General features: G+C 41.3%; 50 protein-coding genes and 3 pseudogenes. 19 read left to right on the plus strand and 34 right to left on the minus strand.

All coding sequences use genetic code 11. The annotated features are described in order from the left end of the window. Positions 1-418: pseudogene (gene petB, locus ACKTT2_RS17355) on the minus strand (cytochrome b6); the annotation flags it as partial. A 186-nt stretch (positions 419-604) separates the two neighbouring features. Continuing rightward, entirely contained in the window at positions 605-790 is a 186-nt protein-coding gene (locus ACKTT2_RS17360; RefSeq protein ID WP_407889094.1) for a hypothetical protein, read from the minus strand. 54 nt (positions 791-844) lie between these two features. On the opposite strand from ACKTT2_RS17360, the gene ctpA reads away from it, so the two are divergent. Continuing rightward, positions 845-2,086 (plus strand): carboxyl-terminal processing protease CtpA, encoded by a 1,242-nt coding sequence (ctpA, locus tag ACKTT2_RS17365; protein ID WP_407889096.1) that lies wholly within the window; start codon positions 845-847, stop codon positions 2,084-2,086. On the opposite strand, the gene ACKTT2_RS17370 is transcribed toward ctpA, so the two are convergent. Then, positions 2,083-2,805 (minus strand): MBL fold metallo-hydrolase, encoded by a 723-nt coding sequence (locus ACKTT2_RS17370; protein ID WP_407889098.1) that lies wholly within the window; start codon positions 2,803-2,805, stop codon positions 2,083-2,085. The two genes, ctpA and ACKTT2_RS17370, sit on opposite strands and share 4 nt — an antisense overlap. Positions 2,806-2,918: 113 nt before the next feature. On the opposite strand from ACKTT2_RS17370, the gene ACKTT2_RS17375 reads away from it, so the two are divergent. Then, positions 2,919-4,415 (plus strand): site-2 protease family protein, encoded by a 1,497-nt coding sequence (locus ACKTT2_RS17375; RefSeq protein ID WP_407889101.1) that lies wholly within the window; start codon positions 2,919-2,921, stop codon positions 4,413-4,415. Between the two features lie 32 nt (positions 4,416-4,447). Next, positions 4,448-5,230, plus strand: a pseudogene (locus ACKTT2_RS17380) (DUF4058 family protein). Here ACKTT2_RS17380 and ACKTT2_RS17385 read toward each other — a convergent pair. From ACKTT2_RS17385 to ACKTT2_RS17405, 5 genes and pseudogenes are all read right to left on the minus strand, one after another. Further along, a pseudogene (locus ACKTT2_RS17385) lies at positions 5,168-5,647 on the minus strand (Rpn family recombination-promoting nuclease/putative transposase); the annotation flags it as partial. The pseudogenes ACKTT2_RS17380 and ACKTT2_RS17385 sit on opposite strands and share 63 nt — an antisense overlap. A 69-nt stretch (positions 5,648-5,716) precedes the next feature. Then, on the minus strand, positions 5,717-7,171 hold the full coding sequence (locus ACKTT2_RS17390; RefSeq protein ID WP_407889103.1) for a glycosyltransferase family 4 protein: 1,455 nt from the start codon (positions 7,169-7,171) through the stop codon (positions 5,717-5,719). Between the two features lie 65 nt (positions 7,172-7,236). Continuing rightward, positions 7,237-7,779, minus strand: coding sequence for a phycobiliprotein lyase (locus tag ACKTT2_RS17395; protein WP_407889105.1), 543 nt, complete (start codon positions 7,777-7,779; stop codon positions 7,237-7,239). Between the two features lie 349 nt (positions 7,780-8,128). Beyond that, on the minus strand, positions 8,129-8,809 hold the full coding sequence (locus ACKTT2_RS17400) for a HEAT repeat domain-containing protein (protein WP_407889107.1): 681 nt from the start codon (positions 8,807-8,809) through the stop codon (positions 8,129-8,131). Between the two features lie 167 nt (positions 8,810-8,976). Continuing rightward, positions 8,977-10,419, minus strand: a complete 1,443-nt coding sequence (locus ACKTT2_RS17405; protein WP_407889109.1) for an MFS transporter — start codon at positions 10,417-10,419, stop codon at positions 8,977-8,979. A 96-nt stretch (positions 10,420-10,515) separates the two neighbouring features. Between ACKTT2_RS17405 and ACKTT2_RS17410 the strand changes: the two genes are divergently transcribed. Then, positions 10,516-11,025, plus strand: a complete 510-nt coding sequence (locus ACKTT2_RS17410; RefSeq protein ID WP_407889111.1) for a phosphoribosyltransferase — start codon at positions 10,516-10,518, stop codon at positions 11,023-11,025. 149 nt (positions 11,026-11,174) lie between these two features. Here the strand turns inward: ACKTT2_RS17410 and ACKTT2_RS17415 are convergent, their stop codons facing one another. Next, complete coding sequence (locus ACKTT2_RS17415) at positions 11,175-12,095, minus strand: AEC family transporter (protein WP_407889113.1); 921 nt, start codon at positions 12,093-12,095, stop codon at positions 11,175-11,177. Between the two features lie 102 nt (positions 12,096-12,197). Here ACKTT2_RS17415 and ACKTT2_RS17420 point away from each other — a divergent pair, with 102 nt between their 5' ends. Next, entirely contained in the window at positions 12,198-13,010 is an 813-nt protein-coding gene (locus ACKTT2_RS17420; protein ID WP_407889115.1) for a M15 family metallopeptidase, read from the plus strand. A gap of 161 nt (positions 13,011-13,171) precedes the next feature. On the opposite strand, the gene ACKTT2_RS17425 is transcribed toward ACKTT2_RS17420, so the two are convergent. From ACKTT2_RS17425 to mrdA (ACKTT2_RS17445), 5 genes are all read right to left on the minus strand, one after another. Next, the gene (locus tag ACKTT2_RS17425) at positions 13,172-13,372 is read right to left on the minus strand and encodes a hypothetical protein (RefSeq protein WP_407889117.1); all 201 of its coding nucleotides are present in this window, start codon (positions 13,370-13,372) and stop codon (positions 13,172-13,174) included. 132 nt (positions 13,373-13,504) lie between these two features. Beyond that, positions 13,505-13,933, minus strand: coding sequence for a type II toxin-antitoxin system VapC family toxin (locus ACKTT2_RS17430; protein WP_407889184.1), 429 nt, complete (start codon positions 13,931-13,933; stop codon positions 13,505-13,507). A 3-nt stretch (positions 13,934-13,936) separates the two neighbouring features. Next, positions 13,937-14,179, minus strand: coding sequence for a FitA-like ribbon-helix-helix domain-containing protein (locus ACKTT2_RS17435; protein WP_407889119.1), 243 nt, complete (start codon positions 14,177-14,179; stop codon positions 13,937-13,939). Positions 14,180-14,542: 363 nt separating this feature from the next. After that, positions 14,543-16,357 carry a penicillin-binding protein 2 gene (gene mrdA, locus ACKTT2_RS17440; RefSeq protein ID WP_407889121.1) on the minus strand — a complete coding sequence of 605 codons (1,815 nt, stop codon included), beginning with the start codon at positions 16,355-16,357 and terminating at the stop codon, positions 14,543-14,545. 306 nt (positions 16,358-16,663) lie between these two features. Beyond that, a complete protein-coding gene (gene mrdA / locus ACKTT2_RS17445; RefSeq protein ID WP_407889123.1) occupies positions 16,664-18,478 on the minus strand; it encodes a penicillin-binding protein 2 in 1,815 nt (604 codons plus the stop codon). A gap of 218 nt (positions 18,479-18,696) precedes the next feature. On the opposite strand from mrdA (ACKTT2_RS17445), the gene ACKTT2_RS17450 reads away from it, so the two are divergent. Together ACKTT2_RS17450 and ACKTT2_RS17455 are read left to right on the plus strand one after the other, a co-directional pair. Then, positions 18,697-19,830 carry an ABC transporter ATP-binding protein gene (locus ACKTT2_RS17450; protein WP_407889125.1) on the plus strand — a complete coding sequence of 378 codons (1,134 nt, stop codon included), beginning with the start codon at positions 18,697-18,699 and terminating at the stop codon, positions 19,828-19,830. Positions 19,831-19,889: 59 nt separating this feature from the next. Beyond that, positions 19,890-20,975, plus strand: a complete 1,086-nt coding sequence (locus ACKTT2_RS17455) for an ABC transporter substrate-binding protein (protein ID WP_407889128.1) — start codon at positions 19,890-19,892, stop codon at positions 20,973-20,975. A gap of 227 nt (positions 20,976-21,202) precedes the next feature. Here ACKTT2_RS17455 and ACKTT2_RS17460 read toward each other — a convergent pair whose 3' ends face one another. Both ACKTT2_RS17460 and ACKTT2_RS17465 read right to left on the minus strand, forming a co-directional pair. Then, positions 21,203-22,735, minus strand: a complete 1,533-nt coding sequence (locus ACKTT2_RS17460) for an N-6 DNA methylase (protein WP_407889130.1) — start codon at positions 22,733-22,735, stop codon at positions 21,203-21,205. Between the two features lie 6 nt (positions 22,736-22,741). After that, positions 22,742-23,398, minus strand: a complete 657-nt coding sequence (locus ACKTT2_RS17465) for a type II restriction-modification system restriction endonuclease (RefSeq protein ID WP_407889132.1) — start codon at positions 23,396-23,398, stop codon at positions 22,742-22,744. Positions 23,399-23,880: 482 nt separating this feature from the next. Between ACKTT2_RS17465 and ACKTT2_RS17470 the strand changes: the two genes are divergently transcribed. From ACKTT2_RS17470 to ACKTT2_RS17515, 10 genes are all read left to right on the plus strand, one after another. Next, positions 23,881-25,245: an AAA-like domain-containing protein gene (locus ACKTT2_RS17470; protein ID WP_407889134.1), complete on the plus strand. Its 1,365-nt coding sequence runs from the start codon at positions 23,881-23,883 to the stop codon at positions 25,243-25,245. 179 nt (positions 25,246-25,424) lie between these two features. Continuing rightward, positions 25,425-27,713: an AAA-like domain-containing protein gene (locus ACKTT2_RS17475; protein ID WP_407889136.1), complete on the plus strand. Its 2,289-nt coding sequence runs from the start codon at positions 25,425-25,427 to the stop codon at positions 27,711-27,713. A gap of 488 nt (positions 27,714-28,201) precedes the next feature. Next, complete coding sequence (locus ACKTT2_RS17480) at positions 28,202-29,002, plus strand: SAM-dependent methyltransferase (RefSeq protein ID WP_407889138.1); 801 nt, start codon at positions 28,202-28,204, stop codon at positions 29,000-29,002. Beyond that, on the plus strand, positions 29,002-29,652 hold the full coding sequence (locus tag ACKTT2_RS17485; RefSeq protein WP_407889140.1) for a tetratricopeptide repeat protein: 651 nt from the start codon (positions 29,002-29,004) through the stop codon (positions 29,650-29,652). The genes ACKTT2_RS17480 and ACKTT2_RS17485 overlap by 1 nt, the downstream gene beginning before the upstream one ends. A 431-nt stretch (positions 29,653-30,083) precedes the next feature. Continuing rightward, the gene (locus tag ACKTT2_RS17490) at positions 30,084-30,578 is read left to right on the plus strand and encodes a hypothetical protein (RefSeq protein WP_407889142.1); all 495 of its coding nucleotides are present in this window, start codon (positions 30,084-30,086) and stop codon (positions 30,576-30,578) included. 438 nt (positions 30,579-31,016) lie between these two features. Then, entirely contained in the window at positions 31,017-33,302 is a 2,286-nt protein-coding gene (locus ACKTT2_RS17495; protein WP_407889144.1) for a TOMM precursor leader peptide-binding protein, read from the plus strand. A 32-nt stretch (positions 33,303-33,334) separates the two neighbouring features. Next, on the plus strand, positions 33,335-34,417 hold the full coding sequence (locus ACKTT2_RS17500) for an amidohydrolase family protein (protein WP_407889146.1): 1,083 nt from the start codon (positions 33,335-33,337) through the stop codon (positions 34,415-34,417). 32 nt (positions 34,418-34,449) lie between these two features. Continuing rightward, positions 34,450-39,939, plus strand: coding sequence for a trifunctional serine/threonine-protein kinase/ATP-binding protein/sensor histidine kinase (locus tag ACKTT2_RS17505; protein ID WP_407889148.1), 5,490 nt, complete (start codon positions 34,450-34,452; stop codon positions 39,937-39,939). Positions 39,940-40,201: 262 nt separating this feature from the next. After that, positions 40,202-40,570 (plus strand): response regulator, encoded by a 369-nt coding sequence (locus ACKTT2_RS17510; protein WP_407889150.1) that lies wholly within the window; start codon positions 40,202-40,204, stop codon positions 40,568-40,570. Between the two features lie 22 nt (positions 40,571-40,592). Continuing rightward, positions 40,593-42,791 carry an AAA-like domain-containing protein gene (locus tag ACKTT2_RS17515; protein WP_407889152.1) on the plus strand — a complete coding sequence of 733 codons (2,199 nt, stop codon included), beginning with the start codon at positions 40,593-40,595 and terminating at the stop codon, positions 42,789-42,791. On the opposite strand, the gene ACKTT2_RS17520 is transcribed toward ACKTT2_RS17515, so the two are convergent. Continuing rightward, on the minus strand, positions 42,722-43,162 hold the full coding sequence (locus ACKTT2_RS17520) for a hypothetical protein (RefSeq protein WP_407889154.1): 441 nt from the start codon (positions 43,160-43,162) through the stop codon (positions 42,722-42,724). The two genes, ACKTT2_RS17515 and ACKTT2_RS17520, sit on opposite strands and share 70 nt — an antisense overlap. 51 nt (positions 43,163-43,213) lie before the next feature. Here ACKTT2_RS17520 and ACKTT2_RS17525 point away from each other — a divergent pair, with 51 nt between their 5' ends. Continuing rightward, a complete protein-coding gene (locus ACKTT2_RS17525; protein ID WP_407889156.1) occupies positions 43,214-44,110 on the plus strand; it encodes an ABC transporter permease in 897 nt (298 codons plus the stop codon). Positions 44,111-44,177: 67 nt separating this feature from the next. On the opposite strand, the gene ACKTT2_RS17530 is transcribed toward ACKTT2_RS17525, so the two are convergent. Then, positions 44,178-44,699 carry a hypothetical protein gene (locus tag ACKTT2_RS17530; protein WP_407889158.1) on the minus strand — a complete coding sequence of 174 codons (522 nt, stop codon included), beginning with the start codon at positions 44,697-44,699 and terminating at the stop codon, positions 44,178-44,180. A 208-nt stretch (positions 44,700-44,907) separates the two neighbouring features. Then, a complete protein-coding gene (locus tag ACKTT2_RS17535; protein WP_407889160.1) occupies positions 44,908-45,255 on the minus strand; it encodes a helix-turn-helix domain-containing protein in 348 nt (115 codons plus the stop codon). A 195-nt stretch (positions 45,256-45,450) separates the two neighbouring features. On the opposite strand from ACKTT2_RS17535, the gene ACKTT2_RS17540 reads away from it, so the two are divergent. Further along, on the plus strand, positions 45,451-45,891 hold the full coding sequence (locus tag ACKTT2_RS17540; protein ID WP_407889162.1) for a hypothetical protein: 441 nt from the start codon (positions 45,451-45,453) through the stop codon (positions 45,889-45,891). Positions 45,892-46,129: 238 nt separating this feature from the next. Here ACKTT2_RS17540 and prfA read toward each other — a convergent pair whose 3' ends face one another. The 15 genes from prfA to rpsE all read right to left on the minus strand — a co-directional run bounded on the left by prfA (position 46,130) and on the right by rpsE (position 56,251). Beyond that, positions 46,130-47,227: a peptide chain release factor 1 gene (prfA, locus tag ACKTT2_RS17545; RefSeq protein ID WP_407889164.1), complete on the minus strand. Its 1,098-nt coding sequence runs from the start codon at positions 47,225-47,227 to the stop codon at positions 46,130-46,132. A 106-nt stretch (positions 47,228-47,333) separates the two neighbouring features. After that, positions 47,334-47,579, minus strand: coding sequence for a 50S ribosomal protein L31 (rpmE, locus tag ACKTT2_RS17550; protein WP_155751461.1), 246 nt, complete (start codon positions 47,577-47,579; stop codon positions 47,334-47,336). Between the two features lie 182 nt (positions 47,580-47,761). Continuing rightward, a complete protein-coding gene (gene rpsI / locus ACKTT2_RS17555; protein WP_038080715.1) occupies positions 47,762-48,178 on the minus strand; it encodes a 30S ribosomal protein S9 in 417 nt (138 codons plus the stop codon). A gap of 5 nt (positions 48,179-48,183) precedes the next feature. After that, positions 48,184-48,636, minus strand: coding sequence for a 50S ribosomal protein L13 (gene rplM, locus ACKTT2_RS17560; protein WP_407889167.1), 453 nt, complete (start codon positions 48,634-48,636; stop codon positions 48,184-48,186). Between the two features lie 102 nt (positions 48,637-48,738). Continuing rightward, positions 48,739-49,569: a tRNA pseudouridine(38-40) synthase TruA gene (truA, locus tag ACKTT2_RS17565; protein ID WP_407889186.1), complete on the minus strand. Its 831-nt coding sequence runs from the start codon at positions 49,567-49,569 to the stop codon at positions 48,739-48,741. 208 nt (positions 49,570-49,777) lie between these two features. Beyond that, positions 49,778-50,128, minus strand: a complete 351-nt coding sequence (gene rplQ, locus ACKTT2_RS17570) for a 50S ribosomal protein L17 (protein WP_407889169.1) — start codon at positions 50,126-50,128, stop codon at positions 49,778-49,780. Between the two features lie 12 nt (positions 50,129-50,140). Beyond that, positions 50,141-51,088, minus strand: coding sequence for a DNA-directed RNA polymerase subunit alpha (locus ACKTT2_RS17575; protein ID WP_407889171.1), 948 nt, complete (start codon positions 51,086-51,088; stop codon positions 50,141-50,143). Between the two features lie 161 nt (positions 51,089-51,249). Next, positions 51,250-51,648, minus strand: a complete 399-nt coding sequence (rpsK, locus tag ACKTT2_RS17580) for a 30S ribosomal protein S11 (protein ID WP_017748890.1) — start codon at positions 51,646-51,648, stop codon at positions 51,250-51,252. A gap of 48 nt (positions 51,649-51,696) precedes the next feature. Beyond that, on the minus strand, positions 51,697-52,077 hold the full coding sequence (gene rpsM, locus ACKTT2_RS17585) for a 30S ribosomal protein S13 (protein WP_017748889.1): 381 nt from the start codon (positions 52,075-52,077) through the stop codon (positions 51,697-51,699). Positions 52,078-52,294: 217 nt separating this feature from the next. After that, positions 52,295-52,408, minus strand: a complete 114-nt coding sequence (rpmJ, locus tag ACKTT2_RS17590; protein ID WP_407889174.1) for a 50S ribosomal protein L36 — start codon at positions 52,406-52,408, stop codon at positions 52,295-52,297. Between the two features lie 365 nt (positions 52,409-52,773). Next, a complete protein-coding gene (gene infA / locus ACKTT2_RS17595; protein WP_006276978.1) occupies positions 52,774-52,998 on the minus strand; it encodes a translation initiation factor IF-1 in 225 nt (74 codons plus the stop codon). Between the two features lie 210 nt (positions 52,999-53,208). Beyond that, entirely contained in the window at positions 53,209-53,766 is a 558-nt protein-coding gene (locus ACKTT2_RS17600; protein ID WP_407889176.1) for an adenylate kinase, read from the minus strand. Beyond that, the gene (gene secY, locus ACKTT2_RS17605) at positions 53,766-55,079 is read right to left on the minus strand and encodes a preprotein translocase subunit SecY (RefSeq protein WP_407889178.1); all 1,314 of its coding nucleotides are present in this window, start codon (positions 55,077-55,079) and stop codon (positions 53,766-53,768) included. The genes ACKTT2_RS17600 and secY overlap by 1 nt, the downstream gene beginning before the upstream one ends. A 136-nt stretch (positions 55,080-55,215) precedes the next feature. Continuing rightward, entirely contained in the window at positions 55,216-55,659 is a 444-nt protein-coding gene (rplO, locus tag ACKTT2_RS17610; RefSeq protein ID WP_407889180.1) for a 50S ribosomal protein L15, read from the minus strand. 64 nt (positions 55,660-55,723) lie between these two features. Continuing rightward, positions 55,724-56,251 carry a 30S ribosomal protein S5 gene (gene rpsE / locus ACKTT2_RS17615; RefSeq protein WP_407889182.1) on the minus strand — a complete coding sequence of 176 codons (528 nt, stop codon included), beginning with the start codon at positions 56,249-56,251 and terminating at the stop codon, positions 55,724-55,726. Between the last annotated feature and the right edge of the window lie 58 nt (positions 56,252-56,309).

Raw genomic sequence — 56,309 nt, forward strand, 5'->3', positions numbered from 1 at the left:
AAGGTAGAGAGTAACCAGTCACACCGAAGGAAACGGTAATCACGGCGAGGATGACACCAGTTACCCAGGTTAGTTCGCGGGGCTTTTTGAAACCGCCCGTTAGGTAAACCCTGAAGGTGTGCAAAATCATCATCAGCACCATCATGCTGGCAGACCAGCGATGCACGGAGCGAATCAGCCAGCCGAAGTTGACATCAGTCATGATGTTCTGCACCGAAGAATAAGCTTCCGCAACGGTTGGCTTATAGTAGAATGTCATGGCAAATCCAGTAGCAAACTGGATGAGAAAGCACGTCAGTGTGATTCCACCCAGGCAGTAGAAGATGTTGACGTGGGGAGGGACGTACTTGCTGGTTACGTCGTCAGCGAGCGCCTGAATTTCCAGACGCTCCTCAAACCAGTCGTAAACGTTGGCCATACAATCTCAAATTCCTAAAATTGACTCGCGGTTGATAAATCTATTTAAAGTTCTGAACTTGACTTCGCTTGTTAGCTATGCTTCGCCCAGACTTTTCCCCTAGTTCCGACTTTGGGATTTGAGCAAAGAGTATTTATCCTCATTTGCTTTTTCAATTGTCAGAGTGTTAATAGTTTAAAAAAAACTTTACACTCTGACTAGAGGGAATGTATTGCGTTCTGTCAGTGACCGATCGCCATCAGGAGATGGACACGAAGCAGAGGTTGGGGTTGGTCGATAGTGACTGCGTGCTGAATCTAACGGTGAGAAAGGTTGATGACAGCGATGCATCACTTCTATAAAAAAAGTAACATAGTCGAGAGATGATTTCACAAATGCAAACTAGCCGATCTCATTCTGGCAATTTGGGTTGAAGTGATAGTGAATATGGCGTTCATGCACAAACAAGTTTTTCGAGTAGGATTGTCATTCTTCGTCGCTTTTTGGTTGGGCTTTTGCAGCTTTTGTCAACCAGCGACAGCAATGACCGAACAACAGAAGTTGATATCAGAAGCGTGGCGAATTGTTAGTCGTACATACTTGGATGAGACATTCAATCATCAGAACTGGGCAACAGTAAGGCAGAAGGCTCTAGAAAAGCCAATTAAAGACGACCAAACGGCTTACACGGTCATTCAGAAAATGCTTAAGAGCCTTGATGACCCTTTTACCCGGTTTCTTAACCCGGAACAGTACCGCAGTTTACAGGTAAACACCTCTGGGGAACTGACGGGGGTGGGATTACAAATTGCTCTTAATCCCGAAACAGGTAAGTTGGAAGTGGTCGCTCCTATATCTGGTTCGCCAGCAGAAAAAGCTGGGATTAGACCGCACGATCGCATTCTCAAAATCGAAGGGTTTTCCACAGAGAATTTAACCCTTGACGAAGCAGCAACTAGAATGCGGGGACCAATTGGTAGTGCCATCACGCTGCTGATAGAACGAGATGCAGGGAGAGAGTTAGAAGTTCAGCTAGTGCGCGATCGCATTTCGCTCAACCCAGTGATTGCGGAATTACGCACATCTCCCCAAGGAACGTCCATAGGTTACATTCGCCTCACACAATTTAATGCCAATGCTCCAATGGAGTTGGCACACGCTATTTCTAGTCTAGAAAAAAAAGGCGCTAATGCCTACATTTTAGATTTGAGAAATAATCCTGGTGGACTGTTACAAGCAGGAATTGAGATAGCTCGTTTGTGGTTGAACTCCGGTACTGTTGTCTACACCGTTAATCGCCAAGGAATACAGGGAAGTTTTGATGCCTTCGGTCCGGCGCTAACCAATGACCCCCTAGTGGTTTTGGTGAATCAAGGAACCGCGAGTGCCAGTGAAATTTTAGCAGGAGCATTACAAGACAATAAACGCGCCCTGTTAGTCGGAGAAACCACCTTCGGAAAAGGGTTAATCCAGTCATTATTTGAGCTATCAAATGGTGCTGGCTTAGCTGTAACCATTGCTAAATATGAAACTCCCAACCATCATGATATCAACAAACTAGGAATTCAACCCGATATGCAAATTCCCACAGAATCCCTCACCCGCGAACAAGTTGGTACAGAAGCAGATACCCAGTATCAAGCAGCCGTTCAACTGTTGAAAAAAAATGCGGTAGTGGCTAGAGGTTAGGGACTGGGGATTGGGGACTCCCAATCCCTCAGCCGTTCATAAGCATTGTCAATGAAACGTTGTCCCCGAAGAAAACCAGTATTGGCACCAGGGCAAATGTATTGGAGTGTTTCTTTTGTAAAGTTATTTAACAGCAATTTGGTACTCTCAACTTGTCGCCACCAGTGAAAGGTTTTAGCAGTCTTTAACGGTATCGGTTCGCCTTGTAAATTAGGCAGAAGATGACGACCAGAAAACAGTATACCTCCGTTCCCTTTATAGTAAAGGCAGGAAGAACCGGGAGAGTGACCGGGTGTCCAAATTATCCGTACTGTTGAATCTAAAGAGAATTCCTGACCAAAGGTAGAAACTGTTAAGCCAGGTAACAAATAAGCTTCTTGTTCTTGAATCAAAATTTTGCAGTTAAAAACTCGTTGAATTTCTTCAGCCTTACCAATTGCCCCTCGATGGGTAACAAAGAAATAACTGATGCCCCCATGAGAATGTAAAAAATCCTGATTTATTGTATCAATTGCAGGACAATCGATCAGGATATTGCCTTCGTTTCTTACAATAAAATAAGCAGTCCCCCCTAATGTGTCTCTATTTGGTGGAAATGCAAAAATGGTTGTACCAGGCGAGAGGTCTGAATCGAGGCTTCCGACCACTGGGACTTCATGGGAGAAAATTGCTCGTGGCAATTTGGCTGTATTGCTTGACTCTTGAGGCAAGGGACACATGAGGAAAACTGTTATTGTGGAGGAGTTGTAAAAAATTACACTTACAATATACGCTAATGGTCATTTTTGTGACCGCAAGCCAAAATTAACATATTAAAATAACCGAAGATAGCATGACTTTTTGGTTTCTTCTTCTATTGGGACTCATTACTTACTTAATGGTTCAGCGTAGTGTCGCTAAACTAACCAAAACACCAGTCTGGTTATTATGGTTGGTTTTAATGACCCCGGCTTTGCTATGGACTGCTTGGACTGCAATCTACGGAGGACAACAACCACCACCAAGAGCGCTCATGATTTGGCCGCTCATTCTATGTCCCGTATTATACTGGTTTTTGTTTCAGTGGGGGCGTCGTTCGCTTCAAGAAACGCAGGTTGAAGCAGAAGTTCCAAAAACTCCAGCATTGCAAGAGTTACAATTGGATGTAGATCCTATCGCAGAACCAGTGCCAGTGCGTCCCATCGAACCATCGGAAGAAACCCAACTGCGAAATTGTTTTCCCTGGTCTGTATACTACATTCAAAACATTGAGTATCGACCTCAGGCTGTTGTTTGTCGCGGTCAGTTAAGAACTTCACCAACTAATGCTTACCAAAGGATTAAGGCAAATATCGAAGCACAATTTGGCGATCGCTTCTTAATTATTTTTCAAGAAGGTCTCAATGGTAAACCTTTCTTTGTACTTGTTCCCAATACTCAAACTTCCAAAAGCAAGTCAAATACAGGCAGCGAAAAACTGACAAGACCAGGGTTAGCTGCCATGCTATTAGCTGTCACATTGCTATGCACGACTTTTGTAGGAACTAGAATTGCTGGTGTCGCCACTACAACATGGCAAGCTAACCCTACTGAGTTATTGAAAGGTTTACCCTATGCTCTGGCACTCATAACCATTTTAGGTATCCACGAACTAGGTCACTATCTCGCAGCACGGTCTTACAAAATTCGTGCAACTCTACCTTACTTTATCCCCATGCCCTTCTTTCTGGGAACCTTTGGAGCATTTATCCAGATGCGGAGTCCAATTCCCAATCGCAAAGCTTTATTTGATGTGAGTATAGCGGGACCTGTAGCAGGTTTTGTGGCAACTTTACCTTTACTCTTTTGGGGTTTGGCAAATTCCGCAGTCGTGCCAATGTCAGAAAAAACGGGTATTTTAAACCCCGATGCTCTAAATCCCAACTACTCCATATTACTAGCAATAATTTCAAAATTAGCCTTGGGAAGTCAGTTAACAGCTTCATCAGCTATCGATTTGCACCCAGTAGCAGTTGCAGGGTTTTTAGGATTGATAGTTACAGCATTGAATTTAATGCCAGTGGGACAACTTGATGGAGGTCACATCGTTCACGCTATATTTGGGCAAAGAACAGCAGTCGTCATCGGTCAAATTTCTCGCTTGTTACTGCTGCTACTTTCCTTAGTTCAGCAAGAGTTTTTCTTGTGGGCGGTTATCTTGTTGTTCTTACCACTGATTGATGAACCCGCTCTCAATGATGTTAGCGATTTGGATAACAAACGCGATATCGGGGGATTGTTTGCAATGGTTGTGTTAATTGCGATCGTACTTCCATTACCACAGTCGCTTGCTCGTTTGTTACAAATTTAATTTGAATTTTCTGTGCATTACGAATTAGTATTATGCCTTCACCTTTTCCTGGAATGAATCCCTATTTAGAAGATTCAGAAATGTGGTCAGAAGTTCACAGTCGTTTAATAGTAGCTATTACTGATGCACTAGCTCCTGATTGACGTCCTAAGTACAGAGTTGCTATTGAAAAACGAGTTTATCAAACAACAGAGGAAGACTCTGTATTAATTGGTATTCCAGATGTATCTGTGGGACGAAGTTTAAGTGGTGGTAAAGAGGAAGCCAACATTGCAGTAGCTTCACCTCCAATAACACCCATTACAGTGGGAGTACCCATGCTAGAAGAAGTACGGGAGGGATTTTTGTCAATACGAAAGGTGGGAACGGGTGAAGTTATAACAGCAATTGAACTTCTTTCACCTAAAAATAAGCGATCGAGAGAAGGACGGCTAGCATATGAAAGTAAGCGTCAGAAGATTTTCAGCAGTCTGACTCATTTAGTGGAAATTGATTTGCTGAGAGGGGGAAAACCCATGTCTATTTTAAATGATGGCATTCAAGCAAGTTATAGAATATTGGTGAGTCGTAGCGATCGCCGTCCGCTAGCAGATTTATACCCCTTTGGATTGCAGCAGTCAATTCCTGTGTTTCCGCTACCATTACGAGAGGGTGATACAGAACCACTAGTAGATTTACAAGCGTTGCTACATGGGGTGTATGACAGAGCAGGACTAGACATGGCTATCGATTATACCTCTGAACCAGTCCCGCCTTGCTTCTTCTGGCGCTTGTTCTTCACTGACAGTGGTAAGTACCATCAGTGCTACCCATAAGGGCAAGGAACGGATATCACCCAACTCGTTCAAATATACCCGATGTACTTGCTCGCCGTTGAGTAAGGTGCGGTGAGGATAAACATCACTTTGTTCAAGACTGCGCGTTGGGTAGATGATGACAGCTTGCCAGTCTTTAAATCTCGCACGTTGGCGATAGAAATATAACGCTGATTCAGCAAATAACCTTTCGTAAAGTTGCTCGTCTTTTTGAAATTGCACTTCACAGAAATAAACAACTCCTGTGCCTTCATGTTCTGGTGGCAGAAATACCCCATCAATCTCAAATTTAGGTTCTTTGACTGCTACCGAATCAAATCGGTATGTACTGGTATTGCTTGGCGCATTTGTCAAAAGTTCAAAAAGCAGTGAGGGGGATTGTTGAAACAGTTTATAAAAGATTGAGTCGCGACGCATGAATCATTTAAATTAAACGAGGAAAATTTGCAATACGTATTATCTTACATTGCCTGCATATTTATTTTCCTAACAAGTTACCATAGAACCAAGCCCAAAAACTAATTCACTCGTTAACTTGGCATTTGGATAATGAGCAAACAACGCGAATGGATCGTCACACAAAGGATAAGGTGGTTGACTGGACTGCATGGGAACAGAAAGTGTTGCTGTAGAGCGAATTTCTGCTAGTTCTCGCCATAGGTTCTCGTAAGCCGCAATAACGACTTTCCAATCATATATCTCTCTAGCACGTTGCTTTCCATTTTCTCCAATACGCTTCCTCAGTTCGGGATTTGTAATTAATGTTGCGATCGCATTTGCCGCCGCCTCAACATCTACAGCTGTTACCATTGAGGTATGAGCAACATAAGAACTGTAATTCACGCTTTCATTCAGATAAGCAAAAGCCAAATCCCTTGCAGAACCAGGAGGCGGTATAAGAGTAGGAATTTTCCAACCATCGATTTCATGACGCACCGATTCTTGATAACCATCCCAATCAGAAACAATAACAGGTAAACCAGCAGCCATTGCCTCTATAGGAGTCAATCCAAAAGTTTCTTGAATATTATCAACTAGAGAAATAAAAATATCAGCAACAGACCAAATTCCCGAACGAATTTCTGGTTTACGTCCATCTACAAAAATACAATTGACAGATGGACAAAAAACTTGAGGGCTGCTTTTAAAACTCGCTTCCTCTTTTTCATCTTCAAACCAGCCTGCTTGTATAAAATGAATTTTAGTTTTAGTCGCTTGTGCTGCTTTTTCCAAAGCTAAATACATTGGTACGGGATGAGCTTTCGCATAGAAACACAACCGTCCAACAAATAAAACAACAATCTCATCTTGGGGAATACCAAGCACTTGACGCAAACGATTGCGAGTGGAAGCTGCAACATTTCCCTGTGGAAAAGCATCACAATCCACACCCAGAGGAATAATTGGTAGTTGAAACTCAATTTTAGGTCTGCCACCCGTCCTTTGTGCTAAATAATCAGCCCAAGTATTGAGGAGACGTTCAACAGCAGTTTTCACCGCCACAGATGTGCAAATCAAAGCATCCCAAGGCTGAAGAGGGGCAATCAGGAAATCCCCAATCCCCTCCATAACTCCAATACTTGCAATCGTATGAGTCACTCCACAAATACTGTATGCGTTTTGGTCAACAAACCGTCGTTGCCATGCCTGTTTAGAAAGTAACGGATCGGGACGGTAAATTGTACCTGCTTGTGATAAAAGTTGAGGATTGTGAGATGTGAGCCACTGAACTTTACGCTGAGATTTCATCCACGGTTGGATGCGTTGACAGAATTCTGAAAACTCATTTGAACTTCCCGTATAACAGAACAAAGACTCCGCAGTGCCATGCTGGACTAAGGCTTTAAGAAAACCTTCACCTGCAGCTTGACGACCGAGGAGTCTTTTTCCACGAGTTTCAAACCCGTCTGCTTTATAAAAAATGGCTGCCGTATTAGTCATATATCAGTGACCAGTTATCCGTAGCCATGATAACTGGTCACTGGTCACTGGTCACTGGTCACTGGTCACTGGTCACTGGTCACTGATTTACCGCCACCCATGCGAATTTCAGTTGTCAAAGTTGCCATGCTAAAACCGCCAAACCGCTTTAGAGTACCAACTCGCATCCGCAAATTAGGACTAGCAAACCAAAGGCGTTCCTCAGACCACATAGTTTCGTACTCTGTTGTCAGAGTTAAGGTGTCATCGCTACCCATCTTATAACGTCCGGCAACTGGAGCTTTCTCCGCATAGCCCATTTCCCGCAATAGTCTACCTTCATTGGGATTATCTTCATCTGGTACAACAGCTAACACCGTGGAACCAGTGTGCTTTTCTTCATCCCATTCCATCGTTCCATTCCAAGTTACTCTAGCACCACAAGAAGCAAGGTTGGGATCGATTTCGTTATGCTCGCAAAGTTTGACGACTTCAGGATGATCTTTTGCTAAAGATTCAATTACGATGTCCGATTTACCATCTTCTGATTGCTTGAATGCCAAATGATGACTGGTACGATGAGAAAACCATTTCCCACCACTTAGTTCAAAAAACTCTTTTATATCCATAGAAAGAATCTACCTTTCTTCAAAATCTTCCCATTTTCCCACTTATTTTAAAGGTAGCAGGAGGGGTGCAAGTTAATCGATTTTAATTTTTCAACCGCAGATGCACAGCAAAGGACGCGGATAAATTTCTCGTCTATGGGATATCTAAGAAATGTATTCTCCCGGATTGTGGGGCGGGCGTCCTCACCTGCCCTTTCGCAAACGGGCGTCTCGCCCCGCAGTCGCCTTAACGGGGGGAACCCCCGCACGGCGCTGCTCTCCGTTCCACAAGAAATTTTTGGTGACTTACTTTTCGATTTGGAAGTTCCTATCGGCGTCTATCTGCGTGAAGGCTGCGGTTATATTTCTCTTAAGCTTGATAACCTGCTTGCTCAAGTCGCTTTAAAGAAATCCTTGATGCTTCTGCAACGTGTGGATGGTTATCTTTTTCTAAGTATTTTAGGGCAGAGACGCTCTTGGGGGTGGGAAGATGCCCTAAAGCTTCTGCAAGACGTTGCCGTACTAACCAATCTTCTGACTGAGCAAAGCGTAGAATTAAATCTACAGACTCAACATCTTTGATTTCTCCAAGCGCTGCGATCGCAGCTTGTTGCAAAACTACTTCCTTGCTATCCAAAGCTTGGATGAGGATGTCACGAGCGCGTTTGTCTTTAAGATTACCAAGAGATACGGCAGCACTAAAGCGTACCAGCCAATCGGTATCTTCATAGAATGCCCGCATCAGAGGTTCAACGGCTCTCTTGTCTTCTAAGTAACCTAAAGCACCAGCAGCATCGGCACGCATACCGTAGTCGGGATCTGTTTCCAGAATCTGAACTAGAAGAGGATAGCATTCTGCTGTTTGCTTGATACCTAAAGCAAAGATAGCCATCGATCGCAACTGGATAGATTCGTCATCCAACACTTTCTTAATCAAAGGAACCGCATCCTCTGCAGGAACTTCCCTCAGAGATGCAAGGGCTACCATGCGATCGCGTAGATTTTCGCTTTCCAATTGGGTGGAAATTTCCTGTATGCTTGGATTTGCCATTTAGTTTAAAGTCTTTCTCTTATCTCTGTTTATATTAAGTATTATTACAAATTCTCAGAGAAATGCGATCGTCCCAACGGTGTGTATATCCGTACTGGGGACTGGGGACAAGGCGGACAAGGAAGAATAATTAATGGCCAATCGCCAATCACCAATCACCAATCCCCTCACTTGTTTTGTCGTTCTTTGAGTTGCAGCACAATTTGTGCGTGTAGCTCGCGGGTAAGAGGATAAAAATAAGCTAGGACTAGACCAAAAATTAAAGCGAATGCTGGTATGGGACCGATGGAAAAGCGAATAACTTCTAATACGGAATCAGGTTGGGTTGGAAACGGGATTTCTGTTGTAGGTTTAATATACCCGGCTGTACCTAACTGTTGCAGAACTAGGTTCACAGCCAATCCCAAACAAATTTTTTGCACGAAAACTATGAAACTGTAAAAAATACCTTCCCTTCGCTGTCCCGTGTTCAATTCATCAAGTTCAATGACATCAGGTAGCATTGACCAGGGAATAAGATAAGCTGTGGATACTCCAAAACCTGCCATAACTGCTAGAAAGTACATCAACACAATTTGACCGGGTTGTACGAAAAACAGTCCACTTTGAGCAATCATCCACAAACTCATTCCCATAAAGTATACTGCTCGTTTGCCATAACGTCTACTGATACCACTCCAAACGAACAGCATAGCCATAGCAGTTCCTTGCACTGCCAAGAGTACTAAACTAATATGCCATTGTGGAAGGCGCATCCAGCTAGTGACAAAGTAGGGAATAATCCCAGCTGTTAGCTGAACTGCTAACCAAGAACACAAATAAATGCCTACTACAAATAAGAAAGGGCGATTTGTAAAAGCAATTTTGATTTGCTGTAGAAGAGGAATAGAAGTAGTTTGCTCTATTTGTGGGTGTTGCTTCGCCACAGCTTGAGCGCGATTTTTAGTTCCCCAAACGCACCAATATAAGGGCAAAATAGAGATAATGCCACAGATAGCTCCTAGTAACAGATACTGCATATTCCTGTTATTGGGAACGATCAGGGAGATAACCAAACCAATGATGAGAGCAAGAATGCTACCGCCAATAGAAAAACTAAAGCGAAAACTGTTCAAACTGGTGCGTTCGTCGTAGTCTTGAGTTAATTCTGCTGTTAGAGCGGTATATGGTAAGTTAACAACTGTATAAAAAGCATTAAACAAAATCGAAATGGCAGTGTAATACCAAAATAAGCCCCACTGATTTGCATTTTCATTATTACTGAAATGAGGCACAATCCACTGCAAGAAAAAGAACACTCCAAAGGGAATTGCGCCCCAGATCATCCAAGGATAACGCCTTCCCTGCTGACTTTGAGTGCGATCGCTCAACACCCCTACCATCGGATCGTTGACTGCATCCCACACTTTACCAACAAGTTGAGTCTGTCCTGCTAATTGGGGATTCAAACCCGCGACATCTGTAAGGAAAGGCGACAAATAAGAAATCCCAATCATAGCAGTAATTGCCGTACCTAAATCCCCTGCACCAAAAGCTATTTTGGTACTTAAATTTAGTTTTTCACTTTCGGGAGTTTGTTGGGCATGGTCATCTGAGCCAAAATTGTTCATAAAACTTTATACTTATAATACAATCGACTATATTGCATATTGTCCAGTGTGACTGGTCACTGGTCACTGGTCACTGCTCCCTAACCCCTAACCAATATGCCAGACCTTTACGTTTCTTGGTCAGATTATCACCGAAAAATTGAACAACTGGCTGCTAAAATTTACCAGTCTGGGTGGGAATTTAACCAGATTGTTTGTCTTGCGAGAGGAGGACTGAGGGTTGGAGATATTCTTTCCCGTATTTATAAGCAACCTTTGGCAATTTTGGCAACATCATCCTACAGTGGTGCGGGAAAGCAAGAGAGAGGAAAGCTCATATTTTCTCGTCATTTAACCATGACAACCGAACATTTGGGTTCGCGCATTCTTGTAGTGGACGATCTAGTAGATTCTGGAATTACACTTCAACAATGCATTCCATGGCTACAAGAAAACAGTCTTTCTCCTATAGAAGACATTCGGACAGCAGTACTCTGGTATAAAGCTTGCTCTGTTATAGTACCGGATTACTATATCGATTATTTAGCAGATAATCCGTGGATACACCAACCTTTTGAACTATATGAATTCATGAATCCGACGGATTTGATGGAAATGGTTATGTAGTTAGTTGTTATTAGTCATTTGTCCTTCGTCCTTCGTCCTTGGTAAGAACTTCTCGTCTATTTACATTTTGTAATATAGTTCAGTTCATTTCTGCCTAGTTACTTAGATAATAGATAGTTGTTAGGAGACTAATGACTAATGACTAATGACTAATGACTAACTACTATCCAAAATGGCAAAGTGAACAGCAATAGCACAGTTCCCATTGCCAAGGAGGTGACTGCAAGGTCGCGATCGAGGTTGAAGGTTTCGGCAAGAACTAACGTGGCAAAGGCTGGAGGCATTGCCATTTGTAGCAAAATAACTTGTGCGACGGCTCCGGTTAAACCAAAGAGCGGTATAACAGTGCTGATTAATAAAGGAACAACCAACATTTTGATCCCGACGCTTATAGTAGCTCTTGGGAAACTGTGCCAAGAATTGAGTTTGCTCAGTCGCATCCCAATTAAAACGAGGGATAAGGTAACGGAAAACCAGGCTAGTTTATCTAGCAAAAAATCTACGGGTTGGGGAATTCTAACTTGTCGAAGGAAGAAACCAAATCCAAAACTCCATAGGGCTGGATTGATGAGAATAGCTTGAAGCACTTGCTTGTAACTCTGGGCAGTATTACCAAAACGGGCTGCTAGAGCAACACCCAATCCGTAAGCTCCTATTGTTGACCCAAGCAGATCGTAAAACAATGCCCATGCAAAATATTGAGTGCCTACTATTGACAGCGTGACAGGATAGCCAATATAACCTGTGTTACCCACCATCGCCGCTAAGATAAAACTACCTTGCGTCGATTTCTGGGGTGTAGTATTGGTCAACTGAGCTTGTCCTTTGATTCCTAGCCAAGCTAAAAACGCCCCTAGTAAAATGGCTAAGTAGGCGATCGCAGGTGCAATCCAAATCGGTCCCGACAAGTCAGCTTTTCGTAAAAAAACTACAATGCTTATCGGTACTCCTACCCAATAAAGGAACCGACCTAGTTGGGTAGGTACTGTAGCGGGTAAGTTGCGTCCCAGGATATATCCCAAAAGGACTAAACCTACTAGAAAAAGGTACAGTTCTAAGAGTTTAATCAAAACTGGGACTCATATAAGTAGATGTAAAATATTACCTAATTTTGTTTCCTTCTATCTAGTTTACAATTTTTATGGTTCTTTATAAAAAGCAGGAGTGTACTTGTGAGTAATGCTGGTTTTCCCGAACAACCACAGGACATACCACCTAGTAAAAGTGAGGATATCCCGGCAGCTTTACGCGATACTCCTGATGCAGAAACTAAAGTGCGCTTCCGATGGTTCATTTGGTTAGGTGGAGGAGTGGCAGGATTTGTCTTGCTAGCTCTGCTAAGTGGTTTGCTTTTCCTTTTTATTGAATCTAAAAAACCAAGCGATCCCAAACTGTCTTCTACAAGTTCAAATCCTGCAACTTCGCAAGAATCGGGCAACTCTGCTAAAGTCAATGAAGATTTAGTTCTAGGTCATTTTTCTTACTCAGAAGCCCCTTTAGCTGAACTTAAACCTATTTCTAGTGATGGACGTATCAAATTGAGAGCAACTGCTGCTCAAAAATATCAAGAGATGGTAGCAGCAGCAAGAAATGCAGGGGTTATTTTAGTTCCTATTTCCGGTTTTCGCTCCATTCAAGAACAAGAACAGTTATTTTTTGTAGTTGGCGCTCAGCGAAACCAAACACCCGCACAACGGGCGGCTGTCAGCGCACCTCCCGGTCATAGCGAACATCATACAGGTTACGCTGTAGATATTGGAGATGGAGCCGCACCATCTACGAATCTCAACCCTAATTTTGAAAAAACAAAAGCCTTTCAGTGGTTGCAAGCCAACGCTGCCCGTTTTAGTTTTGAGTTGTCATTTCCTAAAGGGAATGCTCAAGGGGTGAGTTATGAACCCTGGCACTGGCGTTTTGTTGGCGATCGCGGTAGTTTGGAAACTTTTTACAGAGCTAAGAATTACAAACCAGCTCAGGCAAAATAATGAGGGAACTGGGGAACTCGGGGTCCCCCCTAGGGATAAGGGGCAATGGGGATTGGAGAGAACCACACGGTTTGTAGGGGCGCAAGGCCGCCGCGCCCCTACATCTATAAATTGCATCCATTTAAGAACCGGGTAAGAGAAAGAAAAGTACGAGTTAGTTATTAACTCACTATCGTGGAATCAGAAAGCGCTACTAGTTGCTGTAAAATAACCCTACAACGTTTACCAGTCTCATTAGCTTTTTTCATTAGCGCGTGACCGTTTTCGATATCGCCACTTTTTATTAAGGCAATACCTTGCCGACTATAATCGGCAGCTTCTTTTGCTAACTCTTTGGCTCTGCTTCTTAGATCTATCATCATTCCTCGATTTCAGAAATTATTGTATTTATATTTTCCGCGTCTTCAAAAATTTTATCCGCTCTTGTTTCTAGCAAAATGGTATCAAAGTCATTAATTGTAGGTATATGTTTTCAAATTTTTTCAAAAAATCAATTATGAGGAGTTCTCTGACCAAGGATTAATAATAAAAATTCCGCAATCAGCAAAATCAGTAATATTACGAGTTGCTATAGCTGCATTATGAGAGTAACAAATAGCAGCAATTTGGGCATCAGCTTGAGATATGGGAGTCCCACTAAACCGTCTTTGATCTGAAATATTAGCAAAAGCTACAGCAGATGATTCATCAAATGCAAGAACACGTCCTACAAAGTCCTCTGCAAACATTAAAGTAGCAGCTTGGTAGAGTTCATATTTACGCTTTCCTTCTGGTAAAATAGCGATGCCATAGAGTATTTCAGCTTGTGTAATTGTTGTGGTAAACAAACTTGTTACAAGTTGTTGGGCTGCCCAATTACGAACGACTATAGACCCTTGAGGTTTGATTAATTCTGACAATACATTAGTATCAAGAATAATCATCATTCACTCATTTGGTGCAGGACGCATAGGTTCTCTAGTTATTTCTCCTAGTTCAAAATTTCCTAAATGGGCAAAGCGTTTTTCTATTATATTGACAAGATTTACAGGTGGTTTTTGATTTTCACTTAAAACAAGACGGAGAATTTCTTTTACTTCTTCTTCTAGGGAACGACCATTTTTTGAAGCTCGTTGTTGCAAGAGGTTTTTAATATTATCATCAACGTTAAAAATGGTAATGTTTGTCATGATGAGTAAATTGGGTTGCGATATGTTTAGATATGTAATAATTATATTTTAGTTTAATTAGACTACTTGCTCAATTATGGGTTCTGTGTCTTGAGTTCTGATTTATTTACTTAGTACAAGTATGTATAAAATAATTAATATCTAAGTTTTAGAATTAATATCTAACTCTAAAAATCTATTTAACTTAGTTCCCTACGAATGTTACCTTTTTGCAGGACTAGACTCACCGCCTACGCGAACTCGTGAAAAATCAAGGTTTTGAAACCCACGTAGGTGGGTTTTGCCTGTGTAGCCGCGAATTCCATTCGCTTTCGTCAAGTATAAATAAAGACTTTACAAACCTCCTCTCAGTCCATATCTTTTTCAGTTTCCTACTTTGTGAGACTTACTGGGAGCCTTATGCCGGAAATATTCTTCCATAACTTGCAATACCATAGGAGCTGCAACGCTACCGCCGCCACCGCCAGAGTGTTCGGCAAATCCTAAAACCACAATTTCTGGCTTATTATAGGGAGCATACGCACCAAACCAAGCGTGATTTGCTTTCACTCGATGCTTCCATGCTTCAGCAGTACCGCTTTTACCAGAGGCGGGAGGAATTGTTGTGACATTAAGTGCTTTGCCCGTACCCTCTGATACCACTTTTCGCAAGCCTTCGCGTAAAACTTTCACGGTACTTGGCTTCATCTTTAGCGATTCTCGCCAATTTTTCGATTCTTCGTTGTCTTTCAGTAAATGAGGTTTCACTCGATAGCCACCGTTAGCAGGAACAGCAAACATGACAGCGACTTGTAGCGGTGTTGTTTGCAAAGCACCTTGACCAATAGACATATTGATGCTATCTCCTACAGTCCAAGGCATTTTCCACACTCTTTGCTTCCATGCTTCGTCTGGAACGTTCCCTTTTGTTTCTTCAGAAGCAAACTCTATCCCTGTTTTCTTTCCAAACCCGTATTTCCGCGTCCATTCAATTAAAGTATGACCGCCAACTCCCCGACCAATTTGGTAGAAAAATGTATCGCTACTCCATGCTAATGCCCCTGTAAATCCTAGAGGACCAAATCCTGCATGGTTCCACTCTGCAAAAGTTACCCCACCAACTGTTAGAGAACCATAGGTCTGTAGTACTGTGCTGGGAGAAAACTTACCTGATTCTAACCCAGCTGTTGCAGTAACAATTTTAAAAGTACTGGCGGGTGGATAAGCACTGCTAACAGCTCGATTGAGCAAAGGATGGTTTTCTCCCTGTACGGTTTGCCAATCTTTTTTAGAAACTTTTTGTTTGGAAAAAATATTTGGGTCAAAGGTGGGGTGAGATACCATTGCTAAAACAGCACCGTTACGCGGATCGAGGGCAACAATAGACCCGTCGCGATCGCTTAAAGCTTTTTCTGCTGCTTTTTGCAGGTTTAAATCTAAAGTCAGGTGGATATCATTCCCTGCTTTTGCTTGTTTTTCTCCCAATACACGAATTGGGCGACCTTTACCGTCCACTTCCACTTGCTGACCGCCCCATTCACCTCGGAGTGTTTTTTCATACGCCTTTTCTACACCCATTTGACCGATGACATCACCGAGTCGGTAGCCGTCTTTTCTCTTTTCTCTCAACTGTCCGGGAGTCAATTCACGGGTATAGCCTAATACATGAGCTAGAGCCTGACCGTGAGGATAAGAACGCACGGCTTCCGTGTGAATTTCCACGGTTTGCAGTTCATTGGCATACTCTTTCAAGGCAGTCACTTCTGCTTCGTTAAGGTCGCGGGCAATCCTCACAAGAGCCGTTTTGGGACCGGCTTCTTCTAATTTCTTAATAATGTCATCTTCAGATATATCAAGAATTTTGGATAAACGCGGACCGACTACTGACCATGATGGCTTTGTGTGTGCCATAGGCCACAAATACACGGAACGGGGATAGCGGGTTGTAGCCAGGAGTTTGCCATTGCGATCGAAGATATTGCCTCGGACTGGTTGTTTGGGAATCATTCGAATCCGGTTGGACTCTGCTCTTGCTCGAAATTTCGCTCCCTCAACGATTTGTAAGTATGCTAAACGAGTCCCAATCCCCACCGTCAGTAATAAGGTTAATACGATGAAAAATAAAGGCTGAGAACCGCGTCCAACTGTACGTGTTTCTCTTTTCTTAACTAGCGGTTGAGGTGATTGCAGTAGCGCCATATAACAAGCTGAATTGCGAGAACAGAGATATTTGTATACGATTGCACAAAGATTATACCTAGTTTTTAGAAAACTAACTAGAGTGTTGCAGCTTTATGTAATACGTTTTAGCTAGAGAATAAACTAAAGTGTCAACCGTAGTCTGCTCAGCAGAATACAAGAAAGGGAGTGGGGAGTAGGGGGTAGGGCGCTATAAATTCTTTGTCTTGTGGGATGGGCGTCCTCGCCCGTCCTATATTAATGGCGGGCAAGAAGCCCACACTACAAGAAATTTTGGGAGATTGTTTATTTGGAAGCCCCTAATTTCTAGGATTCAGATTTTTTATATTTGCTGGGATTCTTCTTGTGGAAATACTCCTCCAACACTTGTAAAACTACAGGTCCACAATCACTTCCTCCATGTCCGCCAGAGTTTTCACCAAAAGCCACGACTACAATTTCTGGTTTATCTGCTGGAGCATATGCCCCAAACCAAGTATGATTGGGACGACCAACTCCAGCTTCAGCAGTACCACTTTTTCCGGAGGTTGCAGCAACGGATGGTACGTTTAAACGCTTTCCTGTCCCCTCAGTTATCACTTTCCGCAGTCCATCGCGAAGAATTTTGATGGTACTTGGCTTCATGTTTAATGACGAGCGCCATTTTTTTGATTCTTCATGGTCTTTGAGTAAATGGGGTTTGACTCGATAACCACCGTTGGCTGGAACAGAGAACATGATTGCTGATTGCAGTGGCGTGACTTGTAGCGCCCCTTGTCCAATGGACATATTAATGGTGTCTCCTACAGTCCAAGGAATTTTCCATGTTTTCTGCTTCCATTTCTCATCTGGAACTAATCCTTTTGATTCCTCGTCTACAAACTCAATTCCAGTTTTCTTGCCAAAGCCATACTTACGAGTCCATTCTATTAAGGTAGGACCGCCAACTCCCCTGCCAATTTGATAAAAGAATGTGTCGCTACTCATTGCCATTGCTTTTGGGAATCCCAAAGGTCCAAATCCAGCATGGTTCCACTCTCCAAAAGTTACTCCACCAACGGTTAAAGAACCGTAAGTTTGTAGCACTGTGTCAGGAGAAAATTTTCCCGATTCTAATCCTGCTGTTGTGGTGATGATTTTAAAGGTACTAGCGGGAGGGAAGGCACTGAGGGCGCGATTGACGAGGGGATGGTTTTTTCCTTGTACGCTTTCCCAGTCTTTTTGAGTAAGTTGTTGTTTGGAAAAAACATTGGGATCGAAGGTAGGGTGAGATACGAGCGCCAAGACAGCACCGTTGTTTGGATCGATCGCAACAATGGCTCCTCTGGAAAATGTTAACGCTTTTTCAGCTGCTTTTTGTAAATCTAAATCTATAGTCAGGTGAATATCATTCCCTGCTTTTGCTTGTTTTTCTCCCAACACGCGAATTGGACGACCTTTGCCATCGACTTCTACTTGCTGACCGCCCCATTCTCCTCGCAACAACTTTTCATAAGCCTTTTCTATCCCCATTTGACCGATGTTATCTCCTAGTCGATAACCTTCTTTTTTCTTTTTTTTCAATTGTTCTGGAGTCAACTCGCGAGTATAACCAATAACATGGGCTATGGCTTTACCATTGGGGTAATAGCGTACTGCCTCTGTATGAATTTCAACTCCTGGGAGTTCGCTTTCATACTCTTTTATAGCGGTGACTTGGGATTCATTAAGGTCGCGTGCTACCCTGACAAGATCTGTTGCATTTGGACCGGCTTCGTCTAATTTCTGTTCTATTTCCTCTCTAGGGATTTTCAAAATTTGCTCGAGACGCACGCTGACAACCGACCATGATGGTTTTGTGTGCGCCATCGGCCATAGATACACTGACCGAGGATAACGTGTCGTCGCTAAGAGTTTACCATTGCGATCGAAAATGTTGCCTCGTTCGGGTTGTTTGGGGAGTGTCCGAATCCGATTTGCCTCTGCTCTTTGTCTGAGTTTTGGACCTTCAACAATTTGTAAATACGCTAAGCGAGCATTAATACCAGCCATCATCGCAATGGTAAATATGATAAAAAATATAGACTGGTAATTTTTTCCAACAGTGCGTAAACCTTTATCTCCGAGAAATCCACTAAATCCAGATGATTTTAAGGAAGCCATAAAACAGTACCATTATCAGCAATAATTCTTTTTGATATAAAATGACCGGAAAGATAGAAATTAAGTGTATTTACGGTCAAAATAAACTTAACAGTATATTTTTCTGTAAGTTCTTTTTGACAGCATAGAATAAACCAAAGTGTAACTTGTCATTTACCATTACGACTACATTTATTAACAAAAACACTTATACTCTCAGGAGGATTAAATTAAGAACTATGGCTCAGACTCTAATCCAGAATCAGGGGGGAACAGCAGGTTTTGAACCACTCGATGTGGAGTTACTTAACGTTTTTAAGTTTTTTAACCAGGAACCTGCTGTTCATGGAGTAGACTTAGATATTCGACAAGGTGAATTTTTTAGTATCCTTGGTCCCTCTGGTTGCGGCAAAACAACTACACTTCGGCTGATTGCTGGATTTGAAAGAGCAGATGCAGGTCAAGTGTTGATTCGCGGTCAGTCTATGACTAGTGTTCCCCCATATCGCCGCCCTGTTAACACTGTGTTTCAAAGTTATGCTCTATTTAATCATTTGAACGTCTCGGAGAACGTTGCTTTTGGTCTGCGGCTCAAAAAATTCCGTAAGAAGGAAATAGAAAGCAGAGTCAAACAAGCTTTAGAATTGGTAAAGTTGGAGGGTTTGCGATCGCGTTTTCCCAATCAACTCTCAGGGGGTCAACAGCAAAGGATAGCCTTGGCAAGAGCGATCGTCAACCGTCCTGCAGTATTGCTTCTAGATGAACCTCTTGGAGCGCTCGATCTAAAATTGCGAAAAGAAATGAGGGTTGAACTGTCCAATTTACACAAAGAATTGGGATTAACTTTCATTATGGTGACTCACGATCAAGAAGAAGCACTATCTTTATCGGATCGGGTTGCTGTCATGAATCAAGGCAAAATAGAACAAGTAGGGACTCCTAGCGAAATTTACGAACAACCCCAAACTGTATTTGTCGCTGACTTTATTGGCGATACCAATTTATTGGCGGGTGAAATCACAGGTGCGGATGCTTCTCACATTCAAATTTTAACTAAGACAGGGCTTGCTATTATCGTGACTCGCGACGAAAATACACCAACAGATTTATCACAAGCAGTTGTTGTTAGCGTGCGTCCTGAAAAAATACAGCTATCTCTTTATAAACCTAGCGTTGAAAATAATTGCTTTGAAGGACGGTTAGTTAACATTATGTATTTGGGAACGCATATCAATTATGTCGTGCAACTCATCAACGGTTTACAGATTAATGTTTTACAACCTAATACATTTATTAATTTACCAGATCGCGAAACTCCTATCTATGCTTGGTGGACAGAAAGTGATTGTTTGGCTTTAATCAGTGACCAGTGACCAGTGACCAGTGACCAGTGACCAGTGACCAGTGACCAGTGACCAGTGACCAGTGACAAATGACTAATAGAAGAGGATTTATTACGGGAATAGTAGCACTATCTAGCTTGTCCCTAGTAGGTTGTGGTTGGCGACTTGGGAACGTCCGTGCATCCGCTACGACAGGTTCTCGCGACCAAATGTACATCTACACGTGGGAACAATATACTAGTAAGGATTTACTAAAAACTTTTAGCGCTCAAACGGGGATCAAAGTATTGGCAGATTTGTATGATTCCAATGAAGCCATGCTCAGTAAAATCCAAGCGGGAGGTGGTAGTGCCTATAGCGCGATTTACCCAAGCGATTATATGGTACGGAAAATGGTAGACTTGGGATTGGTAACAAGATTGGAGCGCGATCGCATCATCGGGTTAGACAATTTATTTCCCAGGTTTCAAAATCCTATCTACGATCCAAATAACCGTCACAGTATTCCTTTTAGTTGGGGAACCACAGGTTTTATTTATAATTCCGAAAAGCTAAAAACTCCACCTGATAACTGGGGCTATCTTTGGGAGAACAAACAACTTCTGTCAAAACGAATGACATTGATGAACGATGTCCGAGAAGTCATAGGTGCAGTTTTGAAGATGCTTGGTTACTCTTACAACTCAACCAATGAAAATGAAATTAAACAAGCTTTTGACACGCTAAAGGTTCTTAAACCAGATGTTGCAGCCTTTACCACCGATGCATGGCGCAATCAAATTGTTGCAGGAGACTTGCTCTTAGCAATGTGTTATTCCTCAGATGCTGTCAAAATTACCAAAGAAAATCCTAAACTCAAATACGTCATTCCCAAAAGTGGTTCTTCTTTGTGGACTGACACTGTTGTTATTCCCAAAACAGCCCCCAATATAGAAGCAGCTTATGCGTGGATAAACTTAATTTTACGACCGGAAGTCGCATCTGAAATGAGTCAAAGCTTGAGTCTTTCCACTCCCAACCGTGCTGGATTTGAGCAATTACCCAAGAAAATACAAAATAACTCTAGTTTGTTTCCCTCAGAGAGCATTTTAACAAAGTGCGAGCGTTTAGCTCCTTTGGGTCAAGAAGTTGAAGCACTTTATGAGCGTTACTGGATTGAGTTGACGAGTGGTTAATGTCATTTGTTATTAGTCATTTGCTATCAGGACTTACGCAACCTCAACGGTATTTTAAGGATTTCACGCTTTGCAGATCCCCCCATTTCCCCCCAACCCCAGAGGAGACCCCTAGCCCCCCTTAAAAAGGGGGGCTTTGCGTAAGTCCTGGCTATAAAAACCTCATGAATGGAGAATACATCTATATACCCGACTTTTTAAAGAAGTCGGCGATCTGACTAAGCCATTTAGTTTGTAAGCAAGTTAAGACTCAATTGTATTGAATTTGAAAGTTGCTGACTGGGTTTTTTTGAAGTGTAACTATCATACTCCTCTTCTCGATTCAAAACCCGTGCTAGCAAACGTAAATTTAATCGCTTAAGTAGTTCAATAGTTATTGGTCGCTTGTCACTCCAGAAAATCATTGACTCTAAAAACTCTCTAGCAGGTTGTGAATTCAATAGATTAACAAGAAAATCAGCTTCAGATTGTGACTGACATGGTAAAAAGTAAACCGTATCATCAAAGACAATAGGTTGATTATCAATTAAACCGACTGTTACAAAGTTAAGAGTTTTATAAAACCCTGAGATAGCTACTTTCCAAGGTGCAAAAGTATATTCCCCTATGCCAAAAATAGAAAATTCTGGACGATTCCGATAAATAGAACTGCGGCGCTTTGATAAATCTTGTCTATAATTTTGAAGATAGTTCCAGATATGAGGAGCATGAAACTTCAAGTAAGTTGTATCTTCTCCGATAAAACGCTGTGTAACGAGAACATATTTTCTACAATTGGACAAGCGACCATTACCGATATCTGAACTTTTTAAAAGAGGATACACCCATTCTTTCTCTAGATAAAAAATAGCATTATATCCGTTGCGGTATTTATCGGCTTCACGTTCTAGTTCCATGACATTAGAACAGTCATGTTTCAAACCGGAACGCCAAATATAACCTGAATCCTTGCCTCTTAAATGAGACCAACACTTATAGTTTATTACATTGGAAACAAGTGTATCATCATGATGTCCTATAATTGATATTGGTTTTTGCTGTGAGAAATCCTCAAAAACATCACAAGTACTTGATAACTCTCTATCTCCAATTTGTAATATGAATAAACAGGCATCTACAGAAGCATTAAAATATTTCAGCGAATCTATTTTATAGATTTGGGCGCGGATAATCCTATGTTTATGCTGCCAGACATAATTTAGAATTTTTCTAGCAACTAATGTTTTACATAACATAGCGATTGCACCAGTGCGTTCTCTCATCCATTTCAAATGCTGTAGCAACATCCATTCAGAAATATCAAAATTGCTTTTACCCGTTAAAGCATCGTATCCACTTTTTCCTTTAAAATTCGATTTTTTGGGTAAATTGGAACTTTTTAATACTCCTAAATCAGAATTTGTTACCCAAGGAGGGTTACCAAGAATCAGTAATGGGTCGGGCAATGTTTTGAGAATTTCAGACCAATTTAAGCTAAAAAAATTTCCAGGAATAATATTTATAGGTAAAGATTCTTCTTCAATCTCGATCGTGAGGTGATTCAAATGCTCCTGACTTATATCAACCCCAACCAATTTAGTAAGATTTGAAAATCTTTTGCAAGCTGCTAATAAAAAGGCTCCTCGTCCACAAGTTGGTTCTAAAATTGATTGTGGTGCTATACCTAATCTCTGAACAAGCTGAGTTACCTCTATGGCTAAGTCTTGTGGTGTTTGAAAATCACCAAATTCCCATATATTTTTAGCTTTATGTTGTACCATTTCACTTTATCTTATTTTAAAAATACCGCTTATCTCCCCTGCTTTCTGTATAACACGACTGTATTGAAGTCGCCATTGGAGAGCATTTGATATTGTTAAATAACCTTGTTCGGGAGGATTGTTAAGTAACTCCTCTGCAATATTGCGTGCTTCTATCTCATCGACTGGTAGATTGCGATCCATTATTAAGGCAACTAAGTCGTCAGAATTACCATCATTGGCAAGAATATTTAGAATACCACGAGTCATTTGATAATCAGCAGTACGGCTTGGCTCAACAAATATAGTATGGCGCATATCTAACCTACTAGTTCTATACTGATGGTCATCTGTCTTTTCGTAAACAAAAATTAGCAGCCCATATCCAAGACCAAAAATTTTTTGCCGAGCCGATTTATACGGACATGAAGACTGCGGTTGTCGGATGCTTGTAACTTTTATATCTATATTTAAATCTGGAAAATCTATTCCAGAAGCGGAATTCCCCAGTCCAAACTCATATAACAAAGCTAAATAAGTCCGAAATTTTTGTTCTAAATAAGTTCCAACAGCTTTTCCATCAGTAACACCAAACAACGATGGTTCGTCGTAGGTACTTTCTACCTCAGAAAACTTAACAGCTTCCTCTATAAGTAAATCAAGTGTCAGCAATGGCTTCACCATATACTAATCCTAAATCATTAATAAGAAATTTGCGAACGCTAGGCGCGAATATAATTTGCAACTATACAAATAAAGTCTACCTACGTGGACTTTATGAAAATAACCTGCGTAGCGCCAGTTTCGTCTGTAAATTCGCGATTTATAATTGCTAAGTTTAAATTAAATTTTACTCTAAATCTAGACAAGAACGCTACGTGTTTTCTCATAATTTAAGTATGATTGCTGTATAACTCACATTTCATAGCATGACTTAGAACTCCCTACTTCCAAAATACATATAAAAAAAATTAATTATACGCTTGCTCAACTTAGACATAGAAAACGGTAACATAGCAGATAGTATATCTTTGCGAGCGCAATTGATAGTATTGGGTAGTAAGAGAGTGTTTGGACAGGATTCCCTATAATCATTATCGCTTATAGTTCTGAAAGCGAAGCCGTGAAGTCAATTCACAGGCGGGAAAATAATACGCCAACTTCTCATGACTCTTGATTCTTTACTTGCAATTGTAAATTACAAGCTATTGGAAACCCAAAATCGCCCTCTGAATGATACAGAGACACTCATACTGCGCGGTATTTGGCAAAGTCAAACCTACGGTCAAATGGCTCAAGCAGGGGGATACAGTCCCGGTTACTTGACTAATGTTGTTGCTCCGGGGTTATGCCAAAAACTGTCTTTGATTATTGGGAGGCGCGTGACCAAAAAAAACTGTCGGGCGCTGTTAGAATTTTATGCAACTGCACAAGCTTTTCCAACGATCGCAACACCGCCAAGACAATTTCCCACTCACTTTTCGATAAATAAACAAAAATCCCCTCGCTTTCCGAGCGGTTCCGTTCCTCTTGATTCGCTCTATTATATTCAAAACACTGCCATTCAAGAGCAAGCTTTTGCAGAAATCAGCAAACCAGGAGCTTTAATTCGGCTGAAAGCGCCGAGGGAGATGGGTAAAACTTCTCTGCTGCTAAGAATTCTAGAATACGCTAAGAATCATAATTATCAGACTGTTAGCCTCAATTTAGAGGAGCATCTTGAAGGAGAAATTTTAACCGACCTCAATCGATTTTTACGATGGTTATGCGCTAATATCTCCGTGCAATTGGGGCTTGAGCCAAAACTAGATGACTGTTGGGATTGGGATCTTGGTAGTAAGGTGAGTTGCTCTCTGTTCTTGAGAAATCAAGTGCTCGCTCGCATTGACTCTCCTATAGTTCTAGCATTGGATGATGTCGATCGCCTGATCGAACATCCGCAAGTGGCAAAAGAGTTTTTCCCCTTGTTGCGATCGTGGTACGAAGAAGCTAAAAGACAGCCCGTTTGGCAGAAGTTACGTCTGATTGTCGTACATTCGACAGAAGTATATGTGCCTTTACAACTGCATCAATCACCGTTTAACGTGGGATTACCGTTTCAGTTAAGAAACTTTAACTTGGCTCAAGTACAGCAGTTATCCCAAAAATATGGTATTGATTGGGCAGATGAGAATGAGGTAAAATTTCTCACAGATATGGTTGGGGGGCATCCAGCACTAGTCCATCTGGCACTATATCACCTGAGTGGTGGTGAAATAACTCTAACGCAACTTCTCAAAGATGCTCCTACGCCAGTGGGCATTTATTATCATCACTTGCACCGTCATTGGGCTGCTTTACAAGCACAACCAGAACTCGCATCTGCTTTGACTGGGGTCATGCATACCACTAACCCTGTATTACTAGAACCCGTACTTGCTTACAAGCTGAGTAGTATGGGATTGATTAAGTTGGAAAGCGATCGCGCAATTCCCAGTTGCGAGTTGTATCGGCAGTATTTTCAGCTTATGACTTTGAAAAAGCTAGTATAATTCTGGGTAAAGCCAACCAGAAGAAAGCCAGAACCAAAAAATTTTGTATGTAATATTAGGACTGTAGTTGGATTTCTGAAATATGGGTTGGTTGGGTATTGCCCGCCACATGAGTCCTTCGGTAGTTAAAACAATTGCTAATAAAAATTAACTCTTGCAAATTGTGAGTAAGCCCATACATGAGTAGGTTAGTTGTTTTAAGCTTGGGTCAGGGAAACTTGCGTGATGGCTTTGCTACCGTCACCGCACAAGTTGGTGAAGCTAGCAACCCCTACCACATGAAAATCACTGCTAGTTTACCAGCCGCACCAAAAATTCTAGAACTCTATCAAAACTGGCAAGCACTTTATTATGCCTTCTATCAACGGCTGAGTTGTTGGCGTAATAGTCCGGAAACAGATGATTACCTTGAAATTTCAGAAGTGGGACTCACTCACGTTTCTGAGGTTGATATCGTCAAGTTATCTCAAAAGCTGTCAAATGGACTAAATACATGGTTGGACTCCAGAGAATTTCGCAAAATCGATCGGCAATTACGTACACAATTAAAACCGTCTGATGAAATTCGCTTCATTATAGAAACTAATGATGCTTTATTGAGGCATTTGCCCTGGCATCTGTGGGAGTTTTTTGAGGATTATCCCTATGGGGAAGTGGCTTTAAGTGCAGCAGAGTATCAAAATTCTAATAAATTACCCATTAATTATCGAAAGTTTCAACTGAGAATTCTGGCAATTTTTGGGAACGCGCAAGGAATTGATATCAGTCACGATCGGATATTTTTAGAAAAATTCACCCATCGAGCCGAAATTAAATTTTTAGTTGAGCCAAATTTACGCGATTTGAATGACCATCTTTGGCAGGAAGGTTGGGATATTCTTTTTTTTGCAGGTCATAGTTCCAGTCAAGAAAAAGGGATTCTGCAAATTAATCCCACAGATAAAATTTCCCTTGAGAAACTTAAGTATGCTCTCAAGCAAGCGATGGGTCGTGGGTTAAAACTGGCAATTTTTAACTCCTGTGATGGTTTGGGGTTGGCGCAACAACTCGAAGATTTGAATATACCTCAAGCGATCGTGATGCGGGAGGCTGTTCCGGATGCGATCGCTCAACAATTTTTAAGATATTTCATAACTGAATTTTCCTCTGGTAAATCTTTATATGTTGCAGTCCGTTCTGCACGAGAAAGATTGCAAGCACTGGAGAAAGACTATCCTTGTGCGACTTGGCTACCAGTTATTTTTCAAAACCCCGCTGAATCATCAATGGTTTGGTTGCAGGATGGTGTTCGGATTGATTGGGAGGACATGGTGAGTTCGCCAAAGTTAACTCCTAGTTTTAATCTTAGGGGGATGCAACCAGAAATGCGATCGCCCTTTGCAACCCAAGTTCTCTCCCAACCCATCCACGTGCATCAAAATGTATTACCTCCGTATCCCAGTGGTTCTGTTCCCTTAGACTCCCCTTACTATATTGAAAATACTGTAGTTGGCGCACAGGTTTACCGAGAAATTACTAAACCGGGAGCTTTGATTCGGATTAAAGCGCCAATGGAAATGGGGAAAACTTCTCTGTTGTCAAGAATTCTGGAATATGCTAGCTGCATTGGTTACCGCACGATCGATCTGAACTTTGAAGAACAAATTGACCGAGAAATTCTGAGCGATTTGAATCGATTTTTACGTTGGCTTTGTGCTAATATTTCCCGTCAACTTCAGATAGAACCAAGATTGGATGATTACTGGGATGAAGATATTGGAAGTAAAGTGAGTTGTTCGCTTTACTTGCGAAACTACGTGCTCGAACAAATTGATTCTCCTGTGGTTTTGGCTTTGGATGAGGTGAACCAAATTTTTGAGCATCCACAGGTGGCGAAAGAATTCTTGCCATTGTTGCGATCGTGGTACGAAGAAGCGAAAAGACGACCGATTTGGCAAAAGCTGCGTCTGATTGTGGTTCATTCTACAGAAGTGTATGTTCCCTTGCAACTTCATCAGTCACCATTCAATGTCGGTCTTCCAATTCAGTTACAAAGTTTTAGTTTCGAGCAAGTCATGCAGTTAGCCCTACGTTATGGATTGTGTTGGAAGGATGGTTCGGAAGTCGAACTTTTAATGGACGCGAGCGGGGGTCATCCAGCCCTTGTACATTTGGCACTTTATCATCTCAGTCAGCAACAACTCACTTTGACACAACTGCTGCAAAGTGCTTCTACACCCACGAGCATTTATTACCACCACTTGCAGCGTCATTGGGCGACATTGGAAGCACAGCCAGAATTAGCATCTGCTCTTCAGACAGTAATAAATGCTACGGAATCCGTGCAGTTAGAATCTGTTGTTGCGTATAAGCTCAGTAGTATGGGGTTGATTAAATTAGATAATAATAAAGCAACTCCCAGTTGTCAGTTATATCGGGAGTATTTTCAATCGAAGTTATCTATTTGTAGAAAAACTAAGTGTCAATAAATACTATAAATTGAATTCAGATGATTGGGTAAAAATTATAAAAATTAATAGATTGTTCATAGAAAAATCATATATGAATTATAGATGAGGAATGGGGAAAAAGTCTATTTGCATAGACAAAAAATATGAGTTATAAAAGCTCCAAATATGGTATGGAACTAGCGGTTGATTTTTGAAATATTTGTACAGTGGTCTAAAGTCCTACCTACAGTACTTAAAATTGTTAGTGAATGATTTGGAATTCTCATATTAGAATTGTCTGCAATTTATATTTAAATAAGTTAGTTTTTTTTAATAAAAATTTGGATTTTTCAATTGAAAAATATTATATAGAACTGGTAATATTGTTGGAGAAATGAAAAAAAAATAAATGCAATGAACCATAAATTGTAACGAGTACATTATGGCGAAGATCCTCTAGTCCAGATGTATCCACTTATCGTGGAGCTTTGGATAGGTCTTGAGAAACGATGAAGAGGAGATTGAATTTGAAAGCAGGTTCTTTAACCATTGTAGGCACAGGTATTCAATTAGTTGGTCATCTCACTCTAGCTGCAAAAGCCTGGATTGAACAAGCTGATAAAGTTTTGTTTGCCGTAGCTGACCCAGTTACAGCAAAATGGCTGCGATCGCTGAATGAAACAGCAGAAGCCTTACCTTACAATACAAATAACCACCGGCGCAGACAGACTTATCAGGAAATGGTTGAGAAAATTCTCACTGAGGTTCGTCAGGGGCTGAATGTTTGTGCTGTTTTTTACGGACATCCTGGCGTTTTTGCAGATCCAGCCCATGAAGCTATGAAACAAGCACAAAATGAAGGTTTCAGAGCACAAATGCTCCCTGGCATTTCAGCAGAGGATTGTTTATATGCCGATCTAGGTCTCGACCCAGGACGAAATGGTTGTCAAAGTTTTGAGACTACGGACTTTCTCATTCGGCAGCGTAAATTTGACCCTACTAGTGCTCTAATTTTATGGCAAATAGCTTTTACTGGTAATCTTGGCTTTTATAAATTGGAGAAGCAGTCTCAAGCCATAACTGTATTAACTGAAGTTTTAAGAAGATATTACAGCGCTGACCACAAAGTCATTGTTTACGAAGCAGCCGTTTATCATCCTGTTTGTAAACCTGTTATTAAGCATATACCATTGGCTACACTACCAGAGACTGAAGTAACAGATGTATCAACACTTTATGTTCCTCCGAAAGCTTTAGCACCTGTAGATAGCGAAATGATGATGCGTTTGGGAATGCATTTGTTCACTGAATCAGTAGGAATTAGGTAATGAAGTATTCCGAGCAAACCTTAGCCAATTTCAATCTGATTGTAGAAAAAAAACCTAAGGACACTAAAGCCTTACTCCAACAGGCTGAGACTTACCGATTGACGGGACAGTATTCGGAAGCCCTGAAGGATTTCAATGAGGTTCTCAAATTGATACCGAATTACGTTTGGGCATTCGCCCATCGCGGAGAGACTTATAAACTTATGAAACGTTATGTTGAAGCTCTAGAAGATTTCAACCGTGCTATTGAACTAAACCCTGCTTATGTATGGGCAATAGCTCATCGAGGAGTCACTTACCGCTTTCTGGGTAAGGAATATTATGAAAAAGCTTTAACCGATTTAACAAGAGCCATTGAGCTTAATCCCAATTATGCTTGGGCATTTGCCTATCGCTGTTTAATCTATGAATTGATAGGGTCTTATAAAGAAGGTTTAGTCGATTTCGATAGGGCGATTGCCCTCGATCAAAGTTTATTTAACCATTGGCGCAGTAAGCGAGGGCTAATGCTTAGTTATGACAAACGGTATGCCGAGGCACTTGAATGTTGCGAGCAAGCGTTAAAGGAGAATCCAAATGATTACCTAGCTTTATATTGCATTGCGGTTGTGAAAGTACATTGGCAAGGCTTAAGCGAAAGATTTTGTTAAGCTATATTGCGTAGCTTGCGATCTAACCCTGCTCCGGTAGGGTTTTTTGTTAAAAAGTTATATGAAAATCAGCAAAAACCTTGACAACTAATTATATAACCGATGTGATATCTGCCTGATTGAAATCAATAGAGAGTGAGTCAACAATGGTTAATATTACAGGGTACCAAATTACCAAAAAATTGCATGAAAGCGCTAACTCTATAGTTTATCGGCTCAAGCGCCAGGATGGGCAAAAGGTCTTTCTCAAAAGTTTCTCTCCCATTGAGAAACACGTATTGAGAGAGAATGTTGAAATTAGAGGAAATTTAATATTTTAAACTCTTAATTTCTGATTTTTCATAGAAGTCAATATTTTTTGTTAACCTGTTTATGCGATAATGAACTTAAATTGGTAAGGAGATTATCAAGATATGAGTACGTATCAAGATATGTACAATGCAGTTTCAGAACAATTAATAAATCTGCTTAAGGAAAATTTAGAAACTATAGGTGAGACAAGAGGGGGGGTGAATGAGTCAAATCTGACAGATAATGAAGGAATTGAAGAATTTTTATTTGAACAAGATAAAAAGATATCTCAACTTATTGCCCGCTCTTGGTTACAAAAGGATGATGTGGGTAAGCAGTTTAGAGATATCCTTATTAGTAGTAAAAGTAGTCAGGAAAAATCCGATGAAATTAAAAATTTTCTGCAAAATCAGGGGATTGCTTTTCCTAAAGAGTTATTCAGTCAAATCAAGGTAAACTGGGAGAGCTTTGGTGGGAAAATAGAAGAAGAACCGGGAAGAGAAAGAATTTATTTACTGCCTTATCCTCCAAGACCTTTTGAGGTTAAAGACGAGCAACTAGAAAAATGGATTAATGATAACAATCCAGAACGAATAGAACCTGAAGATCCCTACATTCCTTTAAGCTTTTTTTAATATAAAATCAAATAAATTCCTTAGCTATAGGAATCCTATTTGATTTTTGAAATATACGTAGGGGAGCCACCCTCGTGCGCGGGTTCCCCGCGTTGAGAGGAGTGGCGTTGGGCAATGCCCATCTAGCCCTCTCAATCTGTAAGTTACCCAGATTGAGAATTTTTTTGCGCTCTATGCCTATGAGCGTCGGCTGGCTATGTGCAAGGCATATGCTACGCGTTGCCGCAAGCTATGCCCGCAGGGCTGTACGCGAACGCGTAGCGTCTTCGCAGGAGATACGCGAACGTGTCGAGTGCGGTTAAAAAGTATTTTTGAACCACCTTGACAGGGCTAGCAATCCCCGTCTCATACTAATCAAAATATTTGAGTTATAAAACTGATGTTGTAGTGTCAACATTCTTATCTTTTTGCAATTGCTAATTCCTAAATAAAATAGAAATGCTGAAAAAACCTAAATTTAAAACTTGTTTCCGCATTGAAACTATAGAATCAGAAGGTGTATTTCTTTTAAGTGAGAAAACTTCTTTCTTACTGCTCGGTCGTTTGTATCAACTATTAACTCCTTTGCTTAACGGTCTGCATAGTAGTGACGAAATTGTTGATAAACTCCTTCCAATTCTGCTACCAGAAAAAGCATCTGTTCAAGAGTTGATCTCTGTTAGTGCTAGTATTCATCAGACTTTAATGCAAATGGAACAGAAAGGCTATATTGTTGAAAGCGATGTCTCTTTTCCATCGGAATTAGCAGTTTTTTGTGAAACTCTGGATATTACTCCACAAGAGGCTAACAGGCGATTGCAAACCACTAAAGTTGAAGTCAGAGCTTTCGGTTCTATTGATACTTTAGAATTTGTTTCTCTCCTGGAATTGTTACATATCCAAGTCTCTGATAAGGGAGACTTAGTGGTAGTTTTGACTGATGACTATCTTCACAACAATCTCGATGTTTTCAATCAAGAAGCTTTGGAGTCCAAACGTTCTTGGATGCTTGCTAAACCCGTAGGAACAATTGTTTGGATTGGACCTATATTTCATCCTTATAAAACAGGGTGTTGGAAGTGTTTAGCTCAGCGTTTACGAGGGAACAGATCTATCGAAGGCTTTATACAGAAATACAAAGAAAATTCCATATTGTCAACGTCTCCTATTGGTTTTCTGTCTTCTACTTTGCAGACTGCATTAGGAATGGCTGCTACAGAAGTATTTAAGTGGATTGTACAAGGAGAGAATAAACAGCTAGAAGGAATATTAGTTACTCATGACATTATGTCTTTACAGACACAAAACCATATTTTGGTTAAACGACCTCAGTGTATTTGTTGTGGAGATACAAGTTTAATAGGGAAAGCCACACCCATAATTTTAGGAAACCGGAAGAAAATTTTCACAACAGACGGAGGACATCGTTGTGTTTCTCCCGAACAAACCTTAAAGAAATATCAACATCATATCAGTCCGATTACAGGAGTTGTCCGAGAAATGAGACAGCTATTCCAAGAAGTAAACGGAGCGATCTACATTTATGCAGTTCACCATCATTTGCCTACAATATTCGACGATTTGGATTCCTTACGTCAAAATCTTAGGGGTAGCAGTGCTGGTAAAGGAAAGACTGATTGGCAAGCAAAAGCAAGCGGTTTCTGCGAAGCTATAGAGAGGTATTCCGGAGTGTTTCAAGGGGATGAAGCAAGGCATAAAGCCAGTTACCAAAAACTGAGTAACAAAGCAATTCATCCCAACGCTTGTATGCTGTTTAGCCCAGAGCAATATAAAAATCGTCAGGAATGGAACGCTAGCTGTCTTAACTTTTCTCAAAGAGTTCCAGAACCTTTTGATGAGGAGAGAGAAATTGAATGGACACCTGTTTGGTCTTTAACTTATGAAGAATTTAAGTACCTACCAACCGCTTACTGCTATTATAGCTACCCCAAACATTTAAACCCTGATTGTTATGCTGACTCCAACGGATGTGCGGCTGGAAATACATTGGAAGAAGCAATCTTGCAAGGGTTTATGGAGTTAGTAGAGCGAGACAGCGTAGCTTTGTGGTGGTACAATCGCGTGAGAAGACCGAGGGTAGATTTAGAAAGTTTTGATGAACCGTATTTTTTAAACTTAAAGGAATATTACCAATCGATTCATCGTGAACTTTGGGTTTTAGATATTACGAGCAATTTAAATATTCCTGCTTTTGCTGCAATTAGCAGAAGAAGCGATCGCAAAGCCGAGGACATTATTTTTGGCTTCGGTGCTCATTTCGATCCAAAGATAGCTATTTTAAGAGCCTTAACCGAGACAAACCAATCACTTCCTGCAGTTTTACCAGTTGATGCTGATGGCAACACTCAATATGCTCTATCCTCCGATCCATTAGCTCTCGATTGGTGGAAGACAGCTACGCTACAAAATCAAACCTATCTAATTCCCCATGAAAGCGTTGCGGTAAAAAAGTGTTCTCATTATCCTCAAATTTGGAGTGATAATCTCCTTGAAGATATCATAACTTGCAAACAGATCGTTGAGAAAAATGGCATGGAAATGCTGGTTTTAGATCAAACACGCCCCGATATTGGACTGAAAGTAGTGAAGGTTATCGTTCCTGGAATGTGCCACTTTTGGAAAAGGTTAGGAGATGGAAGGCTTTACGAAGTACCCGTTCAATTAGGTTGGGTAAAAGAACCTTTGAAAGAAAATCAATTGAACCCTATTCCGATGTGGATGTGACAGACAATTCAAAGAGTAGAGAGAGGAGAATTATGCTGAGAGAATATCAAATAATTGATGCAGACGCTCATGTACTTGAACCTAACGATATGTGGGAAAAGTACCTCGATCCTGCCTTTAAAAACTACGCATTATCAGCTGATTTGAAAGTCAAAGGGGAAAAAATTTTTTACAAGCAATCTGCCGAAATCCGCAGCGAAGGCGCTCGACGAATCACACAGAATTATCCTTTGTCTGTACTCAATCGCTTTGACCCAGAGTCACAGGTTAGAGCAATGAAGCAGATGGGAATTGATATCTCGTTCTTATACCCCAGTGTAGGTTTGTGGCTATTTGCTATCGACACAATGTCTCCTCAACTAGTTGGAGCATTCACCCGCGCCTACAACAATTGGTTACGAGACTTTTGTAGTTACGAGCCGCAAATTCTTAAAGGAGTGGGAGCTATTAATCTTCATGCTCCCGAAGAGATGGTAACGGAATTGCATCGTATTGTAACATTTGGCTGGAAAGCTGTTTTTGTGAGACCCAACCCAATTAAAGGGCGGTTGTTGAGCCACCTTTCCTATGAACCATTTTGGACTGAGTGTGAACGCTTGGGAATAGCCGTTGGTATCCATGAGGGTACTTATTGTCGCCTACCAACTGCTGGAGCAGAACGATTTAACACTCATTTTGCCTTACATGCCTGTTCTCATCCTATGGAACAGATGATGGCAATGTTAGCGCTGATCGAAGGAGGTGTATTAGAGCGCCACCCTAAGCTGAAAGTAGGTTTTCTAGAGGCTGGTTGTGGCTGGCTACCTTACTGGCTGTGGAGATTAGATGAAGAGTACAAAAGCTTGCACTGGGAGGTTAAAGACAACATTAAGATGAAACCTTCAGAATATTTTCATCGTCAGTGTTTTGTTTCGATTGAACCAGAAGAACCTTACCTCGATCGCATTCTCCAGTACATTGGCTCCGACAATTTGCTCTTTGGCTCTGATTACCCCCATGCAGATCATCAGCCAGATATGAGTGAAAAAGCTATGGCTCTTCAGGAAAGGCTACCTAAGAAAACTGTCCAAAAGCTACTTTGGGATAATCCCGTTTCTTTCTACGGTTTAGAATAAAACACAATGACGTCTCTTACTGGAACTTAGTGATGGATATCTTGGGCTACCAAACTAGCGAACTACTCTATGAGAGTGACAACTCGTTGGTCTACCGTGCCTACTCGAAGGGAGATAATCAATCCGTTATCCTTAAAATGCTTAAACAAGCATATCCGTCTCCAAAAAGAATAGCTGAGTTCCGGCGAGAATATGAGATTACCAAAAAACTTAACATTAGAGGAGTAGTAGATGCTTACAGCTTAGAAAACGATGACCATCAGTGGGTGATGGTTCTAGAAGATTTTGGTGGAATATCTTTGTCTCAAGTAAAACAAAACAGACAGCTTGTTTTGCACGAGTTCCTATCATTAGCTATTGAGATTGTTGATATTATTGGTCATGTTCACGCGCATCGTATTATACACAAAGATATTAATCCATCTAATATCATTTGGAATGAGGCAGCAGGTCAACTCAAACTGATCGACTTTGGCATCTCAATCGAACTCTCACAGGAAGCTACAACTTTCCGTAACCCAAATTTACTGGAGGGAACTCTAGCTTATATCTCCCCAGAACAGACTGGACGCATGAATCGGGCAATTGATTATCGAACTGATTTTTATTCTTTAGGTGTAACCTTATATGAATTACTAACGGAGCGGTTGCCCTTTGCTACCCACGATGCACTGGAATTAATACATTGCCATATTGCCCGACAACCTATACTGCCACATGAACACAAACCAGGTATTCCTACACTTATCTCAAAGATAGTGCTGAAGCTAATGGAAAAAAACGCCGAAGACCGTTACCAAACAGCTTATGCTCTGAAAGCAGATTTGAAAGAGTGTTTGCGACAATGGCAGATTTTGGGACAGATTAATGCCTTTGAGCTTGGTCAACAGGATGTTTCAGGTAGATTTCAAATCCCCCAAAAGCTTTACGGGCGTGAACGGGAAATAGGCGCTTTGTTAGCTGCTTTTAACAGAGTCAGCCAAGGAACTAGTGAAATGGTTTTGGTGACAGGTTACTCTGGCATTGGTAAATCGTCTTTAGTACAGGAAGTTTATAAGCCAATTACAGAGAAGCGAGGATACTTTATTTCTGGAAAATTTGAGCAATTACAAAGAGATATTCCTTATGTTTCAGTAGTTCAAGCCTTTCGCTCTCTAATTCGACAACTTCTAACAGAAAACCAAGCAAAAATAGAGTTTTGGGGTGAAAGAATATTGTCTGCTTTAGGTTCTAATGCTCGGGCAATTGTGGATGTTATTCCTGAGGTAGAACTGATTATTGGTCTCCAACCAACATTACCTGAACTAGGTGCAACAGAAGCTCAAAATCGCTTTCATATAGCGTTTCAAAACTTTATTAAAGTGTTTACTCAATTAGAACATCCGCTAGTTTTATTCTTTGACGATTTACAGTGGGCTGATACAGCTTCATTGAAATTAATTGAACTGTTAATGACTGCAGTCAATAGTCATTATCTATTAGTTATTGGTGCATATCGAGATAACGAAGTGAATGCAGCCCATCCCTTGCTCTTAATGCTGAATGAAATAAGAGAGAAGATCTCTGTAGTGCATCAAATCCTGCTTGCTCCTTTGACTCTGTCTTCTATTACGCAGTTTACTGCTGATACTCTTAACTGTTCGCCAGAAAATGCTAATCCACTATCAGAGTTGATCTTGAATAAAACTAATGGTAATCCCTTTTTTATAAATGAATTTCTCAAGTCGCTCTATACTGAAAAACTCTTGAAATTTGACTTTGAAAGAAAGAATTGGCAATGGGATCTAGCACAGATTCAAGTACGGGATATTACTGATAATGTAGTCGAACTCATGACCGACAAGCTGCGAAAGTTAAGATCTGATACACAGCAAGTTTTGAAGCTCGCTGCTTGTGTAGGGAATCAGTTTGAACTCCGTACCGTGACAATTATCTATGAAAAATCACCTCAGACAACGGCTGCTGACTTATGGGCAGCGCTCGCAGAGGGTTTAGTCTTACCTTTGGGTGATGCTTATAAGTTGATCGATTTCAATATTGAGGGTTTGACAGACGAAGTCACAGTCGAATATAAGTTTGCTCATGACCGCATCCAGCAAGCGGCCTATTCGCTCATTAATCCTGAAGAAAAGGAAGTCTTGCACTGGCAAGTAGGACAACTGCTACTGCGGAACATACCGTCAAACAAGCGAGAACAAAAAATCTTTGATATTGTCAATCAACTTAATCAAGGTTGTCGTTCCCTTAAAAGTCAGGTAAAACGGGATGAACTAGTTCAATTAAATCTAATAGCGGGTCGTAAAGCAAAGGCATCAGCAGCTTATTCACCAGCGTTCAATTACTTGCGAATTGGTATCGAACTGCTTAACTTCTCTGAGTCCTTTTTAATAGATGCAGAGCATAGCTGGCAACGCCAGTACGATCTAACACTGACACTGTATCTGGAAGCAGCAGAAGCAGCTTACCTCAGCGGTCATATTGAAGAAGTTGAGCAATGGACTGAGGTGATACTGCAACAAGCTAAAACCATGCCAAGCAAAGTAAAAGCTTATGAAATTAAGCTTCATGCTTATTTAGGGCAGCAGAACTCATCTGAAGCTATCAAGATTGGATTGCAAGCCCTGCAATTTTTGGGAGTCGAGCTTCCACAAAAACCAAGCCAAGTAGAGTTTATGCGTCGTCTAGAGGAAACGAAAGCTCTTTGGACAAAGCAGAAAATTAAGAATTTAATTAATCTGCCAGAAATGACCGATGCCACGAAGAAAGCAAGTATGCCTCTGTTATTTCTCATACTTAGTCTTGGCTCTATAGGATTACCCGATCTGTATCCTTTCCTGATACTAGAATTAGTCAATTTATCGCTTAAGTTTGGAAATACACCCTTATCTACTGTTGCATATATTTCCTATGGGTTAATATTGTGCGAGCCAGTAGGAGATTTAGAGGCTGGTTATCAATTTGGACAACTTGGATTAAGGCTTTTGCAGCAGTTTAAAACTAAACAATTTCAGGCAAAGACATTTCTTATATTTAATACGTATATTAGACCCTGGAAAGAGCACATCAGAACGACATTAAAGCCTCTTAAAGAAACTTACCTGATTGGAATAGAAACAGGAGATCTGACTTGGGGGTGCAATGCTATGTCTGTATCTATTATGAACGTCTACTGGATTGGTCAAGAATTGATAGAGTTGGAACAAGAGATTGTTAAATCCAGAGTGGCTATTAGTCAATACAATCAAGCAGTCCCTCTACGTTGGCTTGACGTAGTTCAACAATCAGTTTTCAATTTACTTGGCAAAACACAAAACCCCTGTCGTTTTGCCAGCGAGACTTACGATGAAGAAATAGTATTGCCTCTTTATTATCAAGTCAATGATCTAAGTTCTGTTTATTTCTTTTTTTTACATAAACTATCTCTATGTTATTTATTTCAAAATTATCAAGAAGCTATTGAAATTGCTAATAAAGTCAAAGAATATTCGGGTGTAGCATTGGGATTTTATTCTGCTGTTATCATTAATTTTTATGAATCTCTTGCTCAGATAGCTATATTTCCTGAAGCCAACAAGCTCGAACAACAAGGTATTTTGGAAAGGGTTGTCACTAACCAAGAAAGAATGAATTTTTGGTCTCAATATGCCCCAATGAATTTTCTACATAAATTTTATCTAGTTGAAGCTGAATATGCCCGTGTGTTAGGCAAAGATATGGATGCTAGAGATTATTACGATCGCGCCATTACTCTCGCCCAGGAAAACGAATATCTCAACGAGGAAGCCCTAGCCTATGAATTAGCAGGTAGATTTTACCTAACCAAAAGTCAAAAACACGTTGCTCGACACTATCTACAAGACGCCCACTATGCTTATCAGCGATGGGGAGCTACAGCTAAGGTAAAAGATTTAGAGGCACGATACCCGCAGTTTTTAGCTAATGCCTCGACAGATAACCTTCCGACCCGCATAACTCTCTCAAGTACCGAATCGGGTAAAACGACATCCGATGTTTTAGATTTTTTCAGTGTTATGCAGGCTTCGCAAGCCCTTACTAGCGAAATTGTGCTGGAAAAACTACTGCAAAAACTGATGAAAATTTTGATTGAAAATGCAGGTGCTCAAAAGGGTTTTCTGATTTTGCACTCCCAAACGAATGTTATAGAGCCGGAAGATAGTCAAGAAAGCAAATGGTTTATTGAAGCGTTAGGAACTGTAGATTTTGAGGACGTAACTATACTGCAATCCATGCCAGTAGAATCAGTAGACTCTAAAACCCAAATTCCTCTTTTATCTGCTGCCATTATTAACTATGTTGCTCGCACACAGGAAAATGTTGTTTTAAATGATGCTGCCAATGAAGGCTCGTTTACACGCGATCGCTACATTATTGCCACTCAACCCAAATCCATTCTTTGCACTCCCCTGCTTTATCAAGGCAAACTGAGCGGCATTTTATATCTGGAAAATAATCTTACAACAGGAGCTTTTACAAGCGATCGCGTCGAAGTCCTCAAAATTCTTTCCGCCCAAGCCGCCATCTCTATTGAAAATTCGCGTCTGTACGAACAGTTAGAAGATTACAGCCGAACTTTGGAACAAAAAGTAGAAGTCAGAACTCAAGAATTACAAGAAAAAAATCAGGAATTGGCAAGCCTACTGGAAAAATTAAAAGCTACACAAGCACAAATTATTGCCCAAGAAAAATTAGCTTCTCTGGGAGCTTTAACAGCCGGAATTGCCCATGAAATCAAAAATCCTTTAAACTTTGTTAACAATTTTGCCGAACTTTCTATAGAGTTAACACAAGAATTGCTAGAAGAAATTGAAAAGCAAAAAGACCAATTAGAATCAGATAGCAAGGAATATATTGAAGAGATTTTAAGTGACCTCAGCCAGAACGCTCAAAAAATTAACGAGCATGGCAAAAGAGCCGATAATATTGTGCGAGGGATGTTAATGCACTCTCGCGGTCAAACTAGCGACCAACGACAGATGACTCATGTGAATACTTTGCTAGCAGAAGCAGTTAGCTTAGCTTATCATGGAATGCGTGCCAAAGATTCTTCTTTTCATCTGGATATTGAGACTGATTATGATAGTAGCATCGGTCAGTTAAACATAGTTCCTCAGAATATCAGCCGCGCTTTTATAAATATTATTAATAACGCTGGTTACGCAGCCCATAAAAAAGCAAAACGCTCTCAAGCACAAACAGAAAGAGAACAAGAAACATTTTCACCCACTCTTACCGTTAAAACCCAAGATTTAGGCGACTCAATTGAAATTAGTATTAGGGATAACGGAGACGGGATTTCCCCAGAAATACAAAACCAAATCTTTAATCCTTTTTTTACCACCAAACCGCCTGGAGAAGGAACCGGACTCGGTTTATCTATCGTTCATGATATCATCGTTCAACAGCACCAAGGGGACATTAAAGTAGAGTCTAAAGTAAAGAAATTTACTAATCTTATCATTACATTACCTAAAAGCCTCTCTCATAATAGGTTAGTAAAGTAACGTAAGTTAGATTAGAGAATTGGTGTAACGTTGTAACAATCCGTACATAGAAGCCCCTCTCCTCGTAGGAGAGGGGTTTGGGGTGAGGTCTTGTTCATAAATAATTTAATATTTTTATACACGTTGTATGAAGAGATCGGCACTAACCTGATTTTTGCATACAAGAATCTTGTTTACCCATAAAATAATGTAGGAGAGTTGAGTAAACTTAGTGTTTCATCTCTACATATTTTGCTTATTTAGTCAATGATATAAGTCATAAATGAAAATCATGATTGTAGACGACGAACAAGATGTACAACTGCTGTTTCAGCAAAAATTTAGGAGGGAAAGCAGACAAAACCAAGTTACACTATATTTTGCTTTTTCAGGAGAAGAAGCACTAGAACGCTTACAAAATAATCTTACTAAATGTCTTTCTTTGATTCTAGCAGATATTAATATGCCTGGAATGAATGGGTTAGAACTCTTGAAAATTATCAAAGAAAGATTTCCCAATTTAAAAGTATTTATAATTACTGCTTACGATGATGAAAATAACTATCAAACTGCCAAAAACTTGGGAGCAGATGACTATATTACAAAACCAATTGAATTTAATAAACTGAAGGAAAAAATCCTCAGTTTGTGAATAATCCCAATCAGGAAAAATTATGACAGCGAAAATACTGGTTGTGGATGATGAGCCTGACTTAGAACCCCTGCTTCGTCAGGTGTTTAGAAAAAAAATTCGAGAAAAACAATTTCAATTAATTTTTGCCCAAAATGGTTTGCAAGCGCTAGACAAACTACAAGCCGAACCGGATATAGATATTGTCTTAACTGATATCTATATGCCAGAGATGGATGGTCTTGCTTTACTGACTAAACTCAGTGAGTTGTACCCAATCGTCAAAGCAGTTATTATTTCCGCCTATGGAGACCTTGAAAAAATCAGAACAGCAATGAACCGAGGGGCTTTTGACTTTCTGACAAAGCCAATTAATTTTCAAGATTTAGAAATCACGACCAATAAAACTCTGCAACACGTACAGAGGATGAAAGCAGCGCGAGAACAAGAAATTCTCGCACAAAAAGCTCAAGCAGAACTCTTGACTCGCCTGCAAGCCGAAGTTGTAGAACGTCAGAGAGCAGAAGTTGCTTTGCGTGAAAGTGAGGGAAGGCTAGCTCAATTTTTAGAAGCTGTAGCGGTAGGTATATTTGTGATCGATGTCAATGGACAGCCCTACTACGCCAATCAAACCGCCCAACGAATTCTGGGCAAAGGAATTGAGACGACAACCAAAATCTCTCATGCTCAATTAGCTCAAATATACAACGCTTACCTTGTAGGAACAGAACAACTATACCCTAAAGAACAACAGCCCATTATTCGAGCGCTCAACGGTGAAACTATAACCGTTGACGATCTTGAAATTCGTCAATCAGATAAAATTATCCCTCTAGAGGTAGTAGCAACTCCAATTTATAACGAAAAAGGTGAAATTGTTTATGCCATTGCTGCCTTTGCTGACATTACCCAACGCCAACAAGCAGAAGCAGAACGAGCTCGATTTACTCAAGAACTTGCTTTGAATAATATAGCTTTGCAGAAGGCTAAAGATGCTTTAGCAGAATCCAATCGGACCTTAGAACAAAAAGTTGAAGAGCGGACAAGAGAACTTTCTCAAACACTGGAAATTCTCAAAGCTACTCAAGCTGAACTCGAATTTGAAAACGCTTTATTAAGAAGTGCTGAGGACACCTCAAGTTTTGATTATCAAGTTGGCGGGAGTTTGCCGATGGATGCTCCCACTTATGTCGTGCGTTCTGCAGACCGCTATCTTTACAAAGCGTTAAAACGTGGAGAGTTTTGTTACATTCTGAACACGCGGCAGATGGGTAAGTCAAGCCTTATGGTACGCATGATGGATCGTTTGCAAACAGAAGGTTTTGCTTGTGCGGCAATTGACATTACCCGACTTGGCGTAGAAGATGTCACTCCAGTTCAATGGTACAAGGGATTAGCGGTGGAGTTGTGGCAAAATTTTGATTTGTTGGGAAAGGTCAATTTAAAAGCTTGGTGGAACGAGCAACAGGATTTATCACCCGTTCAGTGCTTGAGCCGATTTATAGAGGAAATCGTATTGTCTCATGTTCAAAGCGAGCATATTTTTATTTTTGTAGATGAAATTGATACTGTTTTGGGCTTAAATTTTCCAGTTAATGACTTTTTTGCTCTGATTCGCTTTTGCTACAACCAACGCAGTATTAATCCAAAGTATCAGAGGTTAACATTTGCTTTGTTTGGAGTTGCAACTCCCTCTGATTTGCTGACCGATCCCCAACGAACCCCCTTTAATATTGGTCAAGCAATTCAACTCAATGGCTTTCAGGAGCATGAAGCCCAACCTTTGTTACAAGGGCTTACGGAGAAAGTCAGCAATCCGCAAGTTCTTTTGAAAGAATTGCTAGCATGGACAAATGGTCAACCTTTTCTCACGCAAAAGATTTGTCAACTTATCCGTTATTCTTCTTCTTCCGTTCCTACCAATCAAGAAGCTGAATGGATAGAAAATTTGGTGCGAACCCAGGTGATAGATAATTGGGAATCTCAGGATGAACCAGAACATTTAAGAACAATTCGCGATCGCATTCTCAACAGCAAGCTAGACACTTTGCGTCTTCTGACACTCTATCGACAAATTCTACATTCTGGAACCGTTGCCTCAGTAGATAGCCTGGAGGAAAAGGAATTGCTCTTATCAGGGATAGTGATTAAGCAACAAGGTTATTTAAAAGTTCACAATCGTATATATGAGTTGATTTTTAATGAGAGTTGGATTAATTTACATAATGGTAGGTTGGGTTGAGGAACGAAACCCAACAAATGCCCGTAAAACCCAACAAATGCCCGTAAAATCCAACAAATACCCGTAAAATACAAATGCCCGTAAAATCCAACAAATACCCGTAAAATACAAATACCCGTAAAATCCAACAAATGCCCGTAAAATCCAACAAATACCCGTAAAATACAAATACCCGTAAAATCCAACAAATGCCCGTAAAATACAAATGCCCGTAAAATACAAATGCCCGTAAAATACAAATGCCCGTAAAATACAAATGCCCGTAAAACACGACGAATGACCGTAAGACCCAACAAATGACCGTAAAACACAACAAATGCCCGTAAAACACAACAAATACCTGTAGATGTTGGGTTTCGCGTAGCGCTCAACCCAACCTACAAATTTGCCAAATTTGCCTTCGTGAGATAGCCGATCCGCTTGTGTCTACTCAAACTTCAAATCAAATTGCCAAAGCACCAAAATTTCGACGTCCTTGGTTGGACGGGCTGCAACCATTGATATTGCTAGCACCATCTGGAATTTGGTTATTGCTTTTGTTAGTACTGCCAACACTTATTATTTTTGAGTTAAGTCTAGTACCAAATATTCGACCTGGGGAAATAGTCAACCCTCGCAGTTTCTACAACTACATCCGGATACTCGATCCCCTGTACCTGCAAGTTTTGGTGCGATCGCTAGATTTTGCTGTAAAATCCACAATAATTTGTTTGGTCTTTGGTTTCCCTGTAGCCTATTGGATAGCTCAGATAGCACCATCACGTTGGCGCAACTTGCTACTTATTGGTTTCGTTTTACCTTTGTGGACTTCTTCTCTACTTCGCTCTTATGCTTGGATTACAATTCTCCGTCCCACTGGATTATTGAATAGCATACTGAGTACTATAGGTTTACCTACTATAGATATACTTAACCGTAGCCCTGCCGTATTAATTGGCATGAGCTACAGCTTATTGCCCTACATGGTTTTAATTTTATATGCAGCCTTAGAAAAACTAGACAAGCGTTTATTAGAAGCTGCTGCCGATTTAGGCGCAAATCCCGTACAAACTTTTTGGAAAGTCACAGTACCTCAAACCTTAACTGGAATTGCTGCAAGTTCTTTTCTTGTATTTATCACGGCATTTGGTGATTTCATCAATCCAGAATTATTAGGTGGAGCTTCTAGCATGACAGCAGCACGATTAGTCTATAATCAGTTCCTTGGTCCTACTCAAAATTGGGGATTTGGTTCTGCTTTAAGTATGACAATTATTTTGGTCGTGAGTATTGCGATCGCTCTTTTGATTAAATTTGGTGATGCTACGCCAAGAAAGTAAGCGTTGGTTGTTAGTTGTTCTACCACTAACCATGTACGGGCGCAATGCCTTGCGCCCCTACCATCCACTAACCATGTACGGGCGCAATGCCTTGCGCCCCTACTTCCCATTCACAACCATCTCGAATTTCACACAACTCAGTTTTTGATATGCCTAAAATTCTAGAGATTGGTGCCAACATATTATTATCCACTGGTTCTCCAGCATAAATATTGTTCAGTTCTACAGGCGATAACTTAAAAGTATCGCAAAATTTGGCAAACTCTTGATTGTTCAAGTCTAGTTCTAGTTGTCTCTCGCCAAGTAAGATTGCGATCGCTCTCGTTCCATGTTTGGGACGTTCTGACATTTTAATGTATTTTTTCATTAAATCTTTTACTTGAGCAATCTCACCACCTGAGTGTTTCATTAATTCAGTACAAGCTATTCTAAGAGCTTTTTTTAAAACTTCATCTTCATTTAAAACTTTTAAAACATCATTAGCAAATTCTTGTTTCAAGAATCCTGCTAGCGAGCCTTTATAGTGAAACGGTAGATAAGTTTCGCTCGTATCTAATTGCCAATCTGATGGTTCTTTCCGTAATGACATAAATGCACCTCATACACAGATTTGTTTCATCTTGAAACCACCAAGATGATGAGAAATATATGCTATTCAACCCCAACATTCAAAAATGATAGGCAAGCGAATAGCTACAGTCATTCTTTAATGACAGAAAAATAATTTCATTCTGTTTTAACCTAAGTTTTGCTCTGGTGTCATCAGAAGTGACAGCACTAAGTTATGGAGCTTCCGATCAATCGCTTAAAGCCTCAGCCGCCGCCGCTAATCTTGCTGCTCCAGCTTGAACGATTTGGGCAACTTGAGTGAGAGGCATATGATTGATTTGTCTGAGGATTAAGTTCACATCAGAAGTTTCTGTTACTGACTTACCTTCCAAACAGCAAAGAAGTTCTTCTAGCGTATATCCTGCTCTCGCTGCAATTTGAGCCAGATTTTCTGTGTCTGGTGTTTTAACGCCTTTTTCCCACATTTGAACAGCAGTAGCAGAAACACCTAAAAGCTTACCAAATGCCCGTTGACTCATCGAACCACGAGCTAGCTTGATAATTTCTACCAATTTTTGTCTACTTTCTGTTTTCACTGCTACTTGGCTAACCAACTGAAATGATTAAGTCTACTTGCATGATAACCAGTTTGTTTGTCTGTTGACATCCTCGCAATTTACCTGTAAACTGTAACCAGAGTTTTAAATATACAACTTTAGTTGTCAAAAAAAGACTGGTGCGGTAGAACGGCTTAGTTTACGGGTTTGCTTGTCTGTCAGAAGAAATACATCATGCTTAAGCGATCGAGTAAAATTCAAAATAAACGTAGCCGTAAAGGTCAAGGCTTGATAAGCTCTAATAGAATTAAAGCAGAAGAATGGGAAATTTCCAATGCTGAAGCTAAAGATGCTTTAAAGGCACAAGGCTACAATATTAAAGAAATTAAAAAAATTCGCTGTCTGAAGCACCAGGTATGTATTTCTTACTGGGATGAGAAAGGTGGTGTTTGCAGTGGATTTTTCAGCTATCGGATTTTTAGGCGATGGCAAGTAGAAGTCGAAGAAGTAGTTAATGCTTGCCCAACCTTGAGAGAATGGTTAATGCTTGCTCACATCATGAAGTACGAATTTGCCTACTACCCATATCTCAAGGATATAAAAGATAGACTTGAGAAGGTATTGAATAACCGCTTAGAGGCTTTGGAAGCATTGGTACTGCCACACGTGGTTTGATTGGAAGAAAATCAAATAGTCAAAAATAGATAAAGCGAATGTCAATTTTAGACAAGACGAAAATAGAGAGTTTCAGTATGCTTGATTTGTAATGTTGGAAAGGACTTCCAAGAAATGAATTTCCATCTTGTGGGACGGGTGTCCTGTATAAATGGCGGGCGGGACGCCCGCACCACAAGCAATTTGCACCACAAGTAATTTTGGGAGATTTTTTTATTTGGAAGTCCCTAAGTTTGCCCTAGTTACTAGTAGAAGTAGCAAGTTCCGCCAAACGTTCTTGCTGATCTTGAGAGATACAAGCTTGAATAACGTGTTCAATTTCCCCTTCTAAGAAGGAATTGAGTGAGTAGTTCTCACCCAATCGATGGTCGGTGACACGATTATCTTTATAGTTGTACGTGCGGATTTTTTCAGAACGAGAACCAGTTCCTACTTGGCTTCGCCGCATAGAAGTGACAGCTTCTTGCTGTTCTCGTAACTTCATTTCATACAGCTTGGCTCTAAGGATTTGCATTGCCCGTTCTTTATTTTGTAACTGGCTGCGTTCTTCCGTACAGAAAATACGAATGCCAGTAGGTTTGTGGAACAAGTCAACAGCTGTTTCCACCTTGTTGACGTTTTGTCCGCCCGCACCGCCAGATCGAGCCGTCGTTAGTTCAATTTCCTTAGGATCTATGTGGATTTCTACATCATCCACCTCTGGCATGATTGCCACTGTAGCAGTGGAGGTATGAACTCGTCCTCCAGCTTCCGTCACTGGTACGCGCTGTACGCGATGTACGCCAGCTTCAAATTTTAGTTTGCTGTAAACGTTATCGCCTTGAATTTCTAAAATAGCTTCTTTGAAACCGCCCATTTCTGCCAAGGACTCACTGACCATTTTTACGCGCCAACCTTGACTATCAGCATAGCGCGAGTATAGGCGTACTAAGTCTCCAGCCCAGATACTGGCTTCATCACCACCAGTACCCGCACGAATTTCCAACATAATGTTTTTGTCATCATTTGGATCGCGGGGCAGTAGCAATATTTTTAGACGATTTTCTAGTTCTTCTATTTTCTGCTCCAGCTCATCGACTTCCAAAGCTGCCATTTGCTGCAACTCTAGATCGCCTTGAGCTTCTTTTAACACCTGACGCGCCCCTATTAAGTCTTCCTGCGCTTTTTTCCAGGTATCATAAGTTTCTACAACTTCTTCTAACGATGAACGTGACTTGGCGATCTTTTGATACTCATCAGGGTTTTTAGCAGTATCGGGATCGGCAAGACGACGAGTCAATTCATTAAAAGTTTGTTCAACTGACTTAAGTTTTTCTAGAAGATATATTTCAGCCATGACGGGTTTAGTCACTCCTTAAAAAATAGCAAATTGGCTCGAGCATTAAATACGACAAATCGACCCAGCCGATGCAGGGTCGTCGTTAAAAGCTAAAGCCAGCCCGCTACTTTTTGTTTTTGCGTTTGGTGCCTGTAGTTTGACCTTCCATCATGCCGTACTTTCTCATGAAGCGCTCTACGCGACCTTCAGTGTCAATAATCTTCTGAGTTCCTGTGTAGAAAGGGTGGTTTCCAGACCAAACGTCTACGTGCAATTCTGGCTTTGTAGCGCCTACAGTCATCACCAGTTGACCGTTGCAGTAAACTTTGGCTTCAGGATACCACTCAGGATGAATACCTTGTTTAGCCATTTTCTCTTCCGTGGTTGATGTTAATAATATTATAACTTTTTGCTAGGGACTGGGGGCTGGGGACTGGGGGCTGGGGATTAGGAAAAAGCGATTGGGGCTTGGCGATTAGGGATTAGGAAAAGACTTGAACTGTACTCGTTTCCCAGTCCCCAGTCCCCAATCGCCAGTCCCCAGTCTCCAACCTATCGCTTCGAGTACTGAGGTGCTTTGCGAGCTTTGTGTAAACCGTACTTTTTGCGTTCTTTAGCTCGTGGGTCACGAGTCAAATATCCTTCACTTTTCAAGGGCGAACGGTTATCGGGATCGAGTTGGCATAAAGCCCTAGCTACTCCCAAGCGAACAGCATCGGACTGTCCGGTTAAGCCACCGCCTTCAGCTTTCACTAAGATGTCATATTCGTTTTCCAAACCTAGAGTTTCTAGGGGTGCTTTGGCAACGGCAAGGTAATTGGCGTTGAACTGGAAGTAAAGGTCTCCGGGTTTGCCATTAACAATCAATTGTCCAGTACCGGGAACTAGACGAACTCGTGCGATCGCGGATTTACGACGACCCGTACCCCAGTACATGGCACGACCGCTATTGGTATCTGTTGCTTGCATGAATCTTATGCTCCTGGAATTGTTTGAATCTTTAACTCTTTAGGTTGTTGTGCTGCATGGGGATGAGTGGGTCCAGCATAGACTTTCAGCTTGGTAAACAGCTGACGACCCAAACTATTCTTAGGTAACATACCTTTAACGGCATGCTCTACAATCCGTTCTGGTATACGTTGTTGCAGCTTATCAAAGCTTTCTATTTTCATACCACCCGGACGTCCAGAGTGACGGCGGTAAACTTTTTGTGTACGCTTTTTACCCGTGACGGTTACTTTCTCAGCATTGATAACGATTACAAAGTCACCTGTATCCATGTGAGGAGTGTATTCGGGTTTATTTTTTCCTCGAAGAATCATGGCAATTTCGGTTGCTAAGCGACCAAGGCGTTGGTCAGCCGCATCGACTACATACCAGTTTCGCTGAAGTGTTGCTTGGGGAGGAAGGAACGTTTTGTTAGTCATTTGTTATTTGTCCTTTGTCATTTGTTATTTGTCCTTTGTCCCTTGTCATTTGTTATTTGTCCTTTGTCATTGGTCTAATAACTAATGACTAATGACCAATGACTAATGACTAATGACTAATTTTGGTTGTGTATCAAACCAAATTTCTGGAGGAAAGGGAAAATCTGGATAGCCCACTCGCAACAAACATAAACCTTGGGAAGGTGCGGCATGTTTTACTTCTTCACGCCGTTCTTGTTTCCATAGGTCAGTAAAGTTTTCTAGTGTCCGCTGTCTTGAACCTACTTGTACTAGCATTCCTACTAATAGCCGCACCATGCCATATAAAAATCCATTTGCTTGAATTTCTATGTGCAGAAACGGTCCATTGCGATAGCACTCTGTAGCTTGTATGTCTACCCAGGAATGCTTTCGTGCTGAATTCGCTCGGTGAAAAGCCGCTAGGTGATGATGCCCAATTAACGGTTTTAATGCCGCTTGCATCAACGATTCGTCCAAGGGTTCAAGATAATAATGCCAACTCAAGGCGCTGGCAAATAAGTTCGGTAATCCTTCAGTATATAACGTATAACGATACCGTCGGTAGATGGCACTAAATCGGGCATGCCAACTGTCATTGACCTCTGCTGAAGCCCGAATCAATATATCTTTGGGCAAATAACTGTTTAGGATAACTGCCCACTTACAAGCTGGAATTGGACTGGTAACGTTAAAGTGGGCGACTTGTGCAGCAGCATGAACTCCAGCATCAGTTCGCCCAGCGCCATGAAGTGTGACTGGATAACCCAGTACGGTGGCGATCGCTTTTTCAATCTCTTCTTGAACGGTTCTGTGTTGTGGTTGCCGTTGCCAGCCATGAAAATGAGTGCCTAGGTATTGAATGACCAAGGCAACTCTATAAGTTCTTGTTTTAGGCTGGTGGCTATCTACCATAGGATTTTGTTCTTTGTCCTTTGTCAAATGACCAATGACCAGTGACCCTTCGGGTTCGCCCTCCGGGTTCGCCCTCCGGGTTCGCCAGTCCCCTACGGCGGGAAACCCCTCCGGGTTCGCAAGTTCCTTACGGCGGGAAACCCGCCTGCAGGACTGGTCTCACCGCCTACAGGGCTGGACTCACCAATGACCAATGACCAATGACTAATTAAACCAATTCAATGATTGCCATTTGAGCATTATCACCGCGACGGGGAACGGTATGTAGAATTCGGGTGTAACCACCTTGACGATTGGCATACCGAGTAGGGGCTTGTTCAAACAAAGCCTTAACCAATTCCTTGTCATATACATAAGCGAGGGCTTGGCGGCGTGCTGATAGGGAACCATCTTTAGCGAGGGTAATCATTTTGTCAACTTCAGCACGGACTACCTTAGCTCTGATTAAGGTAGTTGTGATTTTTCCGTGACGGATTATTTCAGTAGTCAGCGCTCGTAACAAAGCACGACGCTGATCGGCTGGTTTACCGAGTTGTTTAACTTTACAACGGTGGCGCATAATTTTTGCTAGTTAAGGATGTTTAGAAGCTCTTTCAGTTGGTAAGGTAATACCCAAGCGTCGCTGTAGGGCTTCAACCACCTCTTCAGCAGACTTTTGACCAAAGTTTTTGATTTCTAATAGGTCTTCTTGAGTGTAATCTAGTAAATCAGCAACAGAATTAACCTGTGCTCGCTTGAGACAGTTATAAGCTCTGACTGAAAGTTGTAACTCTTCAATAGGAATTTGAGCGGTGGGATCGTCCGGAATATCAGTAGCTGTGTCTGTAGGTTCCAGCGAAATATCTTTTAATGGATTGAATAAGTCTACCAAAATACCAGCAGCGCCTGAAAGTGCCTCTTGTGGAGTCAAACTGCCGTTTGTACTGACTTCTATCAACAAACGGTCTTTTGGTATGCCATTATCTCCACGGGTTTCTTCTACGCTGTAATTAACTTTTCGCACTGGCATAAATATTGAATCGATTTGAAGAAAATCCAAAGATGTGGCTTCTTCACGACTCCTCTCAACAGTGCGATATCCCTTACCTCTTTCAATCCGAAATTCCATTTCCAACTTTCCACCTTCAGCAACAGTAGCCACGTACTGGGTGGGATCGATCGCTTCTACTTCGCTAGGTAAGTCGAAGTGTGATGCTGTAACTGTTGCGGGACCTGTAACTAGTAGCCTACCAATTTGGGGCTGAGAGGAATAGCTTTTCAGGACAACTTCCTTCATTTTCATGAGGATTTCCAAAACATCTTCCCGCACGCCAGGAACGGTAGCAAACTCGTGTGAAACGCCTGCGATTCTTACTGCTGTTACTGCTGTACCTTCTAAATTAGAAAGTAAAACCCTTCTCAAGGCATTACCAACAGTAGTTCCTTGTCCCCGTTCTAGTGGTTCCAAGACAAATCTACTGGCTTGACCTCTATTTTCTTCAGTGTTAGATTCTACACATTCAATCTGAAATTGTGCCACGGAGTAGCCTCCCTTATTGTCGAGTCCTGTAAGAGGGGCAATCAAATTGCCTTTACAAACACTTGGTTGTAGCGGAAATTTTCTTCACCAGTGTTTCAGGGCGGGCAGTGCGTTTTCAACGTCTGCCTTCCCAAATTTATTTTTCGCCTTAAAAGAGCGTCTTACACGCGGCGACGCTTGGGTGGACGGCAACCATTGTGAGGAATTGGCGTAATATCTCGAATGAGAGTAATTTCTAGCCCTGCTCCTTGAAGTGCTCGGATAGCTGTTTCTCTACCTGCTCCCGGACCGCTGACCATTACCTCTATCTGGCGCATTCCCTGATCGATGGCTCGCCGTGCTGCACTTTCTGCTGCTGTTTGTGCGGCAAAGGGAGTTCCCTTTTTGGCTCCTTTAAAGCCACTAGAACCAGCACTTGCCCATGACACAACATCTCCGTTTGAATCGGTAATGGTGACAATGCTATTGTTAAAGGTAGACTGGATGTAAGCCACCCCATTTGGGACATTACGCTTTTGCTTCTTGCTACCTGATTTTTTGTTACTTTGTTGTCGCGCCATATAGCTGTGGTTTTTTGTAAATTGCTGTAAATAAGCGTCAGTAAAGAATTACTTAGCTGGTGCTTTTTTCTTACCCGCAACTGTCTGCCTTCTCCCACGACGAGTTCTGGCATTTGTACGGGTTCTTTGTCCTCTCACTGGTAAGCCCATTCGGTGGCGACGCCCCCTGTAGGTACCGATATCAACTAGGCGCTTGATATTCATCGCTTCCCAGCGCCTTAAATCTCCCTCTACTTGATAGTTACTTTCTATCTCGCCTCTTAAGGCTGCTATATCAGCATCGCTTAGCTCTTTAACGCGGGTGTCGGGGTTAACACCTGTTGTTGCTAAAATCTCTTTAGAACGAGATAATCCAATTCCGTAGATATAGGTTAGACCTATTTCAACACGCTTATCTCGTGGAAGGTCTACTCCGGCAATACGTGCCACAATTGTCTCCCTTTTTGTCAGTTATTAATTACTTAGTCATTTACTTAACAGCTTCCAGTACCAGTATATTATTGACTCATCAGCGAGCGCTACCTAGCTACTAGTTCACCGTTACCCAATACAAGCAAATTATTTACTGGTCACTGGTCACTGGTCACTGGTCACTGGTCACTGGTCACTGGTCACTGGTTACTGGTTACTGGTTACTGGTCAGGTGTTATCCTTGGCGTTGCTTGTGCTTGGGGTTAGAACAAATCACCATGACGCGACCACGACGTCTGATCGTGGTACATTTTTCACAAATCTTCTTAACAGATGCTCTTACTTTCATGACACTATTTTTGACTCCAAATAGAGAATTATAACATATAATGGAAATTTATGCAGCGATCGACATTTGAAATCCAATTTTTCTGTTTGTGGTAATATTTTCTCCAAGTGTTAAGTTTTCACTCAAGTGTTAACCTTTGGTGAACCCGTGTTGGCACTCCACGCTAAAGCGATCGCTTGTTAAAATTTTCAGAAAACTAAGGTAGCCTCTACTTGGGATATAGCCTAAAATATGGGAAGCATTTTTAGATTTATCCCGAAAACTGTCACTTCGGTTGAACGACAGTCAAAGTATTTCCAACAAAAATTGCATCTCGGTTAATCAATGAACTGAAATCACCCAAGCGCAAAAATTGTTTGTTCGGTCTACTTCTTCCGCAGTCGATAAGTGATTCTACCTTTTGTCAGGTCATAGGGGGTCAACTCCACCTTGACGCGATCGCCCGGTAAAATTTTGATGTAGTTACGGCGGATCTTGCCAGAAATGTGGGCAAGGACATTAAATCCATTATCAAGGTCTACACGGAACATAGCGTTGGGAAGGGATTCGGTAACTGTTCCTTCCATCTCAATTAGATCTTGTTTAGACAAGTTTTTTCCTCAACTCAACAATCTCCGCTTCAGTCTCACAGCCACAGCTAGGGTGTCTCTAGTGTGCAGAAGAACATATTTTGGAGAATATATCAACAGTTTCTTAATATATTTTATCCAAGATTTACACATTCAGGGTTGGGGATTGGCGATTAGCGATTGGGTATTGAATTTTTTCCCAATCACCAGTTCCCAGTCCCCAGTCCCCACTTAAGAAACAACGATTTTTTTTAAATCAGCAGTGACTTCTTCTGGTGACTGATTGCCATTGACTGAAAGCAGGAGATTGCGATCGCTGTAAAAATGAATGAGAGGAGCAGTTTCAGAACGGTAGATATCCAAACGATGACGTATCACTTCTTCCGTGTCATCTCTTCTACCCCGTTCGAGCAATCGGGAAATCACGATGTCATCTGGAACATCAAGATTGATGACTTTTTCTCCTCCTTGCTGATGGAGTTTTTGCAGCAATTGCTCTAAGAAAACAGCTTGATTGACAGTACGGGGAAAGCCATCAAGAATCCAACCTGAATGAGCATCGGGTTTACCCAGACGTTCCTCAATCAGATCCTCAATAAGTTGATCGGGAACCAAGTCCCCCTTATCGAGATAACTTTGAGCTTTTACACCCAAAGGAGTTTGGTCTTTGACTGCTTGACGTAATATGTCACCCGTAGAAATATGGGGAAGATCGCAATCCTGAGCTAAAGTTTTCGCTTGAGTTCCTTTTCCAGCTCCTGGCGGTCCCAAGAAGATTAGTCGCGTCACTATTGTTTCACCATTCCTTCATAGCGCTGAGAAATAACGTAGGTTTGGATTTGCTTAGATGTATCAATCGCTACACCTACTAAAATCAGTAAAGAGGTAGCACCTAAGCCTCTGAAAGTCGGGACACCCAAAGCACTTTCAACGGCAGTAGGGATAATTGCAACCAAGCCCAAAAAGATAGCACCCAAAAAAGTTAATCGATTGACCACACGTTCGATGTACTCACTCGTTGCCTTACCTGGACGAATACCGGGGACGCTAGAACCCATTTTCTTCAAGTTTTGAGCTACATCTACCGGATTAAGAATCAACGAAGAATAGAAATAGCTAAAGAACACGATAGAAACAAGGTAAACGAGAGCGTAAACCCAAGAGCCAGAAGCGCCAGGAACAAGATAAGTGTTAACAATCCTGGAATATTGTGGATTATTAATGAAATTTTGTACCAACAGTGGCAAACTTAAGATAGCAGCAGCGAAAATGATTGGCATGACTCCCCCTTGGTTGAGACGCAAAGGCAAGTAGCTGCGCTGTTCTGCAAAAAGTTTTCGACCAACTTGACGGCGTGCTGAGATAATAGGTATGCGGCGAATTCCTTCTTGTACGAAGACGATACCAACAATCGTGGCTAGGAAAAGCAGCAGCAATACGATAACACGACCAGCAATTTCCCTGCCGCCAGTTTGCACAAAATCGATAGTATCACCTAAAGCCTTTGGCAGTGTTGCCACAATGTTGACAAAAATCAACAAAGATGCTCCATTTCCAACGCCTCGTTCTGTAATTAGTTCCGATGCCCACATAACAAACATGGAACCAGCTGTCAGGGCGAGAGCCGTCTCAATAACAAAAATCGGTCCATAACTTTGAGCAAAAGGTTTGAGCCAGAAAGCAGCCAAAAAAGTACTTTGAATAATTGCCCAAACGAGAGACACGTATCGAGTCACTTGAGAAATTTTTCGCCGTCCTGCTTCGCCTTCATTTTTCTGTAAGTTTTCTAAAGCAGGTATTGCAGCAGTGAGCAATTGGATAATAATCGAGGCATTGATATATGGCAAAATACCCAAGGCAAAGACTCCCAAAGCTGAAAGTCCGCCTCCGGAAAAGATGTCCAAGAAGCTTAATATCTGGTTATTACCTTGAAGGGCTTGGGCAAACTCTTCTCTGTTGATTCCTGGAATGGGCAAATGTATACCCAAGCGAATTAACAGAAGAATACCCAGCGTGACAAGCAGCCGACCTCTCAGCCCTGCCGCTTGTGCCATCTGCATAAAAGTTTCTTGAGCCGTTGGGGCTTTTTCTCGACCGAGCATAGAAGGCTACCTTTGAAGTAAGAAGTATAAAGTATGAAGTATGAAGTGTGAAGTTATGAACTATGAAGCACGAACTTTGAAGTCTATAAAGTATAAATTTTTCACCTTTTATCCTTCATCCCTCATCCTTCATCCTTCAGATAACTTCGCAACTTCCACCTGCTGCCTCAATTTTGGTACGAGCCGTACCTGTGAAAGCTGCTGCTTTTACTGTAAGTGGAATACCTAACTCCCCATTTCCCAGGATTTTCAGAGAACCTTTAGAGGCAGTTAGAATACCTGCTTCCTTGAGAGATTCCAGTGTAACTTCTGAATTTGGGGGCAGAGTAGCAAGCTTTTCTACATTAATCGTAGTGTAAATCTTACGGTTAACGAGAGGGAAGCCCTTCAATTTAGGAATACGGCGGTATAATGGCTGCTGACCACCTTCAAAACCAGGTCGAGTGCTGCGACCGGAACGTGCGTTTTGACCGCGCATACCTTTACCAGCGCTTGCGCCTTGACCGGCGGCAATACCTCTACCTAGACGGCGACCGCGTTTTTTAGATCCCTTTTGGGGGCGGACATCATTTAGTCTCATAATTAATTGGTTAGTTGTTAGTTGTTAGTTGTTAGTTGTTAGTTGTTCTACTAACTACTAACAACTAACTAATGTATAAATTTTCAACAGGGACACCTCGGTCTTCAGCAACTTCTGCAAAGGTACGCAAGGTAGACAGAGCATTGACAGCAGCTCTGGCATTATTCAGAGGGTTGTTGGAGCCAAGTTGTTTTGCTAACACGTTACGAACGCCTGCCAATTCCAGGACTGTACGAACAGCACCACCAGCGATTACACCAGTACCTGGGGACGCAGGACGCATGATAACTTTTGCACCACCACCAGTTCCATTGATGGGGTGGGGGATGGAATTAGATTTGGTGATGGGGATATCAATAAGGTGTTTTTTGCCATCAGCAACACCTTTTTTTACAGCACCAATAACATCTGATGCTTTGCCGACTCCCACACCAACTTGACCGCGTTCGTTACCAACAACTACGATCGCACGGAAGCTAAGTTTTTTACCTCCTTTAACAACCTTGCTCACTCGTCGAATTTGGATAACGCGCTCTTGCCAGTTAGTTTCTTCTTTCTTCGTCTTACTAGTTTTACGACGATTTGTTGCCATAGTTAATGTCCTTTGTCATTTGTTATTTGTCATTTGTTATTTGTCATTTGTTATTTGT

This window comes from Scytonema hankhaensis NUACC26, from assembly GCF_045865695.1.
Taxonomy (GTDB): domain Bacteria; phylum Cyanobacteriota; class Cyanobacteriia; order Cyanobacteriales; family Nostocaceae; genus Scytonema.

Coding starts and splice junctions, on each gene's coding strand:
- ctpA (WP_407889096.1), top strand. CDS start 845: ATGGCGTTCATGCACAAACAAGTTTTTCGAGTAGGATTGTCATTCTTC.
- ACKTT2_RS17370 (WP_407889098.1), bottom strand. CDS start 2,805: ATGTGTCCCTTGCCTCAAGAGTCAAGCAATACAGCCAAATTGCCACGA.
- ACKTT2_RS17375 (WP_407889101.1), top strand. CDS start 2,919: ATGACTTTTTGGTTTCTTCTTCTATTGGGACTCATTACTTACTTAATG.
- ACKTT2_RS17390 (WP_407889103.1), bottom strand. CDS start 7,171: ATGACTAATACGGCAGCCATTTTTTATAAAGCAGACGGGTTTGAAACT.
- ACKTT2_RS17395 (WP_407889105.1), bottom strand. CDS start 7,779: ATGGATATAAAAGAGTTTTTTGAACTAAGTGGTGGGAAATGGTTTTCT.
- ACKTT2_RS17400 (WP_407889107.1), bottom strand. CDS start 8,809: ATGGCAAATCCAAGCATACAGGAAATTTCCACCCAATTGGAAAGCGAA.
- ACKTT2_RS17405 (WP_407889109.1), bottom strand. CDS start 10,419: ATGAACAATTTTGGCTCAGATGACCATGCCCAACAAACTCCCGAAAGT.
- ACKTT2_RS17410 (WP_407889111.1), top strand. CDS start 10,516: ATGCCAGACCTTTACGTTTCTTGGTCAGATTATCACCGAAAAATTGAA.
- ACKTT2_RS17425 (WP_407889117.1), bottom strand. CDS start 13,372: ATGATGATAGATCTAAGAAGCAGAGCCAAAGAGTTAGCAAAAGAAGCT.
- ACKTT2_RS17430 (WP_407889184.1), bottom strand. CDS start 13,933: ATGATTATTCTTGATACTAATGTATTGTCAGAATTAATCAAACCTCAA.
- ACKTT2_RS17435 (WP_407889119.1), bottom strand. CDS start 14,179: ATGACAAACATTACCATTTTTAACGTTGATGATAATATTAAAAACCTC.
- mrdA (WP_407889121.1), bottom strand. CDS start 16,357: ATGGCGCTACTGCAATCACCTCAACCGCTAGTTAAGAAAAGAGAAACA.
- mrdA (WP_407889123.1), bottom strand. CDS start 18,478: ATGGCTTCCTTAAAATCATCTGGATTTAGTGGATTTCTCGGAGATAAA.
- ACKTT2_RS17450 (WP_407889125.1), top strand. CDS start 18,697: ATGGCTCAGACTCTAATCCAGAATCAGGGGGGAACAGCAGGTTTTGAA.
- ACKTT2_RS17455 (WP_407889128.1), top strand. CDS start 19,890: ATGACTAATAGAAGAGGATTTATTACGGGAATAGTAGCACTATCTAGC.
- ACKTT2_RS17460 (WP_407889130.1), bottom strand. CDS start 22,735: ATGGTACAACATAAAGCTAAAAATATATGGGAATTTGGTGATTTTCAA.
- ACKTT2_RS17465 (WP_407889132.1), bottom strand. CDS start 23,398: ATGGTGAAGCCATTGCTGACACTTGATTTACTTATAGAGGAAGCTGTT.
- ACKTT2_RS17470 (WP_407889134.1), top strand. CDS start 23,881: ATGACTCTTGATTCTTTACTTGCAATTGTAAATTACAAGCTATTGGAA.
- ACKTT2_RS17475 (WP_407889136.1), top strand. CDS start 25,425: ATGAGTAGGTTAGTTGTTTTAAGCTTGGGTCAGGGAAACTTGCGTGAT.
- ACKTT2_RS17485 (WP_407889140.1), top strand. CDS start 29,002: ATGAAGTATTCCGAGCAAACCTTAGCCAATTTCAATCTGATTGTAGAA.
- ACKTT2_RS17490 (WP_407889142.1), top strand. CDS start 30,084: ATGTACAATGCAGTTTCAGAACAATTAATAAATCTGCTTAAGGAAAAT.
- ACKTT2_RS17495 (WP_407889144.1), top strand. CDS start 31,017: ATGCTGAAAAAACCTAAATTTAAAACTTGTTTCCGCATTGAAACTATA.
- ACKTT2_RS17500 (WP_407889146.1), top strand. CDS start 33,335: ATGCTGAGAGAATATCAAATAATTGATGCAGACGCTCATGTACTTGAA.
- ACKTT2_RS17505 (WP_407889148.1), top strand. CDS start 34,450: ATGGATATCTTGGGCTACCAAACTAGCGAACTACTCTATGAGAGTGAC.
- ACKTT2_RS17510 (WP_407889150.1), top strand. CDS start 40,202: ATGAAAATCATGATTGTAGACGACGAACAAGATGTACAACTGCTGTTT.
- ACKTT2_RS17515 (WP_407889152.1), top strand. CDS start 40,593: ATGACAGCGAAAATACTGGTTGTGGATGATGAGCCTGACTTAGAACCC.
- ACKTT2_RS17530 (WP_407889158.1), bottom strand. CDS start 44,699: ATGTCATTACGGAAAGAACCATCAGATTGGCAATTAGATACGAGCGAA.
- ACKTT2_RS17540 (WP_407889162.1), top strand. CDS start 45,451: ATGCTTAAGCGATCGAGTAAAATTCAAAATAAACGTAGCCGTAAAGGT.
- prfA (WP_407889164.1), bottom strand. CDS start 47,227: ATGGCTGAAATATATCTTCTAGAAAAACTTAAGTCAGTTGAACAAACT.
- rpmE (WP_155751461.1), bottom strand. CDS start 47,579: ATGGCTAAACAAGGTATTCATCCTGAGTGGTATCCTGAAGCCAAAGTT.
- rpsI (WP_038080715.1), bottom strand. CDS start 48,178: ATGCAAGCAACAGATACCAATAGCGGTCGTGCCATGTACTGGGGTACG.
- rplM (WP_407889167.1), bottom strand. CDS start 48,636: ATGACTAACAAAACGTTCCTTCCTCCCCAAGCAACACTTCAGCGAAAC.
- truA (WP_407889186.1), bottom strand. CDS start 49,569: ATGGTAGATAGCCACCAGCCTAAAACAAGAACTTATAGAGTTGCCTTG.
- rplQ (WP_407889169.1), bottom strand. CDS start 50,128: ATGCGCCACCGTTGTAAAGTTAAACAACTCGGTAAACCAGCCGATCAG.
- rpsK (WP_017748890.1), bottom strand. CDS start 51,648: ATGGCGCGACAACAAAGTAACAAAAAATCAGGTAGCAAGAAGCAAAAG.
- rpmJ (WP_407889174.1), bottom strand. CDS start 52,408: ATGAAAGTAAGAGCATCTGTTAAGAAGATTTGTGAAAAATGTACCACG.
- secY (WP_407889178.1), bottom strand. CDS start 55,079: ATGCTCGGTCGAGAAAAAGCCCCAACGGCTCAAGAAACTTTTATGCAG.
- rplO (WP_407889180.1), bottom strand. CDS start 55,659: ATGAGACTAAATGATGTCCGCCCCCAAAAGGGATCTAAAAAACGCGGT.
- rpsE (WP_407889182.1), bottom strand. CDS start 56,251: ATGGCAACAAATCGTCGTAAAACTAGTAAGACGAAGAAAGAAGAAACT.